The organism is Amycolatopsis orientalis DSM 43388, assembly GCF_000411975.1.
Taxonomy (GTDB): Bacteria; Actinomycetota; Actinomycetes; order Mycobacteriales; family Pseudonocardiaceae; genus Amycolatopsis; species Amycolatopsis orientalis_D.
On sequence record NZ_ASXG01000196.1, the window covers coordinates 168,617 to 226,287 of the forward strand.

General features: G+C 69.7%; 56 protein-coding genes (2 of these 56 running past the window's edge). 39 read left to right on the plus strand and 17 right to left on the minus strand.

What is annotated here, in order from left to right; genetic code table 11:
* The 3 genes in view from L942_RS40790 to L942_RS40800 are tightly spaced (at most 22 nt apart) and all read left to right on the plus strand, a layout consistent with a single transcriptional unit that may run on beyond the window.
* On the plus strand, positions 1–355 hold the end of the coding sequence (locus L942_RS40790; protein WP_037370711.1) for a (2,3-dihydroxybenzoyl)adenylate synthase. Its footprint begins 1,328 nt before the window's first position; 355 of the gene's 1,683 nt are visible here — the last part of the coding sequence; its start codon lies off the left edge, out of view; its stop codon occupies positions 353–355.
* The gene (locus tag L942_RS40795) at positions 352–1,881 is read left to right on the plus strand and encodes an FAD-dependent monooxygenase (protein ID WP_037370712.1); all 1,530 of its coding nucleotides are present in this window, start codon (positions 352–354) and stop codon (positions 1,879–1,881) included. The genes L942_RS40790 and L942_RS40795 overlap by 4 nt, the downstream gene beginning before the upstream one ends.
* Positions 1,882–1,903: 22 nt before the next feature.
* Complete coding sequence (locus tag L942_RS40800; protein WP_081655428.1) at positions 1,904–2,665, plus strand: TetR/AcrR family transcriptional regulator; 762 nt, start codon at positions 1,904–1,906, stop codon at positions 2,663–2,665.
* Here L942_RS40800 and L942_RS44750 read toward each other — a convergent pair.
* The 4 genes from L942_RS44750 to L942_RS40815 form a co-directional block, all read right to left on the minus strand.
* Positions 2,633–2,869 (minus strand): hypothetical protein, encoded by a 237-nt coding sequence (locus tag L942_RS44750; RefSeq protein WP_158684614.1) that lies wholly within the window; start codon positions 2,867–2,869, stop codon positions 2,633–2,635. The genes L942_RS40800 and L942_RS44750 overlap by 33 nt on opposite strands.
* Positions 2,870–3,108: 239 nt before the next feature.
* Positions 3,109–4,776, minus strand: coding sequence for a choline dehydrogenase (gene betA, locus L942_RS40805; protein WP_037370713.1), 1,668 nt, complete (start codon positions 4,774–4,776; stop codon positions 3,109–3,111).
* A 9-nt stretch (positions 4,777–4,785) separates the two neighbouring features.
* The gene (locus L942_RS40810) at positions 4,786–6,354 is read right to left on the minus strand and encodes an amino acid permease (protein ID WP_037370714.1); all 1,569 of its coding nucleotides are present in this window, start codon (positions 6,352–6,354) and stop codon (positions 4,786–4,788) included.
* A 35-nt stretch (positions 6,355–6,389) separates the two neighbouring features.
* Complete coding sequence (locus tag L942_RS40815) at positions 6,390–7,856, minus strand: aldehyde dehydrogenase family protein (protein WP_037370716.1); 1,467 nt, start codon at positions 7,854–7,856, stop codon at positions 6,390–6,392.
* Between the two features lie 92 nt (positions 7,857–7,948).
* Here L942_RS40815 and L942_RS40820 point away from each other — a divergent pair, with 92 nt between their 5' ends.
* A complete protein-coding gene (locus L942_RS40820; RefSeq protein WP_037370718.1) occupies positions 7,949–8,527 on the plus strand; it encodes a TetR/AcrR family transcriptional regulator in 579 nt (192 codons plus the stop codon).
* 966 nt (positions 8,528–9,493) lie between these two features.
* On the opposite strand, the gene L942_RS40825 is transcribed toward L942_RS40820, so the two are convergent.
* The 3 genes from L942_RS40825 to L942_RS40835 form a co-directional block, all read right to left on the minus strand.
* Entirely contained in the window at positions 9,494–9,796 is a 303-nt protein-coding gene (locus tag L942_RS40825; protein WP_037370719.1) for a colicin immunity domain-containing protein, read from the minus strand.
* Between the two features lies 1 nt (position 9,797).
* Positions 9,798–10,196, minus strand: coding sequence for a colicin D domain-containing protein (locus L942_RS40830; protein WP_037370720.1), 399 nt, complete (start codon positions 10,194–10,196; stop codon positions 9,798–9,800).
* A 176-nt stretch (positions 10,197–10,372) separates the two neighbouring features.
* A complete protein-coding gene (locus L942_RS40835) occupies positions 10,373–10,894 on the minus strand; it encodes a hypothetical protein (RefSeq protein WP_200863082.1) in 522 nt (173 codons plus the stop codon).
* 59 nt (positions 10,895–10,953) lie between these two features.
* On the opposite strand from L942_RS40835, the gene L942_RS40840 reads away from it, so the two are divergent.
* The 26 genes from L942_RS40840 (at position 10,954) to groL (ending at position 39,030) form a co-directional block, all read left to right on the plus strand.
* Positions 10,954–11,274 (plus strand): hypothetical protein, encoded by a 321-nt coding sequence (locus L942_RS40840; RefSeq protein WP_037370724.1) that lies wholly within the window; start codon positions 10,954–10,956, stop codon positions 11,272–11,274.
* A 217-nt stretch (positions 11,275–11,491) separates the two neighbouring features.
* Positions 11,492–12,832 carry an MFS transporter gene (locus L942_RS40845; RefSeq protein WP_037370726.1) on the plus strand — a complete coding sequence of 447 codons (1,341 nt, stop codon included), beginning with the start codon at positions 11,492–11,494 and terminating at the stop codon, positions 12,830–12,832.
* 105 nt (positions 12,833–12,937) lie between these two features.
* A complete protein-coding gene (locus L942_RS40850) occupies positions 12,938–13,585 on the plus strand; it encodes a GntR family transcriptional regulator (RefSeq protein ID WP_037370728.1) in 648 nt (215 codons plus the stop codon).
* Between the two features lie 42 nt (positions 13,586–13,627).
* A complete protein-coding gene (locus tag L942_RS40855; protein ID WP_037370729.1) occupies positions 13,628–14,425 on the plus strand; it encodes an aspartate/glutamate racemase family protein in 798 nt (265 codons plus the stop codon).
* Entirely contained in the window at positions 14,422–15,876 is a 1,455-nt protein-coding gene (locus L942_RS40860) for an amidohydrolase family protein (RefSeq protein WP_037370730.1), read from the plus strand. Before L942_RS40855 ends, L942_RS40860 begins: the two co-directional genes overlap by 4 nt.
* A gap of 2 nt (positions 15,877–15,878) precedes the next feature.
* Entirely contained in the window at positions 15,879–16,604 is a 726-nt protein-coding gene (locus L942_RS40865; protein ID WP_037370731.1) for a maleate cis-trans isomerase family protein, read from the plus strand.
* Positions 16,605–16,915: 311 nt separating this feature from the next.
* Complete coding sequence (locus L942_RS40870; protein ID WP_063695857.1) at positions 16,916–18,058, plus strand: PucR family transcriptional regulator; 1,143 nt, start codon at positions 16,916–16,918, stop codon at positions 18,056–18,058.
* 84 nt (positions 18,059–18,142) lie between these two features.
* Entirely contained in the window at positions 18,143–19,354 is a 1,212-nt protein-coding gene (locus L942_RS40875; RefSeq protein WP_037370906.1) for a cytochrome P450, read from the plus strand.
* A complete protein-coding gene (locus L942_RS40880; protein ID WP_037370732.1) occupies positions 19,351–19,572 on the plus strand; it encodes a ferredoxin in 222 nt (73 codons plus the stop codon). Before L942_RS40875 ends, L942_RS40880 begins: the two co-directional genes overlap by 4 nt.
* Positions 19,560–20,450, plus strand: coding sequence for a fumarylacetoacetate hydrolase family protein (locus L942_RS40885; RefSeq protein WP_037370734.1), 891 nt, complete (start codon positions 19,560–19,562; stop codon positions 20,448–20,450). The genes L942_RS40880 and L942_RS40885 overlap by 13 nt, the downstream gene beginning before the upstream one ends.
* A gap of 49 nt (positions 20,451–20,499) precedes the next feature.
* Positions 20,500–21,354 (plus strand): alpha/beta fold hydrolase, encoded by an 855-nt coding sequence (locus tag L942_RS40890; RefSeq protein WP_051166585.1) that lies wholly within the window; start codon positions 20,500–20,502, stop codon positions 21,352–21,354.
* Complete coding sequence (locus tag L942_RS40895; protein ID WP_037370735.1) at positions 21,351–22,052, plus strand: alpha/beta fold hydrolase; 702 nt, start codon at positions 21,351–21,353, stop codon at positions 22,050–22,052. The genes L942_RS40890 and L942_RS40895 overlap by 4 nt, the downstream gene beginning before the upstream one ends.
* Before the next feature lie 62 nt (positions 22,053–22,114).
* Complete coding sequence (locus L942_RS40900) at positions 22,115–23,461, plus strand: MFS transporter (protein ID WP_081655430.1); 1,347 nt, start codon at positions 22,115–22,117, stop codon at positions 23,459–23,461.
* A gap of 109 nt (positions 23,462–23,570) precedes the next feature.
* On the plus strand, positions 23,571–24,431 hold the full coding sequence (locus L942_RS40905; RefSeq protein ID WP_037370736.1) for an LLM class F420-dependent oxidoreductase: 861 nt from the start codon (positions 23,571–23,573) through the stop codon (positions 24,429–24,431).
* Between the two features lie 3 nt (positions 24,432–24,434).
* Positions 24,435–24,875 (plus strand): RidA family protein, encoded by a 441-nt coding sequence (locus L942_RS40910; RefSeq protein ID WP_037370738.1) that lies wholly within the window; start codon positions 24,435–24,437, stop codon positions 24,873–24,875.
* Positions 24,876–24,895: 20 nt separating this feature from the next.
* Complete coding sequence (locus L942_RS40915) at positions 24,896–25,699, plus strand: cyclase family protein (protein WP_235079653.1); 804 nt, start codon at positions 24,896–24,898, stop codon at positions 25,697–25,699.
* Positions 25,696–27,102: an FAD-binding protein gene (locus tag L942_RS40920; protein WP_051166586.1), complete on the plus strand. Its 1,407-nt coding sequence runs from the start codon at positions 25,696–25,698 to the stop codon at positions 27,100–27,102. The genes L942_RS40915 and L942_RS40920 overlap by 4 nt, the downstream gene beginning before the upstream one ends.
* Before the next feature lie 1,149 nt (positions 27,103–28,251).
* Positions 28,252–30,021 (plus strand): sigma-54-dependent Fis family transcriptional regulator, encoded by a 1,770-nt coding sequence (locus L942_RS40925; protein WP_037370740.1) that lies wholly within the window; start codon positions 28,252–28,254, stop codon positions 30,019–30,021.
* A 216-nt stretch (positions 30,022–30,237) separates the two neighbouring features.
* The gene (locus L942_RS40930; RefSeq protein WP_037370741.1) at positions 30,238–31,875 is read left to right on the plus strand and encodes a methane monooxygenase; all 1,638 of its coding nucleotides are present in this window, start codon (positions 30,238–30,240) and stop codon (positions 31,873–31,875) included.
* A gap of 70 nt (positions 31,876–31,945) precedes the next feature.
* A complete protein-coding gene (locus tag L942_RS40935) occupies positions 31,946–32,989 on the plus strand; it encodes an FAD-binding oxidoreductase (RefSeq protein WP_037370744.1) in 1,044 nt (347 codons plus the stop codon).
* A 71-nt stretch (positions 32,990–33,060) separates the two neighbouring features.
* The gene (locus tag L942_RS40940) at positions 33,061–34,164 is read left to right on the plus strand and encodes an aromatic/alkene monooxygenase hydroxylase subunit beta (protein WP_037370746.1); all 1,104 of its coding nucleotides are present in this window, start codon (positions 33,061–33,063) and stop codon (positions 34,162–34,164) included.
* A gap of 5 nt (positions 34,165–34,169) precedes the next feature.
* The gene (gene mimD / locus L942_RS40945; RefSeq protein ID WP_037370911.1) at positions 34,170–34,508 is read left to right on the plus strand and encodes a propane 2-monooxygenase effector subunit MimD; all 339 of its coding nucleotides are present in this window, start codon (positions 34,170–34,172) and stop codon (positions 34,506–34,508) included.
* Positions 34,509–34,604: 96 nt separating this feature from the next.
* A complete protein-coding gene (locus tag L942_RS40950) occupies positions 34,605–35,606 on the plus strand; it encodes an amidohydrolase family protein (RefSeq protein ID WP_037370747.1) in 1,002 nt (333 codons plus the stop codon).
* Positions 35,603–36,334, plus strand: coding sequence for a metal-sulfur cluster assembly factor (locus L942_RS40955; protein ID WP_037370748.1), 732 nt, complete (start codon positions 35,603–35,605; stop codon positions 36,332–36,334). Before L942_RS40950 ends, L942_RS40955 begins: the two co-directional genes overlap by 4 nt.
* Positions 36,331–37,356 (plus strand): NAD(P)-dependent alcohol dehydrogenase, encoded by a 1,026-nt coding sequence (locus tag L942_RS40960; RefSeq protein ID WP_037370749.1) that lies wholly within the window; start codon positions 36,331–36,333, stop codon positions 37,354–37,356. Before L942_RS40955 ends, L942_RS40960 begins: the two co-directional genes overlap by 4 nt.
* A gap of 27 nt (positions 37,357–37,383) precedes the next feature.
* A complete protein-coding gene (groL, locus tag L942_RS40965; RefSeq protein WP_037370750.1) occupies positions 37,384–39,030 on the plus strand; it encodes a chaperonin GroEL in 1,647 nt (548 codons plus the stop codon).
* A gap of 55 nt (positions 39,031–39,085) precedes the next feature.
* Here groL and L942_RS40970 read toward each other — a convergent pair whose 3' ends face one another.
* Positions 39,086–39,505 (minus strand): enoyl-CoA hydratase-related protein, encoded by a 420-nt coding sequence (locus tag L942_RS40970; protein WP_037370752.1) that lies wholly within the window; start codon positions 39,503–39,505, stop codon positions 39,086–39,088.
* Positions 39,506–39,644: 139 nt separating this feature from the next.
* Between L942_RS40970 and L942_RS44755 the strand changes: the two genes are divergently transcribed.
* The 5 genes from L942_RS44755 to L942_RS40990 all read left to right on the plus strand — a co-directional run bounded on the left by L942_RS44755 (position 39,645) and on the right by L942_RS40990 (position 45,208).
* Entirely contained in the window at positions 39,645–39,800 is a 156-nt protein-coding gene (locus L942_RS44755; protein WP_158684615.1) for a hypothetical protein, read from the plus strand.
* Positions 39,801–40,040: 240 nt separating this feature from the next.
* Entirely contained in the window at positions 40,041–40,733 is a 693-nt protein-coding gene (locus tag L942_RS40975; RefSeq protein ID WP_037370753.1) for a response regulator transcription factor, read from the plus strand.
* Entirely contained in the window at positions 40,730–42,130 is a 1,401-nt protein-coding gene (locus tag L942_RS40980) for a HAMP domain-containing sensor histidine kinase (protein WP_037370754.1), read from the plus strand. Before L942_RS40975 ends, L942_RS40980 begins: the two co-directional genes overlap by 4 nt.
* A gap of 421 nt (positions 42,131–42,551) precedes the next feature.
* Positions 42,552–43,181, plus strand: a complete 630-nt coding sequence (locus tag L942_RS40985; protein ID WP_235079654.1) for a DUF998 domain-containing protein — start codon at positions 42,552–42,554, stop codon at positions 43,179–43,181.
* Entirely contained in the window at positions 43,178–45,208 is a 2,031-nt protein-coding gene (locus L942_RS40990) for a glycosyltransferase (protein ID WP_051166587.1), read from the plus strand. The genes L942_RS40985 and L942_RS40990 overlap by 4 nt, the downstream gene beginning before the upstream one ends.
* A gap of 74 nt (positions 45,209–45,282) precedes the next feature.
* Here the strand turns inward: L942_RS40990 and L942_RS40995 are convergent, their stop codons facing one another.
* Genes L942_RS40995 through L942_RS41035 form a run of 9 tightly spaced genes read right to left on the minus strand, consistent with a single transcriptional unit; the run spans position 45,283 to position 53,443 of the window.
* The gene (locus tag L942_RS40995; protein ID WP_037370756.1) at positions 45,283–45,945 is read right to left on the minus strand and encodes a universal stress protein; all 663 of its coding nucleotides are present in this window, start codon (positions 45,943–45,945) and stop codon (positions 45,283–45,285) included.
* A gap of 2 nt (positions 45,946–45,947) precedes the next feature.
* Positions 45,948–46,604 (minus strand): GntR family transcriptional regulator, encoded by a 657-nt coding sequence (locus L942_RS41000; RefSeq protein ID WP_037370757.1) that lies wholly within the window; start codon positions 46,602–46,604, stop codon positions 45,948–45,950.
* A gap of 4 nt (positions 46,605–46,608) precedes the next feature.
* On the minus strand, positions 46,609–47,457 hold the full coding sequence (locus tag L942_RS41005) for an amidohydrolase family protein (RefSeq protein ID WP_037370758.1): 849 nt from the start codon (positions 47,455–47,457) through the stop codon (positions 46,609–46,611).
* A 12-nt stretch (positions 47,458–47,469) separates the two neighbouring features.
* A complete protein-coding gene (locus L942_RS41010; RefSeq protein WP_037370759.1) occupies positions 47,470–48,444 on the minus strand; it encodes a 4,5-dihydroxyphthalate decarboxylase in 975 nt (324 codons plus the stop codon).
* 16 nt (positions 48,445–48,460) lie between these two features.
* Positions 48,461–49,303 carry a hypothetical protein gene (locus L942_RS41015; protein WP_037370760.1) on the minus strand — a complete coding sequence of 281 codons (843 nt, stop codon included), beginning with the start codon at positions 49,301–49,303 and terminating at the stop codon, positions 48,461–48,463.
* A 17-nt stretch (positions 49,304–49,320) separates the two neighbouring features.
* Complete coding sequence (locus L942_RS41020; protein WP_037370761.1) at positions 49,321–50,970, minus strand: thiamine pyrophosphate-binding protein; 1,650 nt, start codon at positions 50,968–50,970, stop codon at positions 49,321–49,323.
* Complete coding sequence (locus L942_RS41025) at positions 50,967–52,013, minus strand: amidohydrolase family protein (RefSeq protein WP_037370762.1); 1,047 nt, start codon at positions 52,011–52,013, stop codon at positions 50,967–50,969. The genes L942_RS41020 and L942_RS41025 overlap by 4 nt, the downstream gene beginning before the upstream one ends.
* Before the next feature lie 22 nt (positions 52,014–52,035).
* Positions 52,036–52,887, minus strand: a complete 852-nt coding sequence (locus tag L942_RS41030; RefSeq protein WP_081655432.1) for an HpcH/HpaI aldolase family protein — start codon at positions 52,885–52,887, stop codon at positions 52,036–52,038.
* The gene (locus tag L942_RS41035) at positions 52,871–53,443 is read right to left on the minus strand and encodes an SRPBCC family protein (protein WP_037370764.1); all 573 of its coding nucleotides are present in this window, start codon (positions 53,441–53,443) and stop codon (positions 52,871–52,873) included. The genes L942_RS41030 and L942_RS41035 overlap by 17 nt, the downstream gene beginning before the upstream one ends.
* Before the next feature lie 392 nt (positions 53,444–53,835).
* Here L942_RS41035 and L942_RS41040 point away from each other — a divergent pair, with 392 nt between their 5' ends.
* The 4 genes in view from L942_RS41040 to L942_RS41055 are tightly spaced (at most 21 nt apart) and all read left to right on the plus strand, a layout consistent with a single transcriptional unit that may run on beyond the window.
* Entirely contained in the window at positions 53,836–54,732 is an 897-nt protein-coding gene (locus L942_RS41040) for a hypothetical protein (RefSeq protein ID WP_037370765.1), read from the plus strand.
* A gap of 20 nt (positions 54,733–54,752) precedes the next feature.
* Positions 54,753–55,616, plus strand: a complete 864-nt coding sequence (locus tag L942_RS41045) for an amidohydrolase family protein (protein WP_037370766.1) — start codon at positions 54,753–54,755, stop codon at positions 55,614–55,616.
* Positions 55,617–55,621: 5 nt separating this feature from the next.
* Entirely contained in the window at positions 55,622–56,686 is a 1,065-nt protein-coding gene (locus L942_RS41050) for an ABC transporter substrate-binding protein (RefSeq protein ID WP_051166588.1), read from the plus strand.
* Between the two features lie 21 nt (positions 56,687–56,707).
* Positions 56,708–57,671: the 5' portion of an ABC transporter permease gene (locus L942_RS41055; protein ID WP_063695858.1), read on the plus strand. It continues 791 nt past the right edge of the window; only the first 964 of its 1,755 coding nucleotides appear in the window; it begins with the start codon at positions 56,708–56,710; the stop codon falls past the right edge of the window.

The following is a 57,671-nucleotide window of genomic DNA, read 5'->3' on the forward strand; positions in this document are numbered from 1 at the left end:
GATCAAGGACCTGATCAACCGCGGCGGGGAGAAGGTCAACGCCGAAGAGGTCGAAGGGCTCCTGATGAAGCACCAGGACGTCGCGGTCGCCTCGGTGGTCGCCGTGCCCGACGAGCGGCTGGGGGAGAAGGCCTGTGCGTTCCTGGTGTCCGAGACCGGCGCGATCCTGACGATCCCGCAGGTGCAGCAGCACATGGACGCGCTCGGCGTGGCCAAGTACAAGTGGCCTGAACGCCTGGTCTGGGTGCCGGAGCTGCCGAAGACCAATGTCGGGAAGATCGACAAGAAGCGCCTCCGCGCCGACGCGGCGGCACTGCTCGCGGCCGAATCGACCCCGCAAGGAGCCGAATCATGAAGCTCGACACCATCGCCGTCTTGGGCGGCGGGCCGGGCGGGCTGTATGCCGCGCGGCTGCTGAAACGCAGCCATCCCGACGCCGCGGTGACGGTCTACGAACAAGGCGTGCCCGACAAGACCTTCGGATTCGGGGTCGGCCTCGCGTCGCGGACCCAGCGGAACCTGCGGCTGGCAGACGAGGAATCGCTCGACGGCATCGTCGCCGCCGCGCACGGGCACGAAATGTCGATGCGCGTCGGCGAGAACGAGGTCCGGCTGGCCCACGGCGAGCTGCTCGCTATCGGGCGCGCGGCTCTGCTGTCAGTACTGCAAAAGCACGCCGAAGGCGCCGGGGTCGAATTGCGCTTCGGCGAGCGCCGGTCGGCGTCCGGCCTCGACGCCGACCTCGTCGTCGCTGCCGACGGGATCTCGAGCGCGACGCGGACCGAGCTGGCAGCGGAGTTCGGGCCGGAGATCGCCGAAGGCGAGGGCCTGTATCTGTGGTGCGGCACTGATTTCGCCTTGCCGAGGGCGATCTTCACCCCGGTCGCCACCGAGCACGGAACCTTCGTCGCGCACGCCTACCCGTATGCCCCCGATCGCAGCACCTTCCTGATCGAAACCGACGAGAAGACGTGGCGTCGAGCGGGATTCGACGTCTCGACCAGGGAAACGCCCAACGGGGAGAGCGATCAGTTCTCGCTGCGCTACCTCGAGGAGGCGTTCTCCGGGACATTGCAAGGAAACCGCCTGATCGGCAACCGCACCAAGTGGCTCCGGTTCCGGACGATCCGGTGCCGCAACTGGCACACGCGCAACACGGTGTTGCTCGGCGATGCCGCGCACACCGCGCACTACTCGATCGGATCCGGGACGAAACTCGCCATGGAGGACGCGATCGCGCTCGACCGCGCGGTGCTCGCCTCCGGCGATCTCGGCGAGGCCCTCGGCAAGTACGAGGCGGAGCGGCGGCCCGCCGTCGAGCACCTGCAGGCCATCGCCGAGCGCTCGATGGCGTGGTGGGACTCGTTCCCGGACCGGTTGGCGATGCCGGTGGAGCAGTTGATGATCGCTTACATGACCCGGGCCGGGAAAGTCACTGTCGACCGGTTCGCCGAGTCCGCGCCGCAGGTCGCCCGGCCCGGCTTGGCGGCGTTCGCCGGGGTTGCGATCGACGAGGTGCCGTCCCCGGCCTCGGTGCCCGAATGGATCCTCGACCAGCCCCTGGCCTCCGGCGCACACCGGTTTCCCCGTCGCATCGCTCCCGAGGAACTGCGGACCGCCGCCGGGACCGTGCCAGTCGAGATCTCGCTCCGGCCGTGGAGCCCCGAAACCGCCGACCTGATCGCCGGCCTGCCGCCCGCGACCGCGTACTGGCTGACCGGTCCCGACGACCGCGAAGCGACCCTCGACCGGCTAGACGTCGGGGAGCGCATCCGGCGAACTACCGGTGCGCTGGTGGTCGCGGATGTGCCCGCCGGGCTCCGCACAGTCGCTGCCGGTGCGGTCGCCAGCGAGCGTGTCGATCTCGTCGCGTTCACCTGATGATGGACTAGCCTTGGCCGCTATGACTTCCTCAGCCGCCGACCCGGCCGGCCCTGCGCCCAAGCGCCGGGGCCGGCCGAACGTGCGACGCGAACTCGTCGAACGGCAGATCAAGGAGAACGCCGCCCGGCTGTTCGCCGAGCGCGGCGTCGCCGGCACGACGCTGCAGGACATCGCCGACGCGACCGGCTTGACCCGTCAGGCGGTCTACCACTACGTCGCGAGCAAGGACGACCTGTTCACCCAGCTGGTCAGCGAGATCGCCGACCAGCCCGCCCAGCTGCTCCACGAAATCAACGCCCGAGCCGACCTGAGCCCGGCCGCGAAGCTGCGGCGCATGGCGAGCTCGCTGGCGCTGAACCAGATGGCCAATCCCAACCGGTTCCGGCTCATGATCCGCTCGGAGTCCGACCTGCCGGAGCATCTCGCGAGGTCCTACCGCGCGAGCCGCCGCCGCGTGCTCAAAGAACTCGTCGAGGTGATCGACAGCGGCATCGCCGACGGAACATTCCGGACCGTGAACGCCCGCACCGCAGCACTGGGCATCATCGGCATGCTCAACTGGATCGCCTGGTGGCACCAAGACGGCGACGACGAACAGGACACCGCCGGCCAGCTCTCCGAAATGGCCGTGCGCACCGTCCAGAGCGACAACCTCGCCCCGGAATCCCCGACAGTCGAACGCATCCTCGCGAATGTCCGCCGCGAACTCGACATGGTCGAGCACTTGGCACGTCCGGACGACGGCAGCTCAGGCGACCGGATACCCGACAGCCCTCAGTGAGCCGGCATTCCGGACGGCGAGTGTGGTGGCCTTCTCGGCATCGTTCATGGTGAAGCGGTGCGTGATGACGGGAGACACCCGCACGTGACCTGACGCGCTGAGGCGCGGGGCGTCGGGATAGGTGTTGGCGCACCGGAAGATTCCGGTGATGGTCAGTTCACGAGTCTGTACGTGGCGGGTTCCTCGCCCGATCAGGTCGGCCACCCATGGAACGCCGGGCGACGTTTGGCAGGACCAGTATCAGGCGTCCGCTCGTCCTTGACGATTGGTACCGGGGCGAGGGCAGCCAGTCACGAGGTTCGTCCCGGGTCCTCAACCGGCGACGGCCGCCGCCGGAGCGCTGGTGTCCTGGAATCCGTAGAGGGCGGCGGGATATTGTGCACCAGCAGAGCATGCCGAAGGCCCGTGCCGGGGATGGCGGCACGGGCCTTCGGCTTCCGGATCTACTTCGCGGCCTTGTCCCCGTGCCGGTAGAACGGCAGCTTGATCGGAGCCAGCGGGGTGTTGCCGAGGATCAGGTCGGCGGCTTTCTCGGCGGTCATCATCACCGGGGCGTAGATGTTCCCGTTGGTGATGTAGGGCATGACCGAAGCGTCGACCACCCGCAGGCCTTCGGTGCCGTGCACCCGCATCGTCTGCGGGTCGACCACGGACTTCTCGTCCACGCCCATCTTGGCCGTGCACGACGGGTGCAGGGCGGTTTCGGCGTCTTTGGCCACCCAGTCCAAGATCTCCTCGTCGGTCTCGACCGACGGACCGGGGGAGATCTCCCCGCCGTTGTACGGATCCAGCGCGGGCTGGTTGAGGATCTTCCGGGCCACCCGCACGGCCTCGACCCATTCGCGCCGGTCGTTTTCCGTGGACAGGTAGTTGAACTTGATCGCCGGGTGCTGTCGCGGATCGGTGGAGGTGATCTTCACCGAGCCGCGGGTGTCGGCGTACATCGGTCCGACGTGCACCTGGTAGCCGTGCCCTTCGGTGGGCGCCGAACCGTCGTAGCGGATCGCCACGGGCAGGAAGTGGAACATCAGGTTCGGGTACGCCACTTCGTCGTTCGAGCGGACGAAGCCGCCGCCCTCGAAGTGGTTGGTCGCCGCCGGACCGGACCGCAGGAACAGCCATTGCGCGCCGATGTAGGGCCGCTTCCACTTGGCCAGCGACGGCTGCATCGACACCGGCTGCTTGCAGGAGTACTGGATGTACACCTCCAGGTGGTCCTGCAGGTTCTCGCCGACGCCGGGCAGGTCCCGCACGACGTCGATGCCGAGTTTTTCCAGCTCCGCGGCGTTGCCGACGCCGGAGAGCTGCAGCAGCTGCGGCGTGTTGATCGCGCCGCCGCACAGGATGATCTCCTTGCCGTACACCTCGCCCGGCACGCCGCGGCCCTGCGCGTACTCGACGCCGATCGCGCGGTTGCCGTCGAAGAGGATCTGCGACACGAACGCGTGCGTCTTCACCGTGAGGTTGGGCCGGTTCTCCACCGGGTGCAGGTAAGCGCGCGCGGCGGACAGCCTCCGTCCTTTTCGGACGTTGCGGTCGAAGGGCGCGAAGCCTTCCTGCCGGTAGCCGTTGACGTCGTCGGTGCGCGGGTAGCCGGCTTGCTCGGCCGCGTCGAAGAAGGCGGAGAACAACGGGTTAGTCGCCGGTCCGCGTTCCAGCTCCAGCGGGCCGTCGTGTCCGCGCCACTTCCCGTCCGGCGGGTCGGCGAGGCAGTTTTCCATGCGCTGGAAGTACGGCAGGCAGTGCGCGTAGTCCCAAGAGGACATTCCGGGGTCGGCGGCCCAGCGTTCGTAGTCCATCGGATTGCCGCGCTGGAAGATCATCCCGTTGATGCTGGAGGATCCGCCGAGCACCTTGCCGCGCGCGTGGTAGACGCGGCGGCGGTTCAGGTGCGGCTCGGGTTCGCTGCGGTAGCCCCAGTCGTAGAACTTCGACCCGATCGGGAACGTCAGCGCGGCCGGCATGTGGATGAAGACGTCCCACCGGTAGTCCGCCCGCCCGGCCTCCAGGACCAGCACCTTATTGCCGGGGTCGGCGGAGAGCCGGTTCGCGAGCGCGCAGCCCGCCGAGCCGCCGCCGACGATGACGAAATCGTAGGTTTCGGAACTCATGCGTCCTCCTCAGCCGGGCAGCGTGTCCGGGGTGTCTGCGGGCAGGTGTTCGGGGCTGGTGTGCGCGGAGCCCCAGGTGCGGCGCCGGGCGTAGAGCATGATCGCGCCGATGACGACGATCAGTCCGGTGACGATCACCGCGCCCCACTGGAAGTACCAGTGGTCGCTGCCGTAGACCTCGGGCCGGGGCCAGATGAGGTTGACGGTCATCGCGGCGCCGTAGAGCACCGCGACGAGGTTCACCAAGGTGCCCCAGCGGCCGAGCTTGAAGTACGGGCCGTGGTCCGGCGTCGGCCAGTGTCCGCGCAGGCGGCGCAGCAGCATCGGGCCGGTGACCATCAGGTACGGGATGTAGAACAGGACGATCGCGGTCGAGGTGAGGATGAAGAACGCCCGCTGGTTGCCCAGATTGATCAGCAGCACCACGACCGTGAGGCCGCCGGTGAGCAGCGCGGGCAGTACCGGCGTCTTCGACCGCGGCGACACCTTCGCCATCGCGCGGCTGAACGGCAGGCGGCCGTCGCGGGCCATCGCCCAGCTCATCCGGATCGCCGCGGTCTGCACGGCCAGGCAGCACACGGTGATCGCGATCGCCGAGCAGATCAGGAAAGCGTCGCCGAGCCCTTCGCCGAGGGTGCTCTTCAGCAGGTACGGCATGCCCGAGGTGGTCAGCTCCTGTGCGTTCAGGTTGCCGACCGCCATCATGCCGAACAGCATGATCAGCCCGCCGACGAGGAACGCCGCGGTGAGCGCCCGCAGGATCGCCCGGGGCGCGTGCCGCCGCGGCTGGGTCGTTTCCTCGGCCAGCGACCCCGCGGTGTCGAAGCCGTAGAAAACGTACGCGCTCATGAGGGACGCCACGAGGAATGCCCCGAAGTAGCCCCACGAATGGCCACTCTCGGTGCCGTGCGTGTCGAAGACGAGGCCGGGGCCGCGCTTGAGGTGGACGACTAGGGCGACCACGAGCAGCAGGCTCGCGCCGAGTTCCACCGCGACCCCGAAGTTGTTGATCTTCGCCATCAGCTTGACGCCGATGATGTTCACGATGGTGGCGAACACGACCAGCACCAGCGCCAGGATGATCGCGTTCTCCGCGCCGCCCGGCGTCGAGGTCTGGCCGGCGTCGGAGTCGCTGCCGACGATCTCGAACGCGGTCGTGACCTGCGGCAGGATGATCTGGTAGGCCACCGCGACCGCGGCCGCGGTGACGATCGCGCCGATGATCATGATCCAGCCGGCCAGCCACGAGGTCGCGGGTTTCGCGATCTGCTTGGCCCACTGGTACACCGAGCCGGCGAGCGGGAACTGCCCCGCCAGTTCGGCGAAGCACAGGGCGACGGCGAGCTGGCCGAGGAAGACCAGCGGCCAGGTCCAGATGAAGGCCGGGCCCCCGGAGGCGAAGCCGAAGAAGAACAGCTGGAACACGCCGGTCAGGATGGAGATGTAACTGAATCCGGCGGCGAAGCTGGAGAACGAGCCGAGCGAGCGCTCGAGTTCCTGGCGGTAGCCGAACTTGGCGAGCTCGGTGCTGTCGTCGGCGGCGGGCCCCCCGCCCGCCGGTTGGGAGTCCATGGTCATCGGGTGCGTCCTCACGTGGTGGGGGACAAGGGAAATCAGCCCTTGAACCAGTGCTGCGGAGCGGGATCGATGTTCTGGTAGACGTGTTTGCTTTCCTGGTACTCCGCGAGCCCGGACGGTCCGAGTTCGCGGCCGATGCCGGACCGGCCGAATCCGCCCCATTCCGCCTGCGGCAGGTAGGGGTGGTAATCGTTGATCCACACGGTGCCGTGGCGCAGGGCCGCGGCGACTCGCTGGGCGCGGGACGCGTCCGACGTCCACACGGCACCCGCGAGCCCGTATTCGGTGTCGTTGGCCAACGCGATCGCGTCGGCCTCGTCGGCGAACCGCTCGACGGTGACGACCGGGCCGAAGACCTCTTCCCGGACGATCGCCATGTTCCTGGTGCAGCCGGCAAACACGGTCGGCCGCAGGAAGAACCCGTTGCGCAGCGCGGGTTCCTCAGGGCGCCGTCCGCCGGCGCACAGGGTGGCGCCCGCTTCGACGGCGCCGCGGATGTACGCCTCGACCTTCTCCCGGTGCCGGGCCGAGACGAGCGGACCGGTTTCGGTGGCCGGGTCGAGGCCGTCGCCGACCCGGATCCGGTCGGCGCGCGCGGCGAGATCCGCGACGAACCGGTCGTGGATGCCGTCCTGGACGATGAGCCGCGCGCCCGCTGAACACACCTGTCCGGAATGGACGAACGCGGCGGTCAGCGCGTAGTCGAGCGCGGTTTCGTAGTCGGCGTCGGCGAAAACCACGTTCGGGTTCTTGCCGCCCAGCTCCAGAGCGACGCGCCGGACGCCCTTCGCGGCCGCGGTCATGATCTTCTCGCCGGTGGCGTAGCCGCCGGTGAACGAAACGAGGTCGACCCCTGGGTGCTCGACCATCGCCGCCCCGACCTGGCCGTCGCCGAGCAGCAGGTTCACCACGCCGTCCGGCACGCCCGCCTCGGCCAGGAGCGCGACCAGCTTGATGGTGGTCAGCGGGGTGACCTCGCTCGGCTTGAGCACCGCGGTGTTGCCCGCGGCCAGCGCGGGCGCGATCTTCCAGGACATTTGGAGCAGCGGATAGTTCCACGGCGCGATCAACGCGCACACGCCGACCGGTTCGTGCACGATCCGGCTGACCACGGTCGCGCTGCCGGCGTCGACCATCCGGCCGGCGTCCTTGTCGGCGAGATCGGCGTAGTACCGGAACACGTTCGTCACGTCGTCGACGTCGATGCGGCCTTCGCCCAGCGTCTTGCCGGTGTCGAGGCATTCGGTGCGGGCAAGCTCCTCACGGTCGCGGACCAGCAGATCCGCCGTTTTGCGCAGGAGCCGGCCGCGTTCGGCCGCCGTCGTGCGACGCCACGGGCCGTCGTCGAACGCCCGTCTCGCGGCTTCGACCGCGGCGCCGACCTCCTCGGGCCCGGCTTCGGCGACGGTGGCGAGAACCTCGCCGGTGGCGGGATTCAGCACCTCGGAGCGGGTCCCGGCGGAGGCGTCCAGCCAGATTCCGTCGATGTACAGGTCTTTCATGCGGCCCCTTCCCGAAGAGGTAGTGGCGGCTGCGCGTGAAGAGTGCGTACATTTGTACGCGAAGTGTGTACGGATGTCCACAAGGAGATTCGATGGCGAAGAGCGAACCCGCCGCGACCCGGCGCCGCGGCCCGAACGATCCGGAACGGCGGGCGCGGATCGCCAAGGCGGCGATCGAGGTGGTCGCCCAGCGCGGCATCGACGGGCTGACCCACCGGGCGGTGGCGACCGCCGCGGGTGTGCCGCTCGGCTCGACGACCTACCACTTCGCGACGCTGGACGACCTGCTGGAGGTCGCTCTGCACGAGGCCGCGGAGAAGAACGTGCAGGCGCTGAAGGAATGGGAAGCCGCGCTTCCGCCCGACGCCGACTTCGCCGCGGCACTCGCCGATCTGGTCATGGGATATGTGAACGAGCAGTACCGGGCGACGGTGGTCGAATACGACCTCTACGTCGCCGCGCTGCACCGCCCGCGGCTGCGCAAGGCAAGCGCAGCCTGGGACGAGGCATTGACCGAGTTGTACGGTTTGCGCACCGATCCGCTCACCGGCCGGCTTCTGGCCGGATTGTTCTGCGGATTGCTCATGCAGGCGGCCCTGGCAGATCCCCGCCCCACCCGAGACGAGATCGAAGCGCTTTTCCGCCGGGCGATCGACGGACGTCCGTCCTGACACGCTGACGCGTTCCCGTCGGGGGAGGCTGCCCCGGGGCCGAGCGAGCCTACGGCGGGGACCGCGGCATCTGCGGTCGGCAGCATGTGTTGCGAAGATCGACGGCAACCTGTCGGAATTAGGGCAGTCGTCTGGCTGGCACCGTCAGCGCGGTTTCGCCGGTATCCGGTGGCTGCAACACCCTTCGGGGTGTCGTCGACTCTCATACGTCGTGGACGTCGGTGGCGAGTGCTCCTCTTGGCCACAGGTCGACATCCGGTGCCTGCGGAGCTGGCGGTGGGGTGTTACTCCCATTCGATGTAGAAGCGTTCTCTAGCGTCCAAGATCAGGTCTGCTGGGTCTTCGCCGAGGTTGCCCATCGGTTTGGTGAGGGAGTTGCGAGTCTGGTTTACCTTCTCCTTGCCGAGATCTTTGCGTTGTAGTTCTTGAACTCGATGAGGGTCTTCGCGCATCGACTTCGTGCAGCGTGATGCGACCGTGGAGGCGATGTTCAGCGATGGCTAACTCGAGCGAAAACCAGATTGTCGACGCTTACACAGGCGATCGAGGCCGGTGTCGACCTGGAAGCGCTGATTGAACCGTTGAAGCGCGCAATGGAGGAACGCGACGCGGCAGCAAAGGAGTCCAGCTGTTTCAGAGCCAGGGAGGGCGGACGTGGAGGCACTGGTCGACCCCCTTGCGGACGCAAGACGACAGGTCATCAGCACAAGCCCGGTCCGGCTGCAGGAGCTGTACGAGGAGATCGGCCTGGAACTGGTCTATAACGCGCAAGAGCGGATGGTCGATGTGACCATCCGCCCACCCCGTGGTGTTAGGACGTGTGTCCGAGCGGCGAGTTGCACACTAAACATAGGCCTTCACCCGGACCTGTGAACCACGTAGCTTCCTAGCAGAAGCCAGCCCGTCGGTTTTTGGCTCAGGCGTACCGGCGGCGGAAGGTGACTCCACGGCCGTAGCGCGCATTGGTTATCCGAGTGCGCCGAGCCGCTGCAGGCGTGCCAGGGCAGTAGCGGCGTGGTGGCGCAAGGCTTCGTCCAGGTCACGGCGCTCTGCCGGCAAAGCCTCCGGCGATACGACGTACTCGTCGACCTCGGAGAACAATTCGTCGAGGACGGCGAACACGTCATCGGGGTGCAGAGCCTCGTCGTTCTTCATCAGGTCGAGGTACTGCTGCTCGAACTGGCCCGCGTCGATCGTGCGGTCGACGAACCGCGCGATCAGCTCGCCGTAGTCGGCAGCGTCGTGCTTGTTTTCTTCGCAAGCGCTCATTTCACCCTCCACCCAGGGACCCTCGTTCGATCACGTTGCGAAGCTGCTGGACGTTGAGTTTCCCACCCGTCCAGTATGTTCCATCGGGTCTGAGCACTTCGCAGAGCCGGGTGTTCTCGTTGTCGATCAGTATCGCGGGCTCCCCGCGGTAGCGGCCGACGTTCGCTGTCTTGATCGAGTTGGCGGGGTCTTCCTCGAACTTCCGCTGCGCGTCCCCGTATGCTTTGGCACCGGCGTTGCTCCAGTTCTGGTCGACGCCGAGGTCCTTGGCGTGTTTGAGGTGGCTCTGCAACTGGCTTTTCGGATAGTTCGGTTCAGGGATTTCGTGGGTGATGGCGATCCCGCCGCCCGCGGTGACGACCTCGGCGACGGGGGCGACGAGTGCGCCGACGACGGCCATGCCGTCGACGACTTCTTTGATCTTGCCCCTGATTTTCTGCTGGGTGTCGACGTTCCAGACGCGGTGTCTGCGTCCACCTTGGCCTGGAACCTGGAGGCGCTGGTGCTAGTGGTGCGGTCAGGTACTGGAACTGGCTGAATACCCCGCCTAAAGCGTCTGCAGCGGTGGCCGCGGCGTCAGTCGTCAGCTGCGACCAGGAGACTGAGTGTCGCTGCCGGGCGGTCGATGAGGACGAGTTCGTGGTAGTCGATGTGGATCGGGCCGTAGTCGTGGATCGCGTCTTCGGGAAGCTGTCCCAACAGGTATCTGGTGGTTGCCTTGCTGATTGGGGCGTAGACGTCCTCTCGCAGGCGTGATGCGAGTGCTTCCGGGACGTCTCCATGCTGGTTGGCCCAGGAGCCGAGGATATCGATCGCCGTCCCGGCATCGACGGTCTCGTAGGCGTCAGGGGTGATGCGGTCAAGCCACCACTGACCGTGCCGTGGCCAGCCTTGAACGCCGCCTCCGTCGTAGGTGTCCCGAAACTGAGGATGTGCGATCAAGGCGGCCAGCACGTCTCGGTCGTCCAGCGTCTCGGGCGGTAGCTGGAAGCGCTTGAAGTCAATCCAGCGGTAACCGTGGGAGCCCTCGCCGAAATCGAAGTCTCGGAAGTTGATGAAAGGGCTGTCGAGGTGGACGAGGGCGGGCAGTGGTTCCACGGCGGTCATCGTAGATCTCGGCGTTGCAGCTGTGGCGCTCAAGCGAGGGCGACGCCCGCGTGCCAGGCTGGGACAGCACCGACCTTGCTGACGGACAGATCGATCCGGACGAACTCGCGGCACTGCCGCTGGGCGAGTCGATCCCGCCAGCCGAAGTCGCCGAGGTGATCGCGCGGGAGCGCTGCTACGACGTAGTCGCCGCCATCGTCGTGTTCCTTCGTGTCTTCAAAGAAGAAGGCGGGACGAGGAACTCGACATCCAGGGCGCGCGGATCCCGCGGTCTCCGGTCCGAACTGTCCGCCCCCGGTGCCCCGATCGAGAGTTCCGATCACGAAACACGCGTCCAGGCCGGACAGCGGAGTGCGCCGCATTTCGGATGAGACAGCGAGCTTCCTGGCCGCGGTCCGCACGGCATGCCGTCGGGCCGGGTGACGCCGGCGAGCGGATGCAGGGAAATCGGCTCTTGACCGCGCTCGAGGCCGCGCCTATGTTCTTGGGATCCCAATACGGGATCCCAAGAAGCAGTCGCGCATTGCGGGCCGCGCCGATCCGCCAGCGGGCCGCGCAGTCCGTCTCCGCCGTCGTCAAGGAGGACCGATGTCGCTTCAAGGTCGGACGTCGCCGCAGGCAGGCGCATCGACTCCGCAGGCGCGTGCCGCGACCGGCAGGCGCACGAACGTCCGCTGGATGCTGTTCGTCCTGCTGCTCGTCCTCGTCACGGTCAACTACGTCGACCGGGGCTCGATCTCAGTGGCGCTGCCGCTCGTCCAGCAGGAGTTCGGTCTGTCTCCCCAGCTCACCGGCCTGCTGCTGTCCGCGTTTTTCTGGACCTACGCGCTCATGCAGGTGCCGGTCGGCTGGCTGATCGACCGGTTCGGCCCGCGCAAAGTGCTCACCGCGTCCTGCGTCGGATGGGGCGCGGCGACCGCGGCGTCGGGCTTGACGGGCGGGTTTCTGACGATGTTTCTCGCGCGGATGGGCATCGGGGTGGCTGAGGCCGGCGTGATGCCGGCGGGCGGCAAGCTCAACGCCATCTGGATGCACCCGAAGGAACGCGGCCGCGGCGCGACGATCCTGGACGCGGGCGCGCCGCTGGGCGCCGGCGTCGGCGGCATCCTGATCAGCGGGCTGATCGCGCTGTTCGGCGGCTGGCGGACGTCGTTCCTCATCGCGGGTCTCGCGACCGCGCTGCTCGGCCTCGCCGTGTGGTGGTACGTGCTGGACCACCCGCGCCAGCACCGGTCGGTCAACGACGCCGAGGCCGAGTACATCGAGGCGTCCCACCGGGCCGAGGACGAGGAAGCCGCGGCCGCCGGAGCGACGACCCGGCGCGCGCTGCTGCCCTACCTGAAGTTCCGTTCGTTCTGGGCGATGTGCCTCGGCTGGCTCGGGTTCAACGGCGTGTTCTACGGCCTGCTCACCTGGGGCCCGCTGTACCTGTCGCAGGCGAAGCACTTCAAGCTCGCGTCGATCGGCTGGTCGACCTTCGCGATCTTCGGCGCGGGCTTCGTCGGGGAACTGCTCGGCGGCCTGCTCGCCGACCGGCTGCGCGCCAAGGGGCACGGGGCCAACGCGGTCATGCGTTCGCTGCTCGGCATCTCGAGCGCGATCGTCACCCTGGGCCTCGTCGGAGTGACGATCGTCGGGAGCCCGCTCGCCGCGGTCGCGCTGCTCTCGGCCGTGCTGTTCTTCCTGCGCTGGGTCGGGCTCTTCTGGTCCGTGCCGGCGATTCTCGGCGGCCGCACCAACGCGGGCGTGCTGGGCGGCGCGATGAACCTGGCGGGCAACATCGCGGGCATGGTGACGCCGATCGCGGTCGGGTTCATCGTCGGCGCGACGCACGGCTACACCGGCGCGCTGCTCTACTTCGTGGCCTCGGCGGTGATCATGGGCGTCGCTGTGCTCGCCCTCGACTACCGCAAAAGGCTTCCGGTGTGAGCGGCCGGCGCGCCCTCGCCGGCCGACGGGCGCACGAACCCGGATGTGGTCGAATGAAGCCGGATCCGCCGCGCGGTCGCGCGGCCCGACGCGAAGGGGGAAGCCATGGCACAGCCGGCCGAAGGTCCGCACCGGGACCGCCCGCGGCGAGAGGCGATCCGCGACGCGCTCCGGACCAGGATCTTCGAGGGCTACTACCCGCCGGGCACCCGGCTCGTCGAGCGCGACCTCGCCGCGGAATTCGACGTCTCGCGGCTTCCGGTGCGCGAGGCGTTGCGGATGCTCGCGCAGGAAGGGCTGCTGGCCGAGCGGGGGCAGCGCGGGTCGGTGGTCGCCGGGCTGAGCGACCAGGAGGTCGAGGACCTGTTCGCGGTCCGGCTTTCGCTCGAGGTGCTGGCCTGCCGGCTCGCTGCCGAGCGCGCGAGCGACGAAGACCTCGCCGGGCTCAAGGCGCTTCTCGACCACGCCGCCGACGCGCTGGCGCGCGGCAGCGTCAACGAGGCGCACCGGGCCAACAGCGCGTTTCACGACGAGATCACCCGCATCGCGGGCAACCAGTTCCTCCGCACCGCGCTGGAACCGTTGCAGGGCCGGATGCACTGGCTCTTCCGGCACGTGCTCGACCTGCCCGAGCTCCTGCAGGAGCACCGCGACCTCCTCGCCGCGATCGCGTCCGGCGACCCGGAGCGGGCAGCCGCCCAGTCGGAGCGCCACATCGGCAAGTACCGAACCCAATACCCGGACACCGTCTGACGCCGCCGGCGCCGGGCGGCGTCCCGAGAACGAGGGGCCACCGTGAGACTTCTCGTCGTCAACCCGAACATCAGCGACGACGTCACCACCCTGATCCGGACGGAGGCGGAACGGTCCGCCGCGCCGACCACTGAACTGGTCGTCCGGACCGCCCCCTACGGCGTCGAATACATCGAGACCCGTTTCGAATCGCTGATCGCGGCGGGCGCCGTCGCGCAGGTCGTCGCCGAGCACCGAGACGTCGACGGAATCGTCGTCGCCGCGTTCGGCGATCCGGGGATGCCGGCGCTCAAGGAACTTGCCGACGTGCCGGTCCTGGGGATCACCGAAGCCGCCCTGTGCGCCGCGGCCTTGCAGGGGCAGCGGTTCTCGGTCATCGCCATCTCGGACCGCATCACGGCCTGGTATCGCGAATGCGTCGAGCGCTTCGGGTTCGGCGGACGGCTCGCGTCGATCCGGTCGATCAGGGAAGCGCTGCGCGGAATCGGGACCGTGCAGCACGATTTCCGCGCGTCGCTCGTCGAACTGGCGCGGCTCGCGGTCGCCGAGGACGGCGCCGACGTGGTCGTCCTCGCCGGCGCTCCGCTCGCCGGACTGGCTCGCGAGGTCGCCGGCGAGATTCCGGTGCCGGTCGTGGACGGCATCGGCGCGGGCATCCGCTTCGCCGAAGCTGTCGTGGGCTTGAAATCCGGCCCGCACCGGGCCGGGTCGTTCGCCGTCCCGCCTCGGAAAGCGCGGTCCGGCCTGAGTCCCGAACTCGACGCCATGCTCGCCTCGGCGCAGGCCGCGGCGAGCGCGCCCGACGGTTCCGCCGCCGCTATCGAAGGGATGGCCCAGTGAGAGCCGATCTTGTTCTCGCGCACGGTCTTGTCGTCAACTCGTCCGGCACGCAGCGGGCCCATGTGGTCGTGCACGACGGCCGGGTCGCCGCCCTCGTCGACGCTGCCGAGCCGGTGCCCGCCGCGGAGCGGGTCGTCGACGCCGCCGGGCGGGCGATCCTCCCGGGCGGGGTGGACGGGCACTGCCACGTCGCCCAGGTCACCGGCCGCTACCGCACCCTCGACGACTTCGCGGTGACCTCGACCGCCGCGCTGTGGGGCGGCACCACGACGATCCTCGACTTCGGAATTCCGCGCGACGCCAGCGAAACCCCGCTCGAAGCGGCGAAGAACAAGATCGAGCTGGCCAGGGAATCCCGGTGCGACGTCGCACTGCACGGCTCCGTCATCCAGTGGGACGAAACGGTTCCCGCGCAGCTGGAGGAACTCGCGGCGCTGGGCATCCGGTCGGTCAAGCTGTACATGACCAATCGCGGCACCACGATCGCCGACAACGACACCGTCCTCAAAGTGCTGCGCGAAATGGTGCGGCTCGACGGCCTCGCCTACGTCCACGCCGAGCACGACGCCATGGTCGTCGACTGCACGGAGCGCAGCGCGGAAGCTGGACGGATCGGGATCGAGCATCTGCACGAGACCCGGCCCAACCTGGTCGAGGAAGCGTCGGTCCGCGAGGTCCTCGCGATGGCCGAATACACCGGCGCCCCAGTGTATTTCGTGCACCAGTCGACGCCCGGCGCCGTCGACCTGGTCACCGCCGCCCGCGCGCGCGGGCTCGACATCCACTCCGAGACCTGCCCGCACTACCTGGTCCTCGACGACGGCGTGTACTCCTCGCGCTTCCCCGAATGGTTCGCCTGCTGCCCGCCGATGCGTTCGCCGGAGACGGTCGCGGCGCTGCGCCGGCGCTTCGCGGACGGGTCGATTCACACCGTCTCCAGCGACCATTCCTGCTACGACCTGACACAGAAGCGCGAGCGCAAAGACGACGTCCGGCAGATGCCGCACGGTCTCCCCGGGGTCGAGACGCGCATGCCGGTCGCGTTCACCGCGCTCGCCGACGCCGCGGGGGAGCACGGCACCCCGTCGGCGGGCCTGCTGGAGCACTTCGCCGAGCTGTTCTCGACCGGCCCGGCGCGGATCAACGCCGTGCCCGGCAAGGGAATCATCGCCCCGGGCTACGACGCCGACCTGGTCGTCTTCGACCCCGCCGAGACCCGGACGGTGACCGGCGGCGCGCTGCACATGGGCACCGACTTCTCGCCGTTCGACGGCAAGGAGCTGCGCGGCTGGCCGCAGGTCGTGGTCGCCGGCGGTCGCGTCGTCCTCGACGAGGAGGGGTTCCACGATCCCGGCCCGGTCGGCCGGTTCACGCCGCGGCTCGGGTATCGCGAGGCCGCGTCCGACAATCCGCGGCCGGCGGCCCGGCTCGCCGCGGCGGAAAGGATCTGACCATGGCGGACACCCAGCGGCCGGCTCGGATCGGGATGATCGTGCCGTCGTCGAACACGTGCCTGGAACCGATGAGCTACCGGATCCTCGGCGAGCGCGACGACGTCACGATCCACTCGACGCGCATCCCGGTGACCCGCATCGCGCTCGACGCGGGCTCGGACAAGCAGTTCGACGTCGAGGGCATGCGCCGCGCGGCGGAACTGCTGGCGACGGCGGACGTCGACGTCATCGCGTGGAACGGCACGTCCGGCTCGTGGCTCGGCCCGGGCCACGACCGCGAGATCGCCGACGAGATCACCGCGGCCACCGGCGTGCCCGCGACCACGTCGACGCTGGCCTACCTCGACGCGTTCCGCGCGTTCGGCACGCGCACGATCGGCCTCGTGACGCCCTACACCGAGGACGTCAACCTCCAGGTGATCCAGCGATACGCCGAGGAGGGCATCCGCGTCGCCGGCCACCAGGCGCTCGGACTGAGCGACAACGAATCGTTCGCCCGCGTCCGGCCGGACGAACTGCTGCCGGGCTCGCTCAGACTGGCCGCGGACCGTCCGGACGCACTGGTGTTCTTGTGCACCAACTTGTACGGGGCACCGGTCGTCGAGGACCTGGAATCCCGCACCGGCGTCGCGGCGCTCGACTCAGTCGCGGTGACGCTGTGGCGGTGCCTGCAGCTCGTCGGAGCCCCGTTGCTCGCGCCCCGGTGGGGCAAGCTGCTTTCCTGACATTTCCCCGGGCCGGTCCCTCGACCGGCCCGGCAGGGAATGCGAGCGGACGGAACGCGGTGCATCGTGTTTAGCTGGGATCACCAGCGTTGGCGGCGTTGTTGGCGAGCAGCCGCACCGTTCCCCGGGTAGCCCCGATGCGAGGTGGTGTTGCCTCGCTCCTGCGTTCCGGTGCGGAGCTATCGAACCGGACCGCACGATCGCGGGTTGGCTCTGGCGACGCGATCGAGGTGGACCTGTCGCCGGCCACGCAGTGGTTCTCGCCGTTGATCCAAACCGGCATGGGCCGTCGCGCATGTTTTGATGTGTCGATGAGCGAGTCGGAAGGGCAGGCCGAACGCGGCGCGCTGTGCGGGGTGTTGCGAGAGCGGTTGGAGGACATCGCGGACGAGCTGACCGAGCGGATCCGGGGCGAGATCCCGTCGTATGCGCAGCTGCCGCGCGCGGAGCATCGACGGACCGTGCGGGATACGGCGGAGACGTTGCTGGCCAGTCTCGCGGTCGGTGCCGAGCCGACGGCCGCTCAGTTGCGCGCGGTGCAGCAGGCTTCGCGGCGGAGGGCTTATTACGGGTTGCCGGTCTACGACGTGGTGGCTGCGTTTCATGTCGTCGCGCGCGAGTTGTGGGACCGGCTGCGCGAGGTCGCGGGTGCGGCCGAGGAGGTCCTGATCGAATTGGTCGGTCCGATCTGGTTGTGGATCCAGTCGATGTGCAGTGTCGTCGTCGACGCCTACGTGGCGGAGGCAGGCGCCCGGCACGGCTACGAGGTCGGATTGCGCCAGCGGCTGCTCGAGCTCCTGCGCGGCGGGGGCGCGACCGGGCCGCAGGCGAGCGATGTCGCGCGCGAGCTGGGCTTCGATCCTGCGGCATCGTTCCAGGCGTTCTGCGCGCCGGCGGAGGAGTGGTCGCAGGGTCAGCTCGACCCGCTCCAGCGCGGAGCGCGACAGCTTCCCGGAGTCGTCCACTGTGGTCTGCACGGGGCGCTCATGATCGTGTTGGCGCAAGGGATCGAGGCCGAGCGGGTGCTCGCGCGTCTCGAGCGGCTCGCCGGGCCGGACGCTCGGCTCGGGGTCGGCCTGGTGCGGGACGGGTTGGTCGGTGCCGAGATGAGCATCGCCGATGCGGACCAGGCGCTGGCCTTCGGGACCGGCGGCGTGGTCCGGTTCGAGGACGTATGGCTGCCGGCCAGCCTGACCGGCAGCCAAGACCGGCTGGTGCCGCTGTTCGCGCGGGCTCGTGAGGTCGCGCGGGACAATCCGAGCCTCGCCGAGGCGGTGCTCGCGTTCTGCCGGCACGGGTTCACCCTTGCCGGCGCCGCGGCGGAGCTGCACGTCCATGCCAACACGGTGGGGTATCGGCTGGCGCGGTGGCAGGAGCTGTCCGGATTGGACCCGCGGAGTTTTCCCGGTCTGGTGCGGTCTGTGCTGAGCCTGGATCTGCAGGCCGAGCTGTAGGCGTGTGGATTCCCCAGGATCGACCGGCCCGATTCTGGGATTTGCCCGATGCCGCTCCACCGCGGGGATTCCTACGCTCCGAAGATGACCCGAGCGGCGATCTTCGATCCGACGGACCCGGCCTTCCTGCGCGACCGGTACCCGGTCTACCGGCGGTTGCGCGACGAAGCGCCGGTGCTACGCACCGAGCTGGGCGGACGACCGTGCGTGATCCTGACCCGGTACGCCGACGTCGACCGCCTGCTGCGCGACGAACGGGCGCGCGTGCGCTCGGACGAGGGAGTGCCGGAACATCTCGGCACCGGCCCGGCGGCGGCCTTCTACCGCAACTCGCTGCCCTGCTTGGATCCGCCTGAGCACACCCGGTTGCGGAAGCTGATCGCGCCTGCGTTCACGCCGCGCACCGTGCACGCGATGCGGTCGTGGCTCACCGAGCTCGTGGATGCGCAACTCGCCGAGCTGGCGGGCAGGGGAGAGGTCGACTTCGTCGCCGACGTCGCGGCGGTGCTTCCCGCGAGGATCGCTTGCCGGTTGCTGCACGCTCCCGACTCGGATGCCGGGGAACTGCTGCGGCACGTCCCGGCGCTGAACGCGGTGCTGGGACAGGGCGGGCTCACCCCGGAGGCCAGGACAGCCGCCGACGAGGCCGCTCGGTTCTACTTCGACTATTTCACCGATGTCGTCGGAACTCTGCGCGGCACGCTTCCGGAGGACGATCTGGTCGGTGCGTTGGTCGCGGCCGCGGACAGCGACGGGGGCCTCGGCCACGCCGCCGTGGTCACCGCGCTGACCGGCTTGCTGATGGCGAGCTACCACACCACCCGCGTGGCCCTCGCCGCCGCGGTCTTCGCGCTCCTGGAGCACCCTGGGCAATTGGCTGCCCTTCGCGCGGATCCGGGTCTTGCGACGAATGCGTGGGACGAGACGCTCCGGTACGACGCGCCGATCCACTTCCTGTGGCGCGACCTGGCCATCCCGCTGACTTTCGCGGGGGAGCGGCTGGAGGCGGGCACGCACGTGGTGCTGGGCCTCGCGGCCGCGAACCGGGACGAGCGCAGGTTCGCCGATCCGGACCGGTTCGATCTCGCGCGTGCCGATCGGCGCCACCTCGCGTTCGCCGCCGGCGCCCATTACTGTCCCGGCGCGCCCTTGTCGCGCTTGGAAGGCGAGATCTTCTTGCCGCGCTTCTTCGCGCGCTTCCCCGACGCCCAGGTGACCCGGCAGCCCGAACGGCAGCTGGATCTGACGTTCGCGGAACTCCGCTCGCTGCACCTGGATCTGGGGCGTGCGGCATGAACGTGAGCGTCGACCGGACCGTGTGCTGCGGGTTCGGCAACTGCGTCGAGGCCTGCCCGGAAGTCTTCGCCTTCGACGACGCGGACAACCGCGCGAGGGTGCGCGAGCGGCGGCTGCCGGTGCGTCTTCTCGGGGCCGTCCTGCGCGTGGCCCGCGACTGTCCGACCGCCGCCATCGCCGTCCACGATCCCGAGGAGGTCCCGCGATGCGGCTCGTGACGTTCGGTCCTCCCGGCGGGGAGGAGCTCGGAGCGCTGGTCGACGACGCGCGAGTGGTGCCGCTTCGGCCGTTGCTGCGGCGTGCCGGGATCCCGGCCCGGGAGGCGACCGAGGTGCTCGCGGTGTGGCAATCGGTGTCTCCCTTGCTCGCCGGCGTCCCGGACGAGGAGACACTTCCGCTCGCCGCGGTCCGGCTCGGTCCGCCGGTGCCGCGGCCCGGCAAAGTCGTCGCCATCGGGTTCAATTACGCCGACCACGCCGACGGCGTGCTGCCCCGGGCGCCCGGCGAACCGGTGGTGTTCCTCAAACCGCCGGAGACCGTCAGCGGGCCGCACGAGCCGATCGTGCGGCCGCCCGAGACCGGCCAGCTCGACTACGAGCTGGAACTGGGCGTGGTCGTCGGCCGGGCCGGTCGGCGGATCCGGCGAGAGGACGCGCACCGGCACGTCGCGGGCTACGTGATGGCCAACGACGTCACTGCGCGCGACGTCGCGCTGGGCGCGGGTCTGGAGCATCCGTTGCAGCTCCAGATCGCGCGGGGCAAGGGATTCCCGACTTTCTGCCCGCTCGGGCCATGGCTGAGCACGCCGGACGAGTTCGACGCGGACCGGCCGCTGCGGCTGCGGTTGTCGGTGAACGGCGAACTCCGCCAAGACGGCTCGACCGACCGGATGCTGGTCGACGTGCCGGGGCTGATCGCGTCGGTGAGCGCGACCATGGAGCTGCGGCCCGGCGACCTGCTGCTCACCGGGACCCCCGCGGGGTGCGGGTTCCAGCTCGACCCGCCGCGTTATCTGTCCGCGGGGGACCGGGTCGACTCCGAGATCACCGGCCTGGGCCGGATGTCGCTCGTCGTGCGCGACGAAACGCCCGCCTGATGGCCCGGCCGGTCTGTTCAGTGTCCGTTGTGGACGGAAGGAGTACGCGATGACCGCGTTTCGGCAAGGTCGCCTGCGGGTCGGCGACTTCGCGTTCGACACCAGGGAATGGGGTCCGCCGAGCGGCCTGCCGTTGCTCGCGCTGCACGGTTTCCCGCAGGGTGCCGAAAGCTGGGACCGACTCGGGCACTGCCTCGGCGACGCAGGAGTGCGCACGATCGCGTTCGACCAGCGCGGCTACTCGCCCGGCGCGCGTCCGCCGCTGGAGACCTACACGCTGGATGCGGTCGTCGCCGATGCGCTCGGCGTCGCCGACGCGTTGGGGTTCGAGCGGTTCCACATCGCTGGTTTCGGCATGGGCGCGGTGCAGGCCTGGGAACTCGCAGCGGTCGTGCCGCAGCGGGTGCGCACGTTGACCGCGCTGCGGTTCCCGCATCCGCGCAGCTTCGCCGAGGCGGTCGCGACCGATGCCGAGCAACGTGCATTGTGGACCGAGCTGGAAGGAATGAGCCCACCCGTCCCCGCAGCTCGGGCGCTGCTCGCCGACGACTGCCGCGGGCTGCGGGAATTCCTTCGCGGCGCAGGGATGCCCGAAGTCCACATCGGACGGACCGTGGCCCGCACCGGAACCGAAGAGATCCTCTCGGCGGCGATCGCCTGGCACTTGATCCCGCTGGAGCGAATGGCGAAGGTCGGCGACATCGACGTTCCGACGTTGTACGTGTGGTCCGCGGGGCCCGCTCTCACCGCGGCCACCGCGGCGCGGTGCGGCGAGCACGTGCGCGGCCCGTTTCGGTCCGAAACGTTGGCCGGCGTCGGCCACTGGATGCTCGAAACCGCCGGCGAGCAGGTGGCCAGCCGGGTGCGGGCGCATCTCGCCGGCGAGAACGAGGCCGCGTCGTGAAACTGCACACCAAGGTTTACGGCCGCGGCGAACGGACCGCGGTCCTGATCCACGGCGGCACGGTCGACAGCGGTGTCTGGCACGCGGTCGCGCCGCGCGTCGCCGCGCTCGGCTACACCGTCCTCGCACCCGACCTGCGGGGGCACGGCCGGAGCCCGCGGGGCCGGTACTCGCCGGAGGACTGGGCGGACGACCTGGTCGAAACCCTGCCCGCGGGCGCCGACGTGGTGCTCGGGCACTCGCTGGGAGCCACCGTGCTGGGCCAGGCCGTGGACCGGCTCCGTCCGCGTCGCGCCGTGTTCGCGGAGCCGGGCTTCGAACACGACGTCAAACCGCCCGAGTACTTCGCCCAGCGGCGAACCCTGCTGGCCCAGACCACAGTGGACAGTGTGCGCGCGGCGCATCCGTCGTGGACTGAGAAGGACGCGGCGGCGGTTGCTGCCGCGGCCGCGCGGTGCGATCCGGCGGTGCTGGACGCGGTCGCCGGGCTCTCGCGCGACCGCGTGAGCCTCATCCCGGACCAGGCCGTGGCGCCGAGCCTGCTGCTGGTCGCCGGGCAGGGTTCGGTGGTCCGTCCCGCGACCGCGCAGCTGCTGGCCGGTCGCGGGTTCGAGGTCGCCGTGCTCGCCGAGGCGGGCCACGACCTGCACTTCGACGCCCCGGACGCCTTCTTCGGCGCGCTCGACGGGTGGGTGTGAGACCACTCCGCCCGGATCCGGCCGGCGAACTGATCTCCGGCCCGCGGAAAGGACAAACCCAGATGACCATGACTCCCCAGGAGTTCCTGGACTCCGCCGCGATGAGTGCGCGGCAGCGCCTCGTCGTCGGGATCGTGTGCCTGGCCATGCTCGCCCACGGTCTCGATCTGGCCAGCGCGAGCTTCGTCTACCCGGAACTCGTCCGGCTGGAACACGCGTCGATGGGGACCGTGACGCTCACGGTCACCGCGGGCGTGCTGGCGCTGGCGCTCGCCGGCGCGGTGGCCGGCCCGCTCGCCGACCGGTTCGGCCGCAAGGGCGTCGCGATCGTCGGCATCACGGTGTTCGGCCTCGCCACCGCGGCGATGGGCCTGGTCCCGTCGATCGGCGCGTTCGTCGGTTTCCGGCTGCTCGCCTGCCTCGGGCTCGGCGCGATGGTGCCCGCGGTGCTCACGATCGTCGCCGACACCACGCCGGCCGCCCGCCGTGCGTCGATGGTCTCGCTCGTGTGGTGCGGAGCCGCCGGCGGGTACATCGCCGGGAGCTTTCTCGCCTCGGCGGTTCTTCCGGCCTGGGGCTGGCGGGCGCTGCTGGTGCTCTGCGGCCTGCCGCCGCTGCTGCTCGTGCCGGTCGTGGCATGGCTGGTGCCCGAGTCGGCGAGCGTCCTGGTCGCCCGCGGGCACACGCCGGAGCGGATCCGGGAGGTCCTGGCTCGGCTGTCCCCGGGCCGCGACCTCAGCGTCGTCGACCTCGCCCCGCCGGTGCGCGGGCAGCGGCGGTGGGCCGGTGCCGAAGTGCTGTCGCGGCGATTCCTGAACGCCACCTTGTTGATCTGGTTCTGTTCGTTCGTCGGCCTGGGCGTGGTGTTCCTGATCGCGAACTACCTGCCGCTGCTGATCGATCGCAACGGCTACGGCACCGCCCAGACCGGGGTGCTCGTCGGCCTGTTCGGGATCTGCGGTCTGGCCGGCCAGCTGCTCGTGTCGGCCGCGCTGCGGCGGTTCGACGCCCGCGCCGTGCTGGCGGTGCTCTGGCTGGTCGGGATCGCCGGCGTGGCGGTGGCCGGAGTCGTCCGGCTGAGCCCGGCCGCGTTCCTCGTCGTGGTGCTGCTGCTCGGACTTTCCCTCGGCGGCGCCAACGCGATCCTGCCCGCTCTCGCCGCGATCACCTATCCGGCCGCGGTGCGCGCGACCGGGATGTCCTGGGCGAACGGGGTGGGGCAGCTCGGTCCGGTCATCGGCGGGCTCGCCGGCGGCATGATGATCGGCGCCGGCTGGCCCACCGCGACGATCTTCCTCGTCCTCGCCGTTCCGGTCCTCGCCGGAATCGTGGCCACCCTCGTGCTGCTGGCCGGTTCGCGACGGCAGCGGGTTCGCGAGGCCGCCGCGGCGGAACTGGCTGCTCGGTGACCCGGCATCGGGTCGGCGAGGGTCCCGGTCGAGTACGTGCCGTGGTCTCCGCGATGGCGGCGAGTTCCGGAGCCGTGAGGGTCTGGTCCGGTCTTCCGAGAGGATCCGCATGAAGTTCGGATTGGCCGCGTTCGTCACCGACGAAGGAATCCGGCCGGAAGAATTGGCGAGAGCAGCCGAGGATCGCGGATTCGAGTCGCTTCTGGTTCCCGAGCATTCGCATATTCCGGCGAACCGGAAGACTCCCTATCCGGGCGGCGGCGATCTGCCTCGTCCCTACTACCGCTCGCTGGACCCGTTCGCGGCGCTGGCCGCCGCGGCGTCGGCCACCGATCGAATCAAGCTGGGCACCGGGATCTGCGCTGTGTTCCAGCGAGATCCGATCCACACGGCCAAAGAAGTCGCCACCGTGGACTACCTGAGCAACGGCCGGTTCCTTTTCGGGGTCGGCGGCGGATGGCTGCGGGAGGAAATGCGAGATCACGGAACCGACCCCGCGGTCCGGCTGCGCGTCGTGCGAGAACGGATCCAGGCGATGAAAGCGTTGTGGACGCAGGAGATCGCCGAGTACCACGGGGAGCACATCGACTTCCCGCCGAGTTACCTGTGGCCCAAACCGGTTCAGCGCCCGCATCCGCCGATCTTGGTCGGCGGCATGGGGCCGACCGTGCTGGACCGGGTGCTCGACTACGGGGACGGGTGGCTGCCGAACCTGATCGGCCAGCCGCCCGAGCGTCTGCACGCGATGCTCCGGAAGCTGCGGGACAAAGCGGCCGACGCCGGACGTGCGCCGGTCCCGGTCACCGTGCTGGGCGCGGCCGCGAACGGCGAGGAGTTCGACCGCTACGAGGAACTGGGAGTGGAGCGCGTGCTCTTCCTCCTGCCGACCGCACCGGGCGACGAAACCCTCGCCCGCCTGGACGCCCTGGCTGAGCTGGTCGGCAAACAGGACACGCACAAGGAAAGGTAGAGAATGGTTCACCGGCAGGAAACCAACTACGAGGTCGTCCCGATCAATCCGGGCACCCTCGCCGAACCCGCAGGCCATTTCGACCGGGCCGTCCGGATCGGCCCGTGGCTGTTCATTTCGGGCACCTCGGCGCTGACGAACCTCAGCGGCACGATCGAGGAACGCCGCATGCCGGAGGACTTCCGGGAACAGGCGAACATCGCGTTCGACAACATCGAGAAGGTCCTGCACGAGGCAGGAGCGACGTTCGAGCACGTCTACGAAATCCGGACCATGCTCAGCGACGCAGCGGATTTCGGCGTTCTCAACGAGTTGTTCCGCGAGCGCATGCCCGGCCGAGGCTTCATCGGGCACGGTTACGTCACCGGATTCCTGGCTCCGGGAATGAAAATCGAGATCGAGGCGAACGCCTACCTGCCCGGCGCGCAGTTGCCGGCTTCATGAACGGGGAAGGGAAAAACCACGTGCACATCGACAGTTTCTTCCAGAGCATCGCGCAGGGAACCGTGGAGATGGTGGATCTCACCACGCCGCTGAGCCCGGCGACTCCGGTGGTCCCGGTGCCGGCACCGTTCGCCCCGACCGCGCCGCTTTCGGTGCACCCGGTGAGCAATTTCGACGAAGCCGGGCCGGGCTGGCGGTGGAACGACCTCACCATCGGCGAGCACGCCGGAACCCACGTCGACGCGCCGCAGCACTGGATCAGCGGCAAGGACGGCAAATCAGTCGAGCAGATCGAGCCGACCAGGCTGGCCGGGCCGATCGCGACGATCGATCTGACCGACGGCGTCGCCGGGAACCAGTCGTTCCTGCTCGGCACCGAGCACCTCGAAGCATGGGAAGCCGAACATGGCCGGTTCCGGCCGGGCACCTGGGTGCTCGCCCGCACCGGGTGGAGCGAACGGGCCTCCGATCCCGAGCGCTTCGTGGATCCGGCAGGCTGGCCGGGAATCTCGTTGGCCGCCGCGAAATGGCTTGCCGCGCATCCGCACGTGAGCGGATACGGCGTCGAGGCCATCGGCATCGACAACATGGGATCGGGGCCCTCCGAACCGGAGCCAGGCACGGAACCGGATCCGGGCGCGTTCGGCCCCGGTCACTACTACCTTCTCGGCGCCGACAAATACGGACTCACCTCGCTGCGCAACCTCGAACGCCTCCCCGCCACCGGCGCTTACCTGGTGGTCGCGCCCCTGCCTCTGGTCGGCGGCACCGGCGCGCCCGCACGGGCATTCGCCTTTGTTCCGCGAGACGGAGAGGGCCGGTGAACAGGTCGATGTCCGAGGAGAATTTCGATCTCGTGGTGGTCGGGTGCGGGGCCGCGGGCCTGGCGGCGGCGCTCGGCTTCCTCGAGGCGGCCGCCGAGCGCGGTCTGGCGCCGACCGTCGCGATCCTTGAGCGCAGCGGCGAAGCCGACCGCGGCGGCGCGACCCGATGGTCGTGGGTCAACGTGATGGTCGACCCCGACGGCGTCGTCAATCCCTCGATTCTGGACCGAGTGCTCGACCTGGACCCCGCGTTCGACCGGGAGTACTTCGACACGCTGCGCCGGCTGGGCGGCGACTCTGTGGAGTGGATGCGGAGCCACGGAGTCACCGTCACCCACGCCGCGCCCCCGTTCGCGATGGAATCCGACTACGGCGCGGTCGAAGGCGGCGGCCTGTCCTTGGTCAACGCCTTCGCCGCCAGGATCGAGGCGTACCCCGGCTCGACGTTCTTCTACGACACCGAAGCGACACGGCTGACCGAGGACGACCGCGGCCGGGTGAACGGAGTGGTGGTGCGCGGCCCAGACGGACTCACCCGCACCGTCGGAGCAGGCGGTGTGGTGCTGGCGTCCGGCGGCTTCGAAGGCAACTACCAGATGCTCACCCAACATGTCGGCGCCCGGGCCGGCGAGATCCGGCCGGTCGCACCCGGTCTGCGGCACAACCTCGGCGACGGGCTGCGGATGGCCACTGACGTCGGCGGGACGACTGCGGGCCAGTTCGACATGCTGCACGTGGAACTAGTCGACCCGCGCTCGGACAAGCCCGATCCCGGCATTTTCGGCGCTCCGTACGGGATCATGGTGAATCAAGACGGCGAGAGGTTCATCGACGAAGGAAGCCGGACGTTCGAGGGCATCAACGAGCAGCTGGCATGGACTGTCTGGCGGGACCAGGGAAACCTGGCCTATTTCGTCTACGACGCCGAAATGGCGAAGCTCCCTGGGTTCGCGTTCCTGAACCAGACCGATGTGCCTCCCTACGAGGGAACGACCGTCGAGGAACTGGGCGAAGCGATGGGCGTGGACCCGGACAAGCTCGCTGCCACGGTCGCGAGTTTCAACGCCGCGGTGTGCCCGGGAGAGTTCGACCCGTCGACCAAAGACGGCAAGCGCACGACGGGTTTGGAGATCGACAAAACCAACTGGGCGATGCCTGTTTCCGAGCCGCCGTTCCGGGCGTTCCCCGGGTCGGCAGCGGTGACCTTCTGCTTCGGCGGGATCCGCACCGATACGCGAGCGCGGGTGCTCACCGGAAGCGGGACGCCGATTCCGAACCTCTACGCGGCCGGCGTAGCGACTGGCGTGTGGTACCAGGAATACCCAGGAGCACTGTCCGTGCTCCGCTCGGTCACCTTCGGGCGTATCGCCGGACGTGAGGTGGCTGACGCGCTCGATGCTTGACAGCGGGTCAGTGCGTGTCTGCGGTGTGCCCGAAGTTAGGTCGCTGTGTGTGCGCACGCGAAAGGTGGAGTATGCGGCGACGCACGGCAGTGCGCTTCCGGCGCCGATGTCGACGCGCCCCTGCTCGCTACGACATTCGATGTCAGCGTGCGTGAGCGACTGGCGAGGAGTGACCAGAGGGCGACGCTCGCTTCCGGCACAGCTGTGCTTGATCCCGGTGGTATGAGCCGATTGCAGGCGGTGCGTTGGCAGAGTTCGCCGGATTTGGTGTCATCTGATCGTCTTCGGGCGGCTCGGGTAGCGGCGGGCTCGGGCTGCTGGGACGATTCCTGCGCCCCGTCTCGGACAGGGCTGCCCCGCCGATCTCTGGCCGAGCCGAGACCACAGGCGCGGCGAGCAAACGGGTGCCGAAAAGCGGACCTTCAAGGTGACGGCCTGGTCGCTGGCGGGCTTCGCCGGTGGCTAGGCCGGCTGGCCGAAGATCGGTAGCTGGGTCATCAGTACTCCCGTCTGCTGGCCACGACTACCGGACGTAACGCGCAGGCTGGCGAAGTGAGAACGGCCAAGCGCGTGACACGCTGGGTGACCCATGCGCTGGGGCAGCACATCAACGACATCGTCGGTGAGCTCGGCGAGCCGACTCTCGTCGGAACGCCGACGGTGCAGGCCGGACCTGGGTGTAGGTTCGACTGCGCGGGTCTTTGCGGCGGACGATCGTGCAGGTGGTCGAGGGCGTACCGGCGCGCGCCAGGATGGGCGTTTCGGATCAGCGGCGCGTCCAGGGCCTTCGCCGCCCACGTGGTGCTTCGGCTGCCAAGGGCGGGCGCGAAGCAGGCCAGCCGTCCGCGGTCCGGATGCTCCTGCAGTACACCGGCGAACTCTCCGGCCGCTCGGACGGCCTGCCGTTGGGACACGGTGCTACGCGGGCTAATGGGCGCTTCTCGACTATCCAGCCTCGCCTCCCCGAGCGGCCGGTGCGACGGCCTCGGCCAACCGCTGCTTTCCGAGCCGTCAGTCGTCAGGCGGGGACTGCCTTGCCGCTGCCCACGCCTTGTCTCACTATGAGACAAAGTGACGCGCGCCACGAGTGCACCATGGTGCTTGTGGGGTGGGCAGGACCCCCGGCACTGGACGTCAAAGGAGACGGTGGTGACGACTCGAGGCAACGAGACCATGCGTGACCTGCGGGAACTGTTCCTGTCTCGCGGGGCGCCCGAGGTGTCGGGGGTCCGCGACGTCATCACCGCGTCGTGGCAGCGGGCGCTGGAGAACCGGGTCGACGTGGAGCGGCCGGAGCCGGTCTACGTGTCCGATCGCGACGAGGAGAGCCTGCTCGCGCACAGTGCCGCTCCGGTGCTGGCGAATCTGTCCGACGAACTGGCCGGCCATCCGACCGCGATCCTGCTGACCGACGCGAACGGCCTGGTCGTCGACCGGCTCAGCACCGATCGCGCGCTCACCGCCGGGCTGGACCAGGTCTCGCTCGCTCCGGGCTACAGCTACGCCGAGGAATCGGTGGGCACCAACGGCATCGGCACAGCGCTGGAATGCCAGAAATCCGTGCTGGTGTCCGGTTTCGAGCACTTCAACGGCGAACTGACCGGCTTCGAATGCGCCGGCGCGCCGATCGTGCACCCGGTCCGCGGCCACCTGGCGGGCATTCTGGACCTCACCTCGTGGGCCGACGCGTCCGGCCCGCTCCTGCTGACGCTGGCGCGCACCACCGCGAAACGGATCGAAGAGGCGATGCTCGCCAGCACCGGAGCGCGCGAACTGAGCCTCTTCCGCGAGTACCTCGCCGCCTGCCGGCGCGGTTCGGGGGCGGTCCTCGCGGTCAACCAGGACGTCGTCATGGTCAACAGCCACGCCGAGGAACGCTACGACGTCACCGACCGCTCGGCGCTGATCACGCACGCCACGGATCTCGCCGGCTCGGCCAAACCCGCCACGGTGCTGGCCGATCTGCCGTCGGGGATCAGCGCGCGTCTCGAATACCGGCCGGTCTACAGCGGCGACGTGCTCGCCGGAGGCATCTTCCGGGTCAAGAACCAGACGGTCTCCCGGCGCACTTCCGCGCGCGCCGAGCTTCAGCTGCCCGGTTTGGCCGGTGCGAGCCCCGCGTGGCGGCAGGCCTGCGCCGCGGCGGACGCGAGCCTTGGCAGCGGGCAGTGGCTCGCGCTGAGCGGCGAAACCGGTGCGGGGAAGGCGGCCATCGCCCGCGCGGTGGCGCTGCGCCACGGACGCCGCCAGGTTGTGGTCGATTGCGCGGACGTCACCGAAGAGTGGCTGCCCGCACTCGCCGAGGAGGCGGCGTGCAGCGACCCGCCCGTTGTCCTCCTCCGGCATTTGGACGCGCTGGACGACACCGTGTTGCCCGCGCTGTCCGAACTGTTCACCGCGTGGCAGAACGATCCGGCGCAGCGCGCGCCCGCGTGGGTGGTGGCCACGGTTGGCAGCGAACCGGTCGATCCCGGCATTCAGGGTGCGGTGATGGCGTTCTTCGCGCGGAAAGTCGAGGTCCCGCCGCTGCGCCACCGCATCGAAGACGTGCAGCGGCTCGTGCCGCATTTGCTGGCCCGCCGGGCGGGCAGCAGATCATTGTCCGCTTCCGACGCCTGCCTCCGGCAGCTGATGCGGCTGCCTTGGCCCGGCAATGTCCGCCAGCTCGACCGGGTGCTCGCCGCGGCGGCGCAGCAGCTGCACGGCGGAGTCCTCGACGTCGCCGATCTTCCCGCGGAATGCCGCACCTTCACCCGGCGCCGGCTCACCAAGCTGGAGACCATCGAGCGGGACGCGATCGTCCGCAGCCTCGCCGCGAACCGCGGCAGCAAGGAACGAGCGGCCTGTGATCTCGGGATGTCCCGGGCGACGATCTACCGCAAAATCCGCGCCTTCGGCATCGTCGACGAAATGAGCTGATTCCGGTGTGCACAGTGGACTCCCGGATTCCGGGAAAATGACCGTGCTCGGCTGACCCGCGGTTCATTCCGAACCCGCCCTCCGGAGCAGAGGGCGGGTTTTTTTGCTGCCCGTCGGCCCGATCTCAGATTGAGATAGAACGCGAGCCTTCGCCGGCACACACTCTGCCGGTCAGACGGACAGCGGCGGAGATGCCGCCGGTTCCAGGAGGCCCCAGTGAGCAGGCAGAGCCTTACCAAGGCGCACAACAAGATCACCGAGCTGTCGTGGGAACCGACGTTCGCCACGCCGGCGACCCGGTTCGGGACGGACTACACGTTCGAAAAGGCGCCGAAGAAGGACCCGCTGAAGCAGATCATGCGGTCCTACTTCCCGATGGAGGAGGAAAAGGACAACCGCGTCTTCGGCGCGATGGACGGCGCGATCCGCGGGAACATGTTCCGGCAGGTGCAGCAGCGCTGGCTGGAATGGCAGAAGCTGTTCCTCTCGATCATCCCGTTCCCGGAGATCTCCGCGGCGCGGGCGATGCCGATGGCGATCGACGCGGTGCCGAACCCGGAAATCCACAACGGGCTCGCGGTGCAGATGATCGACGAGGTCCGGCATTCGACGATCCAGATGAACCTCAAAAAGCTGTACATGAACAACTACATCGACCCGGCCGGCTTCGACATCACCGAGAAGGCGTTCGCCAACAACTACGCGGGCACCATCGGCCGCCAGTTCGGCGAAGGCTTCATCACCGGCGACGCGATCACCGCGGCGAACATCTACCTGACCGTGGTCGCCGAGACCGCGTTCACCAACACGCTGTTCGTGGCGATGCCGGACGAGGCCGCGGCCAACGGCGACTATCTGCTGCCGACGGTGTTCCACTCGGTGCAGTCCGACGAGTCGCGGCACATCAGCAACGGCTACTCGATCCTGCTGATGGCATTGGCCGACGAGCGCAACCGGCCGCTGCTGGAGCGCGACCTGCGGTACGCGTGGTGGAACAACCACTGCGTGGTGGACGCCGCGATCGGCACGTTCATCGAGTACGGCACCAAGGACCGCCGCAAGGACCGCGAGTCCTACGCCGAGATGTGGCGGCGCTGGATCTACGACGACTACTACCGCAGCTACCTGCTGCCGCTGGAGAAATACGGCCTGGTGATCCCGCACGACCTCGTCGAGGAAGCGTGGAACCGGATCACGAACAAGCACTACGTGCACCGCGTCGCGCAGTTCTTCGCGACCGGCTGGCCGGTGAACTACTGGCGCATCGACGGCATGACCGACGCCGACTTCGCCTGGTTCGAGGACAAGTACCCGGGCTGGTACGACCAGTTCGGCAAGTGGTGGGAGGCCTACAACCGGCTGCGCTACCCGGGCCGGAACAAGCCGATCGCGTTCGAGGACGTCGGCTACGAGTACCCGCACCGCTGCTGGACGTGCATGGTGCCCTGCCTGGTGCGCGAGGACCTGGTGGTGGACAAGGTCGACGACCAGTGGCGCACCTACTGCTCGGAGACCTGCGCCTGGACCGACAAGGTCGCCTTCCGGCCGGAGTACGAGGGCCGCGAGACGCCGAACATGGGACGGCTCACCGGGCACCGGGAATGGGAGACGCTGCACCACGACCGCGATCTGGCCGACATCGTCGAGGACCTCGGCTACGTCCGCGACGACGGGAAGACGCTGATCCCGCAGCCGCACCTGGACCTCGACGACCCCAAGAAGCTCTGGACGCTCGACGACATCCGGGGCATCCGGTTCGCCAGCCCGAACGTCGCGCTCAACGAGATGACCGACGCCGAGCGGGAGCAGTGGGCCGCGGCCTACCGCGCCAACCCGAACGTCACCGTCGCCTGACGAGCCCGGGTCCCGCGGCCGCGTCCGGGCGGTCCGGCCGCGGGATCCCGCCGGAAGAATCGAGAAACCCATGGGCGACAAGCACCGCATCTCCTTCGAACCGGTCGGCGTCGAGATCGAGGTCACCGAGGACGAGAAGATCCTGGACGCCGCCTTCCGCCAGGGCGTCCACCTCATGCACGGCTGCCGCGAGGGGCAGTGTTCGGCCTGCAAGTCCTATGTGCTCGAAGGCGACCTGCAGATGGAGCGGTATTCGACGTTCGCGTGCAACGACGCGGAGGTCGAGGAAGGCTACCTGCTGCTCTGCCGGGCGCACGCCTACAGCGACTGCACCATCGAGCTGCTGAACTTCGACGAGGACGAGCTGCTCAACTCGGCTCCGCTGCAGGAGATCACCGCTGAGGTCGCCGAGATCGTGCCGCACACCCGCGACATCGTCGGCCTCCGGCTGCGGACCGCGAGCCCGCTCCAGTTCAAGGCCGGGCAGTACGCCGAGCTGACCATCCCGGGCACCGAGGACTGCCGGTCCTTTTCGATGGCGACCACGCCCTCGACCGAGGACCACGTGGAATTCCTCATCAAGAAGTACCCGGGGGGCCGGTTCTCGGCGCTGCTGGAGGACGGCCTGGCGGTCGGCGATTCCCTGCTGCTGCGCGGACCCTACGGCAACTTCACGCTGAAGAAGGGGCACGTGCTGCCGCTGGTGCTGATGGCGGGCGGTGCGGGAATGGCCCCGGTCCTCAGCCTGCTGCGGCACCTCGCCGAAACGGCCGACCCCCGGCGGATCCGCTTCTACTACGGCGCCCGCACCGCGGCGGACCTGTTCTGCCTGGACGAGATCCGGGCGCTGGGGGAGCGGCTGGCCGATTTCGGGTTCGTCGTGGCGCTGTCGGAGTCCGCGGACGGCGCGGGCGAACTCGGCGTGGCCGCCGAAGCGGGGATGGTGACCGACGTGGTCGAGGCCCGCGAACCGGAACTGCACCGCGCCGAGGTGTACCTCTGCGGGCCGCCGCCGATGGTCGACGCCGCGCTCGATCTCGCGACGAGGCAAGGGGTACCGCAAGACCAGGTGTTCTACGACAAGTTCACGACCTCGGTCAGTGACGACCAGTGACAAGCGGAGCTTCGCCCCGCGCCGGGGGCTCCGCCACCCGGACCCCCAAAGACAGTAAGAGGAGATCCAACATGGCGAGCAGTCCGACAGCCACGCGCAGCTTCCCGAAAGTGGAGTTCACCGACTCCGAAGCCGGCGCGCTGGAGTTTCCGAGCTCGAAGAGCCGCACCTACAACTACTTCACGCCCGCCAAGATGCGCGCGACCGTGTACGAGGACGTGACGGTCGACGTGCAGCCCGACCCGGAGCGGCACCTGAGCCAGGGCTGGATCTACGGCTTCGGGGACGGACCGGGCGGCTACCCGCAGGAATGGACGCGGGCGAAGTCGTCGAACTGGCACGCGTTCCTCGACCCCAACGAAGAGTGGGAGCAGACCCTCTACCGCAACAACTCCGCGGTGGTGCGCCAAGTCGCGCTGAGCCTGGAGAACGCCAAGCGTGCCGACGCCTACGCCCACTGGAAGCCGGCGTGGCAGACCTTCATCGCGCGCAACCTGGGCGCGTGGATGCACGCCGAGAACGGCTTGGCGCTGCACGTGTTCACCTCGATCCAGCGCTCCGGCCCGACCAACATGATCAACACCGCAGTGGCGGTCACCGCCGCGCACAAGATGCGCTTCGCCCAGGACCTCGCATTGTTCAACCTGGACCTGTCCGACTCGCTCGAGACCTTCGACGGCGAAACCCACCGGGCGGTCTGGCAGTCGGCGGAGGAATGGCAGCCCACCCGCCGCGTGGTGGAGCAACTGACCGCGGTCGGCGACTGGGCGGAACTGCTCTTCGGCGCCAACGTCGTGTTCGAGCAGCTGGTCGGACAGCTGTTCCGGTCCGAGCTCGTCATGCAGGTCTCGGCGGCGAACGGCGACTACGTGACGCCGACGCTGGTCGGCACCGGCGAGTACGACTACAGCCGCGACCTCGCCTACACCCGGTCGCTGTTCCAGATGCTCGCCCGCGACGAGGAACACGGCGCCGCCAACCAGGAACTGTTCGGCGAGTGGCTGTCGGCCTGGGCGCCGAGGTGCCTGGCCGCGGCCGAGGCGCTGCAGCCGATCTGGTCGCAGCCGGCGGAGAAGACGCGCACGTTCGCCGATTCGCTCGCCGCGAGCAAGGAGAAGTTCGCCCAGCTCCTCGAGGAGATCGGGCTCGACGTTCCGAAGGAGCTGGACCAGTGAGCGACATGAAGTTCGGTGCGCAGACCGAAATCTCGAACATGTGCGGCGTGACCCTGATGAACACCCCGATCGGCCGGGTGGTCGCCGACGTGATGGGCGCCAAGGAGGGGGTCGGGCTGGTCGAATACCCGTCGATGATCCGCGTCGACGGCACCCGGCTGCTCGAATTCGACTACGCCGAGCTGACCGACGCGCTCGGCCAGGAGTTCGACGGCTCGGTCTTCGAGGAGATCAGCTCCACCCACTACGGCCGCATGGTGCACCTCGACGACCGCACCCTGCTCTTCGCCAACCCGGAGGACGCCGCCGAGTACATCGGCTTCGACCTGCTGGCCCAGGGCTGAGGCCGGACCCCGAACCGCGCGGCGGCGGGCCGAGCCGCCCGCCGCCGCGTTCCCACCGCAGCACTGCCGAGCACGAACGAAGGGCGAGGATCTCCGATGTACGCAAAGGATGGCGAGCAGTACTACGTCGTCGACGGGCATGTCCACATCTGGGACGCGCGGGAGTCGAACATCAAGAACGTGCACGGGAAGCAGTTCATCGACTGCTTCTACGACTACCACCGCAACCTCAGTCCGGAGGAGGCGACGTGGGACTACGGCACCTACACCTACTACGGCGGCGAGCGGCTGATGAAGGACGTCTTCCAGGACGGCCACGTCGACCACGCGATCTTCCAGGCCACCCTGCTGCGGGACTTCTACCGCAACAACTTCGGCCAGACCGCCGAATGCCTCGACCTGGTGCGCCAGCATCCCGGCAAGCTCACCTACAACCACGCCTACGACCCGCGCGACGGCGAGGCCGGCCTGGAGCAGCTGCGCCGCGATGCCGAGCGCATGCGGCTCAAGGGCGTGAAGCTCTACACCGCCGAGTGGCACGGCGACTCCCGCGGCTACCGGCTGGACGATCCCTGGTCGCGGCGCTACCTCGAAGAATGCCTGGAGCTCGGCATCAAGAACATCCACGTCCACAAGGGACCGACGATCCGGCCGCTGGACCGCGACGCGTTCGACGTGGCCGACATCGACCACGTGGCCACCGACTACCTCGACCTGAACTTCATCGTCGAGCACGTCGGGCTGCCCCGGCTGGAGGACTTCTGCTGGATCGCCACGCAGGAGTCCAATGTGTACGGCGGGCTCGCGGTCGCGATGCCGTTCATCCACGCCCGCCCGCGCTACTTCGCGCAGATCATCGGCGAACTGCTGTACTGGCTCGGCGAGGACAAGATCCTCTTCGGCAGCGACTACGCGCTCTGGACGCCGCAGTGGCTGGTGGAGCGGTTCGTGGACTTCCAGATCCCGGAAGACCTCCCGGAGTACCCGCGGATCACCGTGGCACAGAAGAAAAAGATCCTCGGGCTGAACGCCGCCGCGCTGTACGACCTGGACGTGCCGGCGCAGTTCCGGCTGCCCGCGGAAGCCGGTGCGCGATGACCACCGCCGCGGTCTCCCTGGATGAGCAGGTCCTGTCGGCACTGGCGACAGTGTTCGACCCCGAGCTGGACCAGCCGGTGACCGACCTCGGCTTCGTCCGCTCGGTCACGATCGACGACGCGGGCGTCGAGGTGCGTCTGCGGCTGCCGACCTCCTTCTGCGCGCCGAATTTCGCCTACCTGATGGTCTCGGACGCCTACGACGCGCTCTCCGCGCTGCCCGGCACCGGCCGGGTCCGGGTGCTGCTGGACGATCACCACGATTCGGCGAAGATCAACAGCGGGCTCGCGGCCGGGGCCGGATACGTCGGCACGTTCGGCGTCGAGGCGGAGCAGGGCCTGGACGAACTCCGCCGGACGTTCCAGCGGAAGGCCCATCTGGCCGCGGTCGAACGGTGCTGCCGGGCGGTGCTGGCCGGCGGCGCGTGGACGATCGAAGAGCTGCCGCTGCTGGAGCTGCTCGACCTTCCGGAGGGGCGGTTGAAGAACGCACTGCTGCGCCGGCGGGAAGCGCTCGGACTGCCGACCGACGCGCACGCGAGGGTGGCCGTGGACCACACCGGCCGTCCGGTCGGCAAGCAGGACACCGCGCTGTGGCTGCGTTTGGCGGCCGCCACCCGCATTTCGATCGAGGGCAACGCGCATTTCTGCCGCGGGTTGCTCGCCACCCGGTACGCGGATCCTGAAGGGGCCGCGCCGCTCGTCGTCGACACCAGGAGCCGATCGTGAAAGCCGTCCAGGTCACCGGATACCACCGGAATCTCGAACTCCGCGACGTCGGAGAGCCGAAAGTCGCCGGTCCGCTGGACGTGGTGGTCAAGGTCGGCGCGGCCGGCGTGTGCCGCACCGACTTGCACATCCTCGAAGGGCAATGGGCGGAGAAATCCGGCGTCGCGCTGCCTTACACGATCGGGCACGAGAACGCGGGCTGGGTGCACGCGGTCGGCGGCGCGGTCACCAACGTCTCGGTGGGCGACAAGGTGATCCTGCACCCGCTGATCACCTGCGGGCTGTGCCGGGCCTGCCGGCGCGGCGACGACGTGCACTGCGAGCAGTCGGATTTCCCCGGCATCGACACGAACGGCGGGTACGCGGAGTACCTGCGCACGTCGGCCCGGTCCTGTGTCAAGCTCGCCGACAACCTCGAACCCGCCGACGTGGCCGCGCTCGCCGATGCCGGGCTCACCGCGCAGCACGCGGCCGCGAAGGCGGCGAAATCGCTGCGTCCCGGCGATGTCTGCGTGATCATCGGCGCGGGTGGTCTCGGCCACATCGGCGTCCAGTGCCTGAAAGCGATGAGCGCGGCGACGCTGGTGGTGCTGGACCGCAACCCGGCAGCTCTGGCGCTGGCGAAGGAAGTCGGGGCGGACGTCACGATCGTTGCCGACGGGTCCCAGGCGGACGCGGTGCTCGACCTGACCGGCGGGCATGGCGCGGAAGCGGTGGTGGATTTCGTCGGCGAAGGCGGCGCCACCGCCGAGGGGGTGCGGATGCTGCGCCGCGCGGGCAATTACTACGTGGTCGGGTACGGGGAGAACATCGACGTCCCGACCATCGACATCATTTCCACCGAGATCAACTTCGTCGGCAACCTGGTCGGCTCGTACTCCGATCTGCAGGACCTGATGGTGCTGGCCGCCCGCGGCGACGTGAAGCTGCACACCGCGCGGTACCGGCTGGAGGACTTCCAGCAGGCGATCGACGATCTCAGCGCCGGCCGGGTCCGCGGCCGCGCGATCCTCATTCCCTGATCCCGCAAGGAAAGGACGGAGACCACCATGGCGAAGCAGCTGAGGTTCGGCGTCGACGCGCGGCGGCAGCTCGAGCTCGGAGTCAATACCCTGGCCGACGCGGTGAAGGCGACGCTGGGCCCGAAGGGGCGCAACGCGGTGCTGGAGAAGCTGACCGGCCCGCCGACGATCACGAACGACGGGGTGACCATCGCCCGGGAGATCCAGCTGGGGGAGCCGTTCGCGAACATGGGCGCCCAGTTGGTCAAGGAAGTCGCGATGAAGACCAACGGCGCGGTCGGCGACGGCACCACGACCGCCACCGTGCTGGCACAGGCGATGGTGCGCGAGGGCCTGGCCGCGCTGAGCGAGGGCGCGAACCCGATGCGAGTGCGGCGAGGGATCGAGGAGACCGTCGAAGCGGTCGTGGAATACCTGCGCAAGTCGGCGGTCGCGGTGTCCGGCGAAGCCGAACTGGAGCGGATCGCGACGCTCGCGGCCAGCGACGACGAGCGCATCGGCCGGGTGATCGCACAGGCGCTCGCCGCGGTGGGCCGTGCGGGCGTGGTGGAGGTCGAGGAGTCGGACCAGCCGGGGCTGAGCGTGGAGCTGGCCGACGGGATCGAGTTCGACCACGGCTACACCTCGCCGTACATGGTCACCGACCGGGACCGGATGGAGGTCAGCTTCGCCGACCCGGTGCTGCTGCTCACCAACAAGAAGATCAGCCAGGTGCAGGACCTGATGCCGACCGTGGAGGCGGCGCGCAGGCTGGACCGGCCGCTGGTGGTGCTGGCGGAGAACGTGGACGGCCCGGCGCTGCAGCTGATCGTGAGCGGGAACGTGCACGGCACGTTCGCGGGGGCGGTGGTCCGCGCGCCGGGCTTCGGGCACCGGCGGATCGCCGAGCTGGAAGATCTCGCCGCGGCTCTCGGCGGGCGGGTGGTGAGCGAGGATTCCGGCGTGACGCTGGCCGAGGTCACCGAACGGGACCTGGGCCGCTGCGCGCACATCACCATCACCGAGGACTCGACGACGATCCTCGGCGGCGCCGGAGCAGAGGACGTGGTGCGCGCCCGGATCGGCCAGCTGGAGAAGCAGCTGGAGCGGGCCCGGATCGAGCACGACCAGGACAGCCTGCGGCTGCGGATCGCGCGGCTGTCCGGGCGGATCGCGGTGGTGCGGGTCGGTGCGGCGACCAGCGTCGAGCTGAAGGACCGGATGCTGCGCGTCGAGGATTCCCTGGCCGCGGCCCGGGCCGCGCTGGAGGAGGGCGTCGTCGCGGGTGGCGGCGCGGCCCTGGCGCAAGCGGCGCTTCACGTGGACTTGGATCTCGACGGCGACGCGGCGCACGGGCGCGACATCGTGCTGCGGGCGCTGGGCGAGCCGTTGCACTGGATCGCGGCCAACGCCGGGTACGAGGGAGCCGAAGTCCGGGAACGCGTCGCGGGACTGGCCAACGGGCAAGGGTTCGACGCGCTGGCCGGCGGGTACTGCGATCTGTTCGCCGCGGGGGTGATCGATCCGCTCAAGGTGACTCGCTCGGCGCTGGAGAGCGCGGCGTCCATCGCGGCGCTGGTGATCACCACCGAGACGGCGGTGGTGGAGGAGGTCGTGGTCAACCCGGGTTCGGTCATCGCGCCGGGATTCGGGGACCTCGCCGAGGGCATGGTCCGTCCGTCCAACATCTACTAGGAACCGGGGGTCCCGCGCCGGGTCCGCTCCCTACGGGCGGGCCCGGCGCGGTCGACTATGCCGCGGCGTGGGGGAGGGCGTGTCCGGCCAGCCGGACGGCGAGGCTGAGCAGCCGCGCGGGCGGGCACTGGAGATCCACGAGACCGGCAGCGACCGCCGCGGCCGGGCCGAGGGCGTGCGGCCAGCCAGCCGGGTGCACGACACCGCCGGACATGATCCGGAGGTCGGCGGCTTCGGCGAGCTCGTAGCCCGCGCCGATCGCGTCGCCGTTGACAGCGGCGACCACCGGCGCGGGATGATCGCGCACGGCGGCCAGCGCCGAGCGCAGGCCCGTCCCGAGATCGGGAGCGAACTCGCGGGCGGTTCCGGTCAGCACCACCGGTCGCGGCCCGGCATAGGCGAGTGCCGCGGCGAGGTGGTCGGTCTCCCCGGCGCGGAAGCGCACTACGACCGTTCCGTTCCGGTATTCGAGCATCCGCGCACCTCCCGGGCATCGATGTCGCCGAAGCGTAGGCCGCGCCGGGGGCGGGATCTGTCTCAGAACGAGATCTCCGCCGGTGCGCCGATGTGCTGCGGTGGCGGTCCAGGACCCTTCCGCGGAAAGGCGTGCGCTGATGTCCGACAACGACGTTCCCGACCAGCTCTCCTCCGACGCGGCGTCCGGGCACCGCGAATGCCTCGAACGGGCCCGCCGGGCCTTGGCGGGCACCGGATGGGAGATCGAACGGCGTGCCGAGACGAGCCGGATGGGTGCTGGGCAACCGAAATAACGGCACGCTCGGAAAACTCTCTCGGGCCCGGCGCACCGCCGGGTCCGGGGATCGAGCTGGTGGCACGGCGTTGCACGAGCAGGGCATTCGCGCCGGGGGCACCGATCGCAGGAGGCGACTGAGGGCAGGGGCCCGTCGAGGCCCCTGGTGCGCCGGGGAACGGGCGGCGGTCGCCATTTCTCATGAAGCTCTCATTTTCGTCGGGGAGAATCGCGGCGGAACCGGCCGGAGGGAGCGGGGATGCATCTGGTCGTGGTCGACGACGAGGAGGCGGTGCGGGATTCGCTGTCCCGGACGCTGCGGTTCGAGGGCTACAGCGTTTCGCTGGCGGCCAATGGCGCCGAAGGAATCGAGACGATCCGGGCGGAAAACCCGGACGGGGTCATTCTCGACGTGATGATGCCCGTTCTGGACGGTCTGGACAGCTGCCGCCTGTTGCGTGCCGAGGGCAACTACGTGCCGATCCTCATGCTGACCGCGCGCAGCGGCGTGGCGGACCGGGTGACCGGGCTGGACGCGGGCGCGGACGATTATCTGGTCAAGCCGTTCGCGCTGAAGGAATTGCTGTCCCGGGTGCGGGCGCTGCTGCGGCGGGTCGAGTACGACACTCCCCGCCCTTCGGCCGGGACCGCGCTTGCGTTCGCCGATCTGGTCCTGGACCCGGGCACGCGGGAGGTCCGCCGGGGCGACCGGCCGGTCCGGCTGACCCGGACCGAGTTCGCGATGCTGGAGGCGTTCCTGCGCCACCCGAGGATCGTGCTGACCCGGGCGGCGATGTTCGAGCAGGTGTGGGGTTACGACTTCGGTTCCGGTTCGAACGGGCTGGACGTGTATGTCAGCTACCTGCGCCGCAAGCTGGAAGCGGGCGGGGAGCCCCGGCTGCTGCACACCGTGCGCGGCGTCGGCTACGTGCTGCGGGACGAGCCGTTGTGAAACGGCTGCGGTGGCGCGAGCGCTCGCTGCGGACCCGGCTGGCGGTGATGGTGGGGCTCGCGGTGGCGGTCGCGGTGGTGGTGACTTCTTCCGCTGCTTGGCTGCTGACCAGAGCAAATCTGTACCAGCAGTTCGACGCGCAGCTGCAGACGTACGCGCAAGTCGCGGCGAAGGCGGCGACTCCCGCGGACGCGCTGGCGACCTTGCACACCGTCCAGCGCGGTGATTCGGGAGCGGATCCAGGACATCGCGACGTTCTCGCCGTGCAATTCCTCACCGCGGACGGAACGAGCGCGGGAACGGCGGGCGCGCCGGGCGGGTTCCCGCCCGGGGTCCGGGCGCGGCAGGTCGCGGCCGGGGCGGCGGCGCTGGGGGCGGACGTGGAGAAGATCGGCGGTGATCGCTACCGCGTGTGGACCGTGCCCCGGCCGGGCGGGGGAGCGGTCTCGGTCGCCCGCAACTCCGAGGGGATCGAAAACACTCTCGCGGAGCTGGGCGCGTGGCTGACCTTGGCCGGGCTGATCGGGATCGCGGGCGCCGCGTTCGCCGGACGGGCGATAGCGAAGACCGCGCTGCGGCCGGTCGCCGAGCTGACCGACGCCGCGGAGGACGTCGCCCGCACCCAGGAACTCGCCGCCGGCATCCGGGTCGTGGGCAGCGACGAACTGGCGCGCCTTGCGGTCTCGTTCAATGCGATGCTGACCGCGTTGCGCAGCTCTCGCGACGAGCAGCAGCGGCTGGTGCAGGACGCGGGCCACGAGCTGCGCACGCCCTTGACGAGCCTGCGCAACAACATCGAGCTGCTCATCCACGCCGAAGGACAGGAACGGGTGCTCCCGCCGGAGGACCGCACCCGGCTGCTGGCCGATCTCGACGTTCAATCGGTCGAGCTGACCACGCTGGTCGGCGAACTGGTCGAGCTGTCCACCGGGGAACGCGAACCCGAGCCGGTCGGGCGGGTCGACCTGGCCGACGTGCTCGCCTCGGCGGCGGAGCGGGTCCGGGCCCGGTACCCGGACGTGGAATTCGGCGTGGACGCGGTCAGCGCGGAGGTGGACGGCCGCCCGGCGGCCTTGGAACGCGCGGTGCTGAACGTGCTCGACAACGCGGCGAAGTGGAGCCCGGCCGGCGGGAAGGTGACCGCCGCGGTCGTCCCGGCGGAGGGGGGAGCGCGGATCGTGGTGTCCGACGAAGGGCCGGGCATCGCTCCCGCGGATCTGCCGCACGTCTTCGAACGCTTCTACCGCGCGGAGACGGCCCGGGCCCAGCCGGGGTCCGGGCTCGGCCTCGCGATCGTCGAACAGGTCGTGGAGCAGCACCGGGGCGCGGTCCGGGCCGGAGCGGCCGACGGCGGCGGGGCGCGGTTCGAGCTGACGTTCCCGGCCGCCCTGGCCTGACCTGCCGCGCTTTTCGCTGGGGAGATTGCTCGCCGGTGGGGAGGCGGGCGTTGCGGCGGATCGTGGTGTGCGTCGGTGGGCGGGCTTCGCTCTGGATCGGGGTTTGCGGCGGACCTGGCCTGAGCCGTTGCGCTTTTCGCAGGGGCTGTTCGGCGTTTGTTTGTGGGTGGGGCGGCGGCCGGTGGGGCGGGCCGTGGTGTGCGTCGGCGGACGGGTTTCGCTGTGGATCGGGGTTTGCGGCTGGCCTGGCCCGAGCTGTCGCGCTTCTCGCCGGTGGGACGGGCCGTGGTGTCTGTCGGTGGGCAGGCCTCGCTCCGCAATCGGCGTTTCCGGCGGGCCCTGGCCGGAACCGCCGCGCTTCTTACCAGAACCCGGGAGTTTTCTCATCGGTCTTTAATCGGCCGTCGGCAGCGTGGGCGGGGTGAACCTGACCCTGCGTCCAGCCGCGCGGACGGACCTTCTGGTGCGGTGCGCGATCGGAACGGTGATTGCGGCGCAAGCCGTGGTCACGGTGCTGTCGCTGACCTTCAGCCGTGAGGTGAACCCCATCCGGGACCCGGTCAGCGACTACGCCCTGCACCGCGCGTCGCGGGCCTGGTTCGCGCTCGCGGTTCTCTTGGCTTTGGCCGGGGCAGGCGCTCTCGCCCTCGCCGCGCGGGTCGTCGCGATGCCGGTCAGCGCCGGTGCCGCGGTCCTTTTCGGACTGTGGGCGATTGCGCTGGTGACGGTGCTCGTCTTCCGCGGCAATGCCAGTGCTGCCGAGGCCACTGTGCACGGCGAGGTGCACCGGGTCGCCGGAGCTGTGCTGTTCGGAACGTTGCCGTCGGCTTCGGTGTCGTTGTCTCGTCAGCTGCTCGTCCACTGCGGCTGGGAGCGGGCGTCGGTCCGCGTCCGTACTGGCGCCGTGATCGGGTTGGTCACGGCGTTTCTGTTCGGAGCGGCGCAGTTCGTGCCGGCGCTGCCCCAGGGGCTTCTGGAACGGATCGCGCTGCTTGCCGAACTGGCCATCCTCGTCACGGTCGCCCGCGCGATCCAGGGAGCCGCGAAGTGATCGCGCTGGCGGTCGCGCTCGCGGTGACGGCCGCGTGCTTGTTCGCCGCGGCGGTGCGCCTCCAGCACGGATCGGTGCGGTCCGCCCCGGACGGGGAGCGCGGGCTGACCGTCGCTGTCGTGCGCAGCCGCGGGTGGCTGCTCGGCAGCGGCCTCGCGGCCGCGGGCAGTGCCCTGCACTTGACCGCGCTGTCCCTCGCTCCGGTGGCCATCGTGCAGCCGATCGGAGTGCTGAGCCTTGTCTTGACCGTGCTGGTCCGCAACCCGGACCTCACCCGCCGAGCCGTCGTCGCGATGCTGCTGGTGTGCTGCGGAGTCAGCGGATTCGTCTGGTTGTCCGCGGCCGTCCCGGCGACGGCGGCGTTGCCGGGGTTCGCCAGTGCGCAGCCGCCGATCGCCGTGGCGGGCTTCCTGGCCGCGGCCGCGTGCGCCGCGAGAGGACGGTCGCGTTGCCTGGCGCAGGCGACCGCGACGGCGGTGCTCTTCGGTCTCGGCTCCGCGACGATGCGGGCGGGGATCCAGCATCTGGTCGCCGGTTCCGCGGGGTCTGGCCTGGTGCTCGCGGCCGAGGCCGGAGCGCTCCTGCTGGCTGGCGGCTTCCTGCTGCACCGTGCTTACGCCAGCGGGTCGGCCGCGACCGTCGTCGCCGTGACCACCCTGCTCGATCCGGTCACGGCTGTCCTGACCAGTGCGGTGTTCTTCGGCGAGCGGCCCGCGCTCTCGCCGGCCGCGGCGATCGCCCAAGCCGGGCTGGCTCTCGCGGCCGTGGCCGGCGTCCTCGTGCTGGCTTCGGAGAATCCGGGCCGGCCTGTCCTCAAGGAGCACCCCATGCCCACGACCCGCCGCGGACTCCGCATCCTGCTCGGCGCGGACACCTTTCCGCCCGATGTCAACGGAGCCGCCCATTTCGCCGAGCGCCTGGCCCGGGGACTGGCCGCCCGCGGCCACGACGTCCATGTCCTCGCTCCTGAGCCGCGTCGCGCGCCGGGGACGGATCCGTGTTTCGCGCGGCACCACGTACGCTCCTTCCGGACCCCGTTCCACACGACCTTCCGGTTCAGCACCCCGGCCGGCGCGCGCCGCGAAGCCGGACGCCTGCTGGACGAACTGCGTCCGGACGTCGTGCACGTTCAGTCGCATTTCGCGGTCGGCCGCGCGCTTCTCTCCGCGTCGAGCGAACGGGCGGTGCCGACGATCGCCACGAACCACTTCATGCCCGAGAACCTGCTCGGCTTCGTGCCGCTTCCCGCGGGCGCGGCGGCGGCTCTGCGGCGTTGGGCGTGGAGGGACTTCGTCCGCGTGTTCCGGCAGGCCGACATCGTCACGACACCGACCCGGCGCGCTGCCCAGTTGCTCGAAGAGTCCGGCTTCCCCGGCTCGGTTGACGTGGTGTCCTGCGGCATCGACATCGCGCATTACGCGCCCCGCCCCGGCGAAGACCGGAGCGACCGCGGGATCCAGGTGCTGTTCGTTGGACGGCTAGACGCGGAAAAGAACGTCGACGACCTGATCCGCGCGCTCCGGCACGTACCGTCGGCGCGGGCCAACATCGTGGGCGACGGCTCATGCCGAACCCAGTTGGCGGCCCTCGCCCGGGAACTCGGCGTCGCCGACCGCGTCATGTTCCACGGAACCGTGTCCGACGCCAGTCTGGTGCACGCCTACCGCACGAACGACGTCTTCTGCATGCCGGGCACCGCGGAATTGCAGAGCCTCGCGACCATGGAAGCCATGGCTGCCGGATTGCCGGTGCTCGCGGCCGACGCCATGGCCCTCCCGCACCTCGTGCACCCCGGCCGCAATGGCTACCTCTACCCGCCCGGAGCGGCCGACGCCCTCGGCTCGCTGCTGGCCGACCTGGCCGGAAACGCGGGGATCCGGGCCGAGATGGGACGGGCCAGCCAGGAGATCGTCGCCGAACACGGGCTGGAGCGGACGCTCGAAACCTACGAAACCCTTTACACCGCAGCTGTTTCGGCGCGGACGCAGCGTCCGGTGCGGAAGGCTCAGGTCCTCCGCGCTGGTTGACTTGACCACGGCAGCGCGGCGTTGTTGCGCTATCCGGCTTACGCGAGCGGTTATGCGGTCAGCGCATGGGTGCCTTATCGAGCGGGCAACAGCACGCTTGCCGTGCGGGCACTGCGGTTCAGCGCCCGCACGCGCGGGCCGGTGGTGAGCTGATACGTGACTGCGACGTTCGGGTAGGCCACCAGCCAGTCGGCCAGTTCGGAGACAACGAAACCGGCGAGATCGGCTGGGCGAGGGCGGTGCCAGGCAGTATGCAGCAGGTGCAGGCCTGTCCCCGTCGGGCGGGCGAGGTCGAAGGCGAGCGACAGCGTGTCACGGCGCAGCTGCCGGGCGCGCACCTCCAGCACTACCGGCCCGGCGACGGTGCCGACGAAGGCGAGCGGCCGGTCGGCACCACGGGTGAGGGCTCGCCACGGAGTCCGGGTCTCTGCGGCGAGTACGAGCAGCGAAGCGTCGAGTTCGGCGGCGCGGGCGAGCAGTTCGCCGGCGCCGCCGGATTCGAGCCCGGATACCCGCAGGTCGGGCCATTGCGCGGTCACCTGCTCGACAGCGAGATCCACGCAGGCGTCCGGCACCAAACGGACTCCTGCCGGAACGGGTTCCAGCATCACCGGCCACCAGCTCGTCGTGGCGATCACGAGATCGGAACCGCGTCGGACCGCTGCCGCAGCAGCCCACGCCAGGGCATGCTCAGCGGCGGAGGTGCCGTCGAACGCGACGACGATCGGCCCAGGCATGGTCAGGCCCGTCCGCGGTCGAGCAGCAGTGCCCGCCGGGCGGAGCCGACGTGGTGGCGCATCGCCGCGGCCGCTGCTTCGGGGTTGCGGGTGATGATGGCCAGCAGGATCGCGCGGTGCTCGGCGAGGGAGCCCGCGCGCGGGTGCCGGGCCGAGATGTTGCGGTATTGGCGCATGACCAAGGGATAGAGAAGGGTGTCGTACGTGCGCGCCAGGGTTGCTTGGTGCGCGGCGGCTTTGACTTGCTGGTGGAAGGTTCGGTTGCCTTTCGAGTAGGCGATCTGGTCGCCGGTCGCTTGTGCTGTCTCCATTCTTTCCAGGGTCGAGCGGAGTTCGGCGATTTCGCGGTCGGTCGCCCGTTCCGCGGCTTTGCCCGCCAGTGCGGCCTCGAGGGTTTCGCGTGCTTCGAGGATGTCGGCTGCTTCGGCGAGGGTGAAGCTGCGCGTGCGGACGCCTCGGTTGACTTCGCTGGTGACGTAGCCTTCCTGCGCCAGCCGCACCAGCACCGAGCGGATCGTGCCGCGGGATACGGTGAATCTCGTGGTCAGATCCGCTTCGGTCAGCCGGGTGTTCGGTTCGTAGCCGCCGGAGAGCAGGAGGGTGCGCAGCTCTTCGTAGACCTGGCTGTAGCGCGTGGTGCGGCTGTCGCTTTCGCTCACGGCTCTAGTCCGGCAGTCCTGGGTAGAGCCGCCGGGCGGTGCCGCCGAAGATCTCGTGTTGGTCGGCGGCCGGGACGTCGGCGAGGACTTCGCGGGCGAGGGCGACGAGTTCGGGCAGGGATTGTTCGGCGGCGGGGAGGTTCGAGCCCCAGGCGATCCGCTGTGCGCCGAACGAAGCCAGCACGGGGTCGAGGAACGCGGTCGCTTCCTTTCCGGCGGCGTGCAGGGGTTCGAGGTTGCGGTGGGTCAGTTTCAGGTGCAGGCCGGGGTGCACGGCCAGTTTCGCGACGGTCGCCCCGGCGTCGGCCGGGGAGGTCGCGATGTCGGGGTAGCCGAGGTGGTCCAGCAGGACCTGGACGGACGGGAACCGGTCCAGCAAGGCGTCGAGCTGTGCGGTGGCCGGGCCGAGTCGCATCTGCAGGCACACTGTCACGCCGAGTTCGGCGGCCTTCTCCCAGAACGGGAAGCTTTCCGGGGCGGCGAACCACTCGCCTTGGGCGGGGACGGTGCTGCCGCTGGTGAACAGCCGCACGCCGGACAGGCCGCTGCTGGTGACCTTCGCGAGATGCTCGGCTGCGTCCGGGCGCAGCGGGTCCACGGTGCCGACCGCGAGGAACCGATCCGGTCGCTGGGCGCGGCTGTCGAGGACGTAGGAGTTGTCGTAGCCGTATGCCGTGGTGGCCTGCACCAGTACGGCTTGCGCGATGCCTGCCTCGTCCATCCGGTGCGCCATCTCGTCCGCGGTGACCGGCCGGGTGGTGGCCCAGCTCGATTGCTTGCCGCCCAACGGGGACCGCGGGTAGCGGGCGAGGTCGGCGGAGACGACGTGGCAGTGGGTGTCGATGATGTCCATGAACGGCACCTTTCAGGCGTCCGGGTAGTCGCCGTCGGCGAACAGTTGCCGCGGTTCGGCGGGGAAGTCGGCGTCGAGCAGGCCTTGGGTGCGCGAAAACTCGACAAGTGCGCGCAGGCTGAGGTCGTTGGCGGCAAGGCCGTAGGGGATCGGGTCGGCGCCGAGTTGCCGGGCCTGTTTGCCCAGTCGCGGCAGGGCGGACCATTCCGGGTCGGCGGCGACTTGGCGGCGCTTGCTTTCGGCGAACGCGGCGTACAGCGCGGTCGGCAGGCCCGGGTCGCGTTCGACCAGTTCGCTGCGGACCGCGATCACCGAGTGCAGCGGGTAGATTCCGGTGCGCAGGTGCCAGTCGAGCGCGAGGACTTCGTGGTCGGGGAACAGCGGATACGGTCCGTCCTCTGTGGACGGCGGCGGTGCGGACCATCCGGCGCGCGGCGCTCCGGCCCGGCCGGTGCCGGCGTTTCCGCTCAGCGCGGCGTCGATGTCCCCGGCGCGCAGCAGTTCGCCGAGCGACCGGCCGTCGGCGACGTGTTCGACGTTGGCCGGCGCCCGGCCTTCGATGTGGTCTTCGTCGTCGACGACCCAGGTCACCGAGCCGAGGTCGAGGCCGTATTCGCGGTGGAGGATCCCGCGCACCCAGACGCCGGTGGTGACGGTGTAGGCGCGCACGCCGATCCGGGTGCCGGCCAGGTCGGCGGGGAAACGGATGCCGGAGTTTTCGCCGCACTGCACGTCGGCGTGGTGAAAGCGGCGGTTGAGGAACACCGGGATCGCGGTCAGCGGCACTCCGGCCTGCCGCGCCATGAGGTAGGAGGTGGGCGCGAGTTCGCAGACGTCGAATTCGAGGTCGCGGATCATCCTGCGGTACGCGCCGATCACCGGCGTCACCTCGACCGGTTCCACCGCGCGGCCGGGGCTCTCGACGTCTCCGTTCAGCAGCGCGCGGCCGTGCGCGTAGTCGCCGAGGACCACTGAGAGCTTTTCCATGTCTTTCCTTCCGGGGTCAGGCGAGCCGCGAGGCGGACACGCCCAGTGCGGCGCAGGTGCGGTCCACGAGTTCGTCGAACGCGACGGCGCGGGGGAGCACCTGCTGTTCGAGGGCGTAGCGGGCGACCTCGGTGACGGGTCCGCGCAGTGCTTCGAAGCCGACGGGGTTGAGTTCGGCGGGGCCGTTGCGCACTTGCGCGGCCAGTGCGTCGTAGACGGCGAGGACGGTCTTGGCGTCGGCGGCCGGGTTGATCGCGACGACGTGGTTGATCGGGGCGAAACCCTTGCGCTCGGCCCATTCCGCCGCGACCCGGAGGGCATCCGGGATCGCGGTGCGGATGCGGTCGTCCGACGGCAGTTCGTTGCCCATGATGCCGTAGTCCAGTTTGCCGTCGACGAAGTCGGCGGGCAGTTTTGTTCCCTCGGGCGCCCGCTTCGTCCACGCCGGATCGGTGTACTCAGGCACGTGTCCGTCTTCGTAGGTGATCCAGTCCACTTCGGACAGATCGATGCCGTAGTCGTCGGTGAGGAACCCGCGCAGCCACACGCCGGTGGTCTGGCTCCACGACCGCACGCCGACGGTTTTCCCGCGCACGGCGTCAACGCCGGGTTCGCCGAACGTCACCAGGGTCTGGTGCTGGTGGCGGCCGAGCGCGGTGATCGGCAGCAGCGCCACCGGCTTGTCGTAGGCGACCGCTTGCAGGAGCGTCACGATGGCCAGTTCGCAGACGTCGGCGGTGCCGTCTTCGACGAACCCGCGCGAGGCTTTGTGCACGGGGCGGATGTCGAGGCGTTCGGCCGCCCCGGCGGCTTCCAACGCCGCCGCCGCGAGGTCGTCGCGGCCCAGCACGATCTTCATGTCCGATTTCCTCTCGTTCACACGTCCTCGCCGTACTGGATCCGGCGGTACGGCACGCTGAGCACGTCGCGGGTGATCCGGACGTCGATGACGGTCGGGCGCGGCGCGCGGACGTAATCGCCCAACGCGGCCCGGAGTTCGTCGACGGTGCGCACGGTCGCTCCGCCGCCGCCGAGCGCGCGGGCCACCGCGCCCAGTTCCGGGGTCGGGATCACCGCGAGCGCGGGATCGAGTCCCTTCGCGCTCGCCTTGTGGTACTCGGCGCCGAGGCCCTCGTCGTTCATCACCACGACGAGCACCGGCAGCCCGTACCGGCAGGCGGTTTCGAATTCGGGCAGATGCATGAGGAAACTCGCGTCGCCCTCGACGACGAAGATCGGTTCGCGCTTGGCGACCGCGGCGCCGATGGTCAGCAGCGGGGCCTGCCCGATCGCGCCGAACATGCCGTAGTTGGACGTGACTTCGCGGGACCGCTGGAACAGCATCGTGCCGAAGTCGGTCTGGTGTCCGCTGCCGAGGACGAGCCCGATCTCGCCCGGGAGCTCCTCGTCGACGACGGCGATCGCTTCGCGCGGATCGAGCAGGCCGGGCTCGCGCCGGTACTCGGCCGGGTCCACGAGCGGGGCGGTGAGCCGGGCGTGCACGTCGGCGGTGTGGAAGCCTTCGAGTTCGACGCCGCGCTGTTCCAGCGCGCTGGTGAGCGCCTCCAGCCCGGTGACCGCGTCGGCCTGGACGTAGCTGTCGGCGACGCGGCCGTTGCCCATCACGACGTGGGGCGCGGTGTCGATCTGCACGAACGTCGCGTCGGGGAACAGGTAGCCGCTTTCGATCGTGTAGTGGTTCAGGCTCGCGCCGACCGCGACGACGCAATCGGCTTCCTGCAACAGTTCCATCGCGACTTTGCTGCCGAAGAGCCCGGCGATCCCGACGTGGTACTCGGTCTGGCCGTACAGCCAGTTCTTGGCCTGCAAGGTGGTGGCCAGCAGCGCGCCGGTCCGGCGTTGCAGCGCGAGCACTTGCTCGCCCGCGTCCGCGCTCCGGGCGCCTCGGCCCGCGATGAGCACTGGTCGCTTGCTCGCGGCGAGCAGTTCAGCGGCCTGTGCGATGCTCGCCGGGTTCGGCAGCAACGCGGGGGTGCGCAGGAGTTCGGTGGACGGCGAATACGGCAGGACGTCCTCGAATTCCCGCAGCTGCACGTCGATCGGCGCGCTGATCATGACCGGTCGCGACTCGGTGCGGGCGAGGTAGAACGCGCGCCGCACGATTTCCTCGGCGGCGTCGGCCTTGGCGACTTGCAGGAACTCGCATTCGATCGCGGCGGCGAACCGGCGCTGGTCCAGGTACTGGACCGCGCTTTCGTCGCCCAGCGGGGTTTCGCCGCAGAACGCGACGAGCGGGATGCGAGCGCGGCTGGCCACGAGCATCGACGTGGCCAGCTGCGCGGCGCCCGGCCCGCTCGTCGTGGTGACGACGCCGGGGCGGCCCGAGGCGCGGGCGAACCCGTGCGCCATGCTCAGCCCGGCGCCTTCGTGGCGGACCTCGTAGAGCCGCGTGCCGTGTCCGGCCAACGCGTTCATCCAGTGCATGTTGGCGTCGCCCATCATGCCGAACACGTCGGTGACGCCTTCGGCGGCGAACGCCGCGGCCAGTGCTTCGTAGACCTTCACCGCGCGGCCTCCAGTTTGTCGAGGCGGCGGACGAGGCGGGGGAACACCCGCAGCGCGTTGCCGCCGTAGATGGCTTCCCGTTCGGCGGGGCCGAGGGAATCGAGAGAATCGAGCAGCGCCAGCGTGTCGTCGAAGCGCCGTCCGGTTTCCGGGTCGACCGAGCGGACCGCGCCGATCATTTCCGAGGCGAACAGGACGTTCGCGGCGGGAACGACGTCGGTGAGCAGTTCCAGGCCGCGCCGGTGGTAGACGCAGGTGTCGAAGAAAACGTTGCCCAGCAAGGCTTCTTCCAACGGAGGCCGGCCGCGGTCGAGCATCATCCCGCGGTAGCGGCCCCAGTGGTAGGGCACCGCGCCGCCGCCGTGCGGCAGGATCAGCCGCAGCGTGGGGAAGTCGGTGAACAAATCGGATTCGCACAGCTGCATGAACGCCGCGGTGTCGCCGTTGAGGTAGTGCGCGCAGGTGCCTTGCACGGCCGGGTTGCGCGACATCGCGACATGCACCATCGCGGGCACGTCCAGTTCGGCCATCTTCTCGTACAAGGGGTAGTAGACGCGGTCGGTCAGCGGCGGCGCCTGCCAGTACCCGTCGGACGGGTCGGGGTTGAGCAGGCAGCCGACGAACCCGAGTTCGGTCACGCAGCGCTCGAGTTCGGCGGCCGACGCGCGGACGGACTCGGCGAGCGCGTCGCCCGGGGACTGCGGCAGCTGGCACACGCCGGCGAAGTTGTCCGGGAACAGGCCGCAGACGCGGGCGATGAGGTCGTTGCTCACCCGCGACCACACGCGGCTGGTTTCGGCGTCGCCGTAGTGGTGGGCCATTTTCCCGGCGCCGGGGGAGAACAGGGTGAGGTCGGTGCCGCGTTCGCGCTGCAGCTTCAGCTGGCCGTTCTCGATCGCGGTGCGGATCTCGTCGTCGTCGATGCGCAGCTCGTCGGGGGAGAGGCGGGCACCGGTGTCCTCGAAGTTCTTGACCTGCCGTTCGCGCCACTGGCCGAGCGTGGCCGGCGCGGTGGTGAAGTGACCGTGGCAGTCGATGATCACGGGGTTTCCTCCTGGGATGGGGTCAGCGCCCGGCCAGCTCGCGGCCCCGGTCGAGGCCGGGGTAGCTGCGGACCGGTGCGGTCATGAGGAAGCGGTAGCCCTCGTCGAGGACCTGCTCGGCATTGCGGGCGGTGACGTGCGGATGCCCGACGACGACGTCGTGCTTCCGGCAGATCTCGACGATCCGCTGCCGCGCCTCGACCATCAGCGGGTGCTCCAGCTGCCGCGGCACGCCCAGCTCCTGGCTGAGGTCGCCCTCGCCGATGAGCACGAGCCCGATGCCCGGCACCTGGTCGAGGATCGCGGGCAGGTTCTCGATGCCGAGCTGGTCCTCGATCTGGATCACGGCGAGGATTTCGCCGTCCGGGTCGAGCGGCCAGACGTCGGCCTTGGCGTAGTAGTCCTGGGCGGACAGTCCCCAGTAGCGGGCGGCTGCCGCCGGCGCGTCGCCGCGCAGGCCGGCGGGTTCGAAGCGCTCCGTGCCGGGCAGCCGGGGGTAGCGGCAGGCCGCGACGGCGTTGCGCGCTTCCTCGACACGGGAGATGTGCGGCCAGACGATGCCGTACGCCCCGAGGTCGAGCGCCTGTTTCGCGTGCCATTGACCGTGTTCCGCGCCGTTGACCGGCACACGGACGAACGGGGTCGGCGCCGGGGCGAGGGTGTCCGCTTCGAAGATGCGCCGGCGGTCGAGCAGGTACTGCAGGCTGTCGCGGAGGTTCGCGGCGTCCCACGGTTTGTGCTCGGCTTCGAAGACCACCCCGTCGTAGGCCGAACCGGCGAAGTCGAGCGCCGCCGACGGCTCGGGCGGGGCGAAGGCCGCGAAGGCGGGTTTTCCCGACTCCAGGGCTCCGATGACGCTATTCAGCCTGGCCACTGCGCACCTCATTCCGTTCGTTCTGTCGCTTGTGGACGATTCGCTGCCACCAGTCGCGCAGCCGCGCCCACAGCGAGGGGCGCGCGGGCGGTTCGGTCGCGGCCTCTCCCGCGCACTTGCGCACCAGTTCGGCGGAGAATTCCTTGGTCATCCGGGAAACCACCGCGCCGGCCCCGGCCTCGATGAGCGACGCGAGCTTCCCCGCGAGGCTCACCTGGCCGGTCACCCGGACCCGGGAACCCCCGGCCGCCGGATCCGGGACGACCCGGAAGGTCGCGTGTGCGGAGAACCGAGTGGCTCCCTGCCCGTCGCGGCCCTTCGCCGACAGCCGCCCTTCCCGCTCCGGCTCGTCCAGGTCCAGGGAGACGCGGGCGCCGAACCGCACGCGCACCGCGCCGAACTTGACGACCAGCGTTCCGTCGAACGATCCGTCGTCGTGCGAGGCGCCGAGCTCGGCGCCGCTGATGCACGACACCACCGCTTCGGGGTCGGACACGACCTCCCACACCCGCTCCGGCGGTGCGGGAACGGGGATCTCCTCGTCGATCTCGATCACAGCTCTGCCCTCGCTCGGCGGCCGCGCCCGTTGCCGGGGCAACCGCCAGATTGTTTAACAACTTTGCGGCGGACCGTAGCAGGCTGCACCGACGGTCGGCAAGAACTCCTTGTTCGACAAGATTCTCTGCGACGATCGATCCAGCATGAGATGAATCTTGTAGAACAAGATGGGTCGGGGGTGTTCTCGCAGGTGGGGCGCATGATCGCGGCCTGCCCGGCGGGGCTGGAGGCTCTCGATGAACGCAAGATTGTTAGACGATCTGCTGCTTTGAAGGTTGAAACACCCGCAGAAGGCGCGTACGGTCGCTGACACTGTTCGACATTTTGGGTGTCCGCCCGGTCGCGTCGGCACCCGCGTTCCGCTCCAGCGCAGCAGAGGAGTCGCCCCCTATGGCCAGGACCTTGTCCGTCGCGGTGAAGGCCTACCCGCACACGGAGTTCGTCGCCGCCCCCGGGTTCGCGCCCGGCGGCCACCGCGTCGAGGTCGCGCACGCCGATCCGATCTACCGGGCGTTCGCGCCGATGGTGCGGGAGCTGCGCTACGACGTCAGCGAACTCGCCCTCGCCACGTTCCTCCAGGCGCGCGAAGCGGGCGTGCCGATCGCGCTGCTTCCGGTCGTGCTCAGCGGCGATTTCCACCACCACTCGCTGACCCGCTGGCCCGGTTCGGCCGAATTCGCGCCGGCGGACCTGGCCGGCAAGCGGGTCGGGGTGCGGGCCTACAGTCAGACCACCGGCCTGTGGGTGCGCGGCATCCTGCACGAGGAGTACGGCCTCGACGCGAAGGACGTCACCTGGGTGACCACCGAGGGGCCGCACGTCGCCGAGTACGCCGAACCGGCGAATGTCGAGCGCACGGAAGGAAAAGTGCTCGACGTGCTGCGCCGCGGCGAGGTCTCCGCCGCCGTCCTCGGCCCGCCCGCGCTCGACGGCGCGGAAGGCCCGCTGGTCCCGGTCATCCCGGAGTGGCGTGCGGCAGAAGAAGCGTGGGGCGAACGGCACGGGACGGTGCCGATCAACCACCTGCTCACCGTCCGGCGGGACCTGCTCGAGGCCGAACCCGGCACGGTCGCCGAACTGTACAAGGAGTTCGGCACCCGCATCGAAGAACGCAAAGCCGCCGACGCCGAACCCGGACCGCGCGTGCGCGCACTGCGCTTCGGCATCACCGACGAACTCGTCGCCGGGCTCCAGGTCGCGATCGACTACGCGCTGCAGCAGAACGTCATCCGCACCCCGGTGACCGTCGCCGAACTCCTCGACGACTTCTCCCGCCACCTCGCCTGAGCACACCGAAAGCAGAGCCCATGTTCCGCGTCGACACGCACACGCACATCATTTCCCCGGATACCGCCGCGTATCCGCCCGCGCCGCTGGGCGGGCACCGCTCCGACTGGTCCCGCGAACGCCCGACCGACATCGACGGCCTGCTGCGCGCGGCGGACGCCGCCGAGGTGGACCACCTCGTCATCGTGCAGGCCTCGACGGTGTACGGCTTCGACAACAGCTATGTCGCCGACCAGCTCGCCCGGCACCCCGGCCGCCTGAGCGGCGTCTGCTCGGTCGACTTCCTCTCGCCCAAAGCCGTCGACGACCTCGCCCACTGGATCGACGAGCGCGGCTTTTCCGGCGTCCGCATCCGCGCCGCCGACGGGACGACCGCCGTGCCGACGCCCGGCCGAGGCCTCGACGACGAGCGGATGACGCCGGTCTGGCAGTTCCTGTCCGACCGCCGCGTCCCGGTCTGCGTCCAGATGCACGCCAAGCACACCCCGATCCTGGCCGGACTGCTCGAGGCGTACCCGGGCCTGACCGTCGTGCTGGACCACGCGGCCCGTCCCGATCTCGGCGACGGCGTGCTGCCGTATCCGGCGCTCGCGCGGCTGCGCGAGAGCGGCCGGGTCTTCGTGAAACTCACTCCGCCCGCCGTCCTGCGGGCCCAGCGCGAAGCCGGGTCCGCCGCACCGGTGGTGCGCACGCTGGTCGAGGAATTCGGGGCCGACCACGTCATGTGGGGCTCGAACTTCCCTGCCTCGGCGGGCTCGCTGGGGGAGCTGGCGGACCTCGTGCGAGCGCAGCTGCCCGCGCTCGACGACGCCCAGCAAGCACTCGTCGCAGGCGGCACGGCCGCACGGTTGTACGGCGTGTCAGCGACAACGGGGGGACAGTGAGAACCGTGCGTACCCGTCGGAAGACCGTGCTGGCCGCCGTGGCGGCCGTGGTCGCGCTGCTCGGCGCGGCGTGCAGCAAGCCGCCGCCCGCGCCGGACGCCCGCAACCTCGCCGAGCTCTACCAGGCGGCGAAGAAAGAGGGCCAGGTCATCTGGTTCGCGCCGAAACCGGAAGCCCAGATGCGGCCCGCGATCAAGGCGTTCGAAAAGAAATATCCCGGCATCACGGTCAAATACACCAACAAGAAGGCCCCGGACCTCGTCACCCAGCTCAACGTCGAACAGGCCGCCGACCGCGTGAGCTTCGACGTGTCCAACGCGGGCGGGCTGACCGTGCTGCCGTCGGTGGACATGGCGGCGAAGGTCGACTGGAGCCGGTACGGCGTGCCGGGGAACCAGATCTTCGACGGCAACTTCGTCTACGTGTGGGCCGTGCCGAAGGTGTGGGCGTACAACACGGCCGCCGTGCCCGCCGCCGAGGTGCCGCACAGCTGGAGCGACGTGCTGTCCCCGCAGTGGGGCGGCGGCAAGCTCACGATCGAGTCGCGCGGGTCGTTCATGACGGTGTGGGAGCAGGACAAGACGCTGGGCGCCGGGCCCGGGCTGGCGTTCTCCGCGAAGCTGGCCAAGCAAACCCCGCACTACACGGACAACACGACCCAGGCGCACACCAACATCGTCTCCGGGCAGACCCCGCTCGGCACCGACCTGGTCAACCTCGTGCTTTCGGACCAGGCGAAGGGCGCTCCGGTCGCGGTCGCCCCGGTCGGGCCGACCAACGCCAACAAGGCCTATCTGTTCGCGCCCGAGGGCTCGCCGCACCCGGCGGCCGGTCGGCTGCTCACCGCGTTCCTCGCCTCCGCCGCGGGCCAGAAGGCGCTCGCCGGCAGCTACAACTCGATCATCCCGACCGAGACCGACTGTTCGAAGACCGCCCTCGCCAACCGCGTCGTCCGCGCGCTCTGCGCCGCCGGGGTCCAGTGGCGCAGCGAGACCGACATCCAGCAGTACCAGCGGTTCGCCGATTTCTTCCCCCAGGTCGAGAAGGCCTTGGGCACCGACGTGAACTGAAATCCCTTGGAGACTCCGACGATGCAGTCCGCCACCAGGGCCGCCCCCGCCGCACCCCCGCGCCCGCCCGCCGAGCCCGCCCGCCCGCGCCGCCGCGGCCGTGTCCGCACCGGCGTCAACATCGCCATCGGCCTGTTCCTCGCCTACCTCGTGGTGTTCCCGCTGGGCATGCTGGTCTACAGCAGCCTCAAGAGCGCCGAACTGAAGCTGCCCTTCGACATCCCGGGCTTCACCTTCGACAACTTCGTCAAGATCTTCTCTTCCTCGCGGGTGCTCGAAGTCGCTCTCAACTCGGCGATCTTCGTTGTCGGCACCGTCGCGGTGGCGCTGGTGATCAGCGTCAGCCTGGCCTACCTCTTCGAACGCACCGACCTGCCCGGCCGCCGCGTGCTGGCCCCGAGCGCGCTGGCGCCGATGGGCGTGCCCGCGACCGTGATGGCGGTGGCCTGGGTGCTCGCGGCCAATCCCGCCAACGGCCCGCTCGCCCTGCTCGTCGAGCGCGTCTTCGGAATTTCGGTCACCATCTACTCGCTGCCGGGAATGATCCTCGTGGCCGGCATCTTCGGCGTCCCCAGCATGTACCTGATGCTCGCGCCGACCTTCGCCCGGCTCAACCTCGAATTCGAAGAAGCCGCGGCCACCTCGGGCGCCGGCTGGCTGACCCGCACCCGCAAGATCGTCCTCCCGCTCACCCTGCCCGGCATGAGCGCGGCCGCGATGCTGCTGGCCGTCATCGCCCTCGAAGAGTTCGCGATCCCGTCCATTCTCGGGACCCCGCACCAGATCTTCGTGTTCAGCAGTCTCGTGCAGGCGGCGCTGCAGCCTCCGTCGGGCATGTCGGACTACGGGCTCGCCAGTGCCTACGGCGTCCTGCTGGTGCTGCTGTCCCTGGTGATGATCGCGATCTACCGGCGGCAGACGCGGGAATCGCACCGCTTCAAAGTGGTCAGCGGCAAGGGATACCGGTCGGCACCGGTGCGGCTGG

Bases quoted from the DNA above. Each gene is read 5' to 3' on its own strand.
- L942_RS40825 (WP_037370719.1), bottom strand. From the start codon at position 9,796: ATGAGCGCTTGCGAAGAAAACAAGCACGACGCTGCCGACTACGGCGAG.
- L942_RS41005 (WP_037370758.1), bottom strand. From the start codon at position 47,457: ATGGACATCATCGACACCCACTGCCACGTCGTCTCCGCCGACCTCGCC.
- L942_RS40875 (WP_037370906.1), top strand. From the start codon at position 18,143: ATGACCCGAGCGGCGATCTTCGATCCGACGGACCCGGCCTTCCTGCGC.
- mimD (WP_037370911.1), top strand. From the start codon at position 34,170: ATGAAGTTCGGTGCGCAGACCGAAATCTCGAACATGTGCGGCGTGACC.
- L942_RS40950 (WP_037370747.1), top strand. From the start codon at position 34,605: ATGTACGCAAAGGATGGCGAGCAGTACTACGTCGTCGACGGGCATGTC.
- L942_RS40850 (WP_037370728.1), top strand. From the start codon at position 12,938: ATGGCACAGCCGGCCGAAGGTCCGCACCGGGACCGCCCGCGGCGAGAG.
- L942_RS40935 (WP_037370744.1), top strand. From the start codon at position 31,946: ATGGGCGACAAGCACCGCATCTCCTTCGAACCGGTCGGCGTCGAGATC.
- L942_RS44755 (WP_158684615.1), top strand. From the start codon at position 39,645: ATGTCCGACAACGACGTTCCCGACCAGCTCTCCTCCGACGCGGCGTCC.
- L942_RS40885 (WP_037370734.1), top strand. From the start codon at position 19,560: ATGCGGCTCGTGACGTTCGGTCCTCCCGGCGGGGAGGAGCTCGGAGCG.
- L942_RS41040 (WP_037370765.1), top strand. From the start codon at position 53,836: ATGGCCAGGACCTTGTCCGTCGCGGTGAAGGCCTACCCGCACACGGAG.
- L942_RS40940 (WP_037370746.1), top strand. From the start codon at position 33,061: ATGGCGAGCAGTCCGACAGCCACGCGCAGCTTCCCGAAAGTGGAGTTC.
- L942_RS40905 (WP_037370736.1), top strand. From the start codon at position 23,571: ATGAAGTTCGGATTGGCCGCGTTCGTCACCGACGAAGGAATCCGGCCG.
- L942_RS40890 (WP_051166585.1), top strand. From the start codon at position 20,500: ATGACCGCGTTTCGGCAAGGTCGCCTGCGGGTCGGCGACTTCGCGTTC.
- L942_RS40810 (WP_037370714.1), bottom strand. From the start codon at position 6,354: ATGACCATGGACTCCCAACCGGCGGGCGGGGGGCCCGCCGCCGACGAC.
- betA (WP_037370713.1), bottom strand. From the start codon at position 4,776: ATGAGTTCCGAAACCTACGATTTCGTCATCGTCGGCGGCGGCTCGGCG.
- L942_RS40970 (WP_037370752.1), bottom strand. From the start codon at position 39,505: ATGCTCGAATACCGGAACGGAACGGTCGTAGTGCGCTTCCGCGCCGGG.
- L942_RS40820 (WP_037370718.1), top strand. From the start codon at position 7,949: ATGGCGAAGAGCGAACCCGCCGCGACCCGGCGCCGCGGCCCGAACGAT.
- L942_RS40800 (WP_081655428.1), top strand. From the start codon at position 1,904: ATGACTTCCTCAGCCGCCGACCCGGCCGGCCCTGCGCCCAAGCGCCGG.
- L942_RS40830 (WP_037370720.1), bottom strand. From the start codon at position 10,196: ATGGCCGTCGTCGGCGCACTCGTCGCCCCCGTCGCCGAGGTCGTCACC.
- L942_RS40900 (WP_081655430.1), top strand. From the start codon at position 22,115: ATGACCATGACTCCCCAGGAGTTCCTGGACTCCGCCGCGATGAGTGCG.
- L942_RS40795 (WP_037370712.1), top strand. From the start codon at position 352: ATGAAGCTCGACACCATCGCCGTCTTGGGCGGCGGGCCGGGCGGGCTG.
- groL (WP_037370750.1), top strand. From the start codon at position 37,384: ATGGCGAAGCAGCTGAGGTTCGGCGTCGACGCGCGGCGGCAGCTCGAG.
- L942_RS40910 (WP_037370738.1), top strand. From the start codon at position 24,435: ATGGTTCACCGGCAGGAAACCAACTACGAGGTCGTCCCGATCAATCCG.
- L942_RS40845 (WP_037370726.1), top strand. From the start codon at position 11,492: ATGTCGCTTCAAGGTCGGACGTCGCCGCAGGCAGGCGCATCGACTCCG.
- L942_RS41010 (WP_037370759.1), bottom strand. From the start codon at position 48,444: ATGGAAAAGCTCTCAGTGGTCCTCGGCGACTACGCGCACGGCCGCGCG.
- L942_RS40815 (WP_037370716.1), bottom strand. From the start codon at position 7,856: ATGAAAGACCTGTACATCGACGGAATCTGGCTGGACGCCTCCGCCGGG.
- L942_RS40880 (WP_037370732.1), top strand. From the start codon at position 19,351: ATGAACGTGAGCGTCGACCGGACCGTGTGCTGCGGGTTCGGCAACTGC.
- L942_RS40870 (WP_063695857.1), top strand. From the start codon at position 16,916: ATGAGCGAGTCGGAAGGGCAGGCCGAACGCGGCGCGCTGTGCGGGGTG.
- L942_RS40865 (WP_037370731.1), top strand. From the start codon at position 15,879: ATGGCGGACACCCAGCGGCCGGCTCGGATCGGGATGATCGTGCCGTCG.
- L942_RS41015 (WP_037370760.1), bottom strand. From the start codon at position 49,303: ATGAAGATCGTGCTGGGCCGCGACGACCTCGCGGCGGCGGCGTTGGAA.
- L942_RS41045 (WP_037370766.1), top strand. From the start codon at position 54,753: ATGTTCCGCGTCGACACGCACACGCACATCATTTCCCCGGATACCGCC.
- L942_RS40995 (WP_037370756.1), bottom strand. From the start codon at position 45,945: ATGCCTGGGCCGATCGTCGTCGCGTTCGACGGCACCTCCGCCGCTGAG.
- L942_RS40975 (WP_037370753.1), top strand. From the start codon at position 40,041: ATGCATCTGGTCGTGGTCGACGACGAGGAGGCGGTGCGGGATTCGCTG.
- L942_RS40955 (WP_037370748.1), top strand. From the start codon at position 35,603: ATGACCACCGCCGCGGTCTCCCTGGATGAGCAGGTCCTGTCGGCACTG.